Below are 57,183 nucleotides of genomic sequence, written 5' to 3' on the forward strand. Positions count from 1 at the left end.
CAAGCGACACTCTTAATGTGTTGCGTCTCTATCGGGCTCAACCTGTCGCAACCCTATTCGGCTTTGACAAACCGGGGCAGATTCCATTTTCAAATGCAACGAAGTCAATAATGGCCATGGTTTCAGGAGGATGGAATGGCCCGCTCTTTTGTGCAGTTGAGTTTGGATGAACGCCACATCATTTCGCAGATGCATGAGGAGAAAGATGAGTCAGGCTGATCTCCGATTCCTTCTCTATCGAACCGTCATAGACTGCCAAAGTTTCTTGTTAGCCGACTGACTTGAAGCGCTCACGCCTGGAGACAACATATTCTCGCCAGACGGTGAAAAGCCCTGCTCCAATGACGATGATCGATCCAAGCACTGTGTTCCAGCGGAGGATTTCGCCGAAGATCGTTGAGGCGATGACTGCACCCACGACAAGTTGCCAGTAGGAAATTGGCTGGACCAGTACAGCATCGAGATTATCGTAGGCTTTGATCAGCGAAAAATGACCAATGATGCCTGTACAGCAAAGTCCGATCATCAGTGCCCAATCCCAACCCGTGAACGGTGCCCAGTAAAACGGACCGAGTAGATTTGCACCGACGAAACCAACCAGCGTCAGATACAGGAAGCTTGTTGATGGAGGGTCTTCCCTGCTGACCAGCCTTGTGAAGAGACCATAGATCGCACCAAAAATGGCACATAATAGCGGCAAAGCGATGTAGGCGTTGAACTCACCGCCACTTGGCCAGAGCATAAGGAGAACACCTACGAGACCGATCAAAATAGCGGTCCAGCGGCGCCACCCTACCCGCTCGCCTAGGATCGGCATCGATAGCAGCGCCACGAATATGGGCCCGGCAGCGAATATGGCCTGTGATTGCGCAAGTCCTACTTTGGTGAATGCGGTGATTGAGAGAAGGATCTGAAGAAAAAGCAGAAGTCCCCGACAAATCTGAAGCACTGGATAACTGGTTCGTACAGCGCGACGAAGCCCACCTTCCGATTGCATGGCGATGAAGATCGCAAAGGCGACGAACGCCCAGTAGCGCACCATTGCGACCTGAATTGGTGAATGGGTCAGCCCAAGATGCTTCGATAAACCGTCCTGAATGGCAAAAACGGAAAACGCAAGAAAGGTAAAGCTATAGCCGAGTGGCGTAGATTTCATGATCAGAATGCAGAGGTTGGCAAGTAGTAGGCTGGCAAAAGCAGTCGGCGAACCTCACCCTCGCATCTGGCAACCTTGCACGCAACGATAATATATCAGAATACGCGAACTTTCGAGGGTGACCGTTCGGCAAGCCTGAACGAAAAGAGGCCGCCCCTTTTCGAGGGCGGCCGCTCCTTGGGAGGAGGAGCACTTATGCTTCCTTGAAAACGTCCTCGCGGTTCTTTTGCATCGAAGGGCTGACCGCTGTGACAAGCGCGATCATACCGATAGCCAACAACAGAGCCGACAACGGCGACTGGACGAAAATAAGCGGGTTCCCATCTGAAATGATCAGAGCTTGGCGCAACTTTTCTTCGAGAAGGCGACCAAGCACGAAGCCCAGAGCCAGAGGGGCAGCCTCAAAGTCCAGCCTGTGCAGCGCGTAACCGACGAAGCCGAACAGTGCCGCGAACATGACCTGCGGTCCGGGAACGATGCCTTGGATCATCATTGCGCCAACCATCAGCGCCACGACGGCTTTTGGCGGCAGGCCAAGTGTCAAGAGCGGAATGAACGACGTCTGAGCCCCGGCATTGTTGGCCGATACAGGACCGGCTACTGCGGCGGAGGCTCCATTGCCAAAATCCTGCGGGCGTTTCGAGATCCGCCTTTCAACAGCATAGCTTGCAAATGGACCCGGGATCGCGCCGTTACCGGGAAGCACTCCGAGAACTGAGTCCAAGGCCGTTCCGCGAAGAATCGGCGGGAGATTTTCGCGCAATTCCTTGAGGGTGGACCAGAGGCGACCAATCTTGCTGCGCACGACATCCCGAGCCTCCGGATCGGTTAGATTCTTGAAGATTTCGCCGAAACCAAACACGCCCATGGCCAACACGACGAATTCGATCCCATCCTGAAACACCTCAAGACCGAAGGTTATGCGTTCGCGGCCAGTTTCCATATCCGAGCCGACGCAGGACAAGAGAACGCCAACGATAATCATGGAGATTGCCTTGACGAGAGACCCTCTCGCCAGAACGACTGCCAGCACCAGCCTCAGCGCAAGTCCGGCCTGGCCGTTCTGCGCCATCTTGTGACCATCGATGGCCGTGACGACTGTCGTCGCCTCACCGGAAATATTGACCAGAATTGCAGTCGTAGAGCCACCATACTGGGCTCCATAGTAAATACCCGCCAGCATGATCAAGGAGCCGGTCGGATCCAGCGACAAGATGACAGGCAGCAGAATCGCGATGGTTGCGACAGGTCCGACCCCGGAAGACCCCTTTGTATTGGCTGCCCGCAAGGAGCACCCCCTCGCCTCTATGGAGCGAGTCGGCTGGGGTGATCTGGAACCCCTACCATCTCATCACGATTCACCGATCCAGCGTAACCGTACGCTTCTGGATACCGCGCTGGCGCGCGCTCACCGGTGGCCAAACGATCCCTCAACATGCTGATGGGCGCCTGGGCAGTCTGATCCGAGGTCAGTAAATTTCAGGTTCGCCTGCCGAACGGCCAAAACTCGTTTCCAGGAAATCGAAGTCGCAACCTTTATCGGCCTGCGTGACATGCTTGAGGAAGATATGGCCGTAGCCGCGCTCGAACCGGGGCGCAGCCGCCACCCAGGCCGCCTTCCTTCTGGCGAGTTCGCTCTCGTCCACCAGCATATCAAGGCGGCGATTGGGGAGATCGAGCCGGACAATATCTCCTGTCTTCAAAAGCGCGAGCGGGCCGCCGATATAGCTTTCAGGCGCGACATGGAGAACGCAAGCGCCATAGGATGTGCCAGACATTCTGGCATCCGAGATTCTAAGCATGTCGCGATGTCCCTGTTTGATCAGGGCCTTTGGTATCGGCAGCATGCCCCATTCCGGGAAGCCCGGACCACCGTGCGGGCCGGCATTTCGCAGCACCATCACATGGTCCGGCGTTATCTCAAGGTTCTCGTCGTCCACCGCCTTCTTCATCTCAGGATAGCTATCGAAAACCAGCGCAGGACCTTGGTGAACATGGAATTTGGGATCGCAAGCAGCAGGCTTGATGACTGCGCCATCCGGGCACAAATTGCCCCGCAACACGGCGAGCGACCCCTCCTCGTAAACAGGATTGGAGAGCGGCCGGATCACGTCTGAATTGTAGACCTTTGCACCCTCCAGGTTCTCCCCCATCGTCTTGCCGGTAACGGTGAGCGCCGATAGATCGAGGCGATTTTCCATTTGCTTCATGAGCGCCCTCAGCCCACCAGCATAGTAGAAATCCTCCATCAGGTAATCCTTCCCGGATGGGCGGACATTGGCGATAAGCGGTGTTATGCGCCCCAGAGCGTCCAGATCATCCAGCGTGAGATTGATGCCCGCGCGTCGCGCCATGGCGATGAGATGGACGACGGCATTGGTCGAACAGCCAGTCGCCATGGCCACGACGGCTGCATTGCGGCAAGCAGCCTCGGTTATGATCCGATCCGGCGTTAGATCCTCCCAGACCATTTCCACGATCCGGCGTCCACAGGCTGCCGACATGCGCTGATGCTCAGAATCGACGGCTGGAATCGAGGATGCGCCGGGAAGTGTAAGCCCCATGGCATCGGCAATGGCCGTCATCGTGGAGGCTGTGCCCATCGTCATGCAGGTTCCGGCGGAGCGGGCAATACCCCCCTGAATACCGAGCCATTCCGCATCAGAAATATTGCCTGCACGGCGCTCGTCCCAATATTTCCACGCATCTGAACCGGACCCAAGCGGCTTACCCGCATAGTTGCCACGCAGCATTGGCCCTGCTGGAAGATAGATCATCGGCACACCAGCAGAAATCGCGCCCATGACCAGACCCGGCGTGGTCTTGTCGCAACCACCCATCAGCACGACACCATCCAGTGGATGGCAGCGGATCATCTCCTCGGTCTCGATGGCGAGCAGATTGCGATAGAGCATAGAAGTCGGCTTGATAAAGCTTTCATCGACCGAAAGCGAAGGCAGTTCGACCGCAAATGCACCGGTTTGCAGGACGCCGCGCTTCACATCCTGCACACGGTCGCGAAAGTGTGCGTGGCAGGTGTTGAGTTCAGACCATGTGTTCAGAACGCCAATGATAGGGCGATTGGCGAAGTCTTCTTCCCCGTAGCCAAGCTGCATCATGCGCGAGCGGTGACCGAAGCTGCGCAAATCATCTGGTGCAAACCAGCGTGCGGACCTCAAATCTTCCGGCTTCTTCCGTTCCCGCATGGCAAATCCTCCTGATCGCTCACGGGAAAGATCCTCCACCTCACCCGTATCTACACTAATACACTAAAACATCAGTGCATCAAATTCTGTTTCGATCTATAGTCCGCTAGGCGACAGGAGGGTGCATGCCAAGGACACGAGAACCAGTTCTGGACAGATCACGCCAGGTGGCGGTGCAGGTCCTTGATATACTACGGGAACGCATCCTTTCTCTCGAGCTGGAACCGGGACAGCCTGTCTCGCGGCACACTCTCCAGAACGAATTCGCAGTCAGCCAAACGCCAGTTCGAGACGCATTGCTGCGCCTGAGGGAAGAGGGATTGATCGACATATTCCCCCAATATGCGACGCGTGTTTCGAGGGTCGATATCGGCCACGCGCGACAGGCCCAGTTTCTGAGGCTATCGATCGAAGCTGAAGCGTTGCGGCGTTTGACAGTCGAAAACCCAACGGCAATCGCCGATCAACTTGATGAACTCATTGCGCTTCAGGAGCGATTTGCCGAACGTGAAACCTATGATCGATTCGAAGAACTTGATCGGGCTTTTCATCGCGTTCTTTACCTGCAGACCGGCATTGACCGACTGTGGGATCTTGTGAGAACGCAATCCGTCCACCTTGATCGGTTACGTCGTCTGAACCTGCCGATGCCTGGGAAACTGCAGTCTCTGATCGGCGACCACAAAGCAATTGCTCAAGCGGTCAGGCGTTCTGATGTCGAAGGAGCGGTTGGGGCGTTGCGTAAGCATCTGTCAGGGACGCTGTCCATCTTAGACGAGATCCGTGCTCGATATCCAGATTATATTGTGGACTCAGCAGATTAGGACAAGCACTTTCCATCCGAAAATGCGGATCATGGGATTTGGAGAGACGTAATATGCGCGCAAACCGGATCAGGCAATTGTGGGCGGCAGGTCAACCGGTGCTCAATGGCTGGCTTTCGTTCGCTTGTCCCTTCACGGCCGAGGTCATGGCAGCGCAGGGCTATGACAGCCTGACCATCGATATGCAGCACGGCATGGTAGACTTCATGACCAGCCTTGGAATGATGCAGGCCATGAGCGCCTCCGGCGTCGTACCCATGGCCAGAGTGGCCTGGCTTGACCCTGTCGAAATCATGCGCATTCTCGATGCTGGCGCCTACGGCATCATATGTCCCATGATTGAGACGCGAGAGGATGCCGAGCGGCTGGTTTCCTACGTTCGCTATCCCCCGTCAGGCGTGCGCAGCTTTGGCCCTTCACGCGCAGTCTTTTCGGCAGGCGCGGATTATGGCGAGCGGGCAGACGAGGAAGTGCTATGTTTCGCCATGATCGAAACCCGCAAGGGCTTTGACAATATGGAAGAAATTGCCTCGACGCCGGGACTGGATGGTCTCTATATCGGTCCGGCCGACCTTGCACTAGCGCTCACTGGTCGGACCTATCGCACCGGTTTCGATCGGACCGAGCCGGAACTGATCGACGCTATATTGAAAATCCGGGAGGCCGCACATGCCGCTGGAATTCACGCAGCCCTGCACTGCGGCTCTGCATCCTATGCCGCCCAGGCGACCCGTTGGAAGTTTGATCTGCTGACCGTCAGCAATGATGTTAGGCTTCTCGCCGCTGCGGCACGTGCGAGCGTGGAAGAGTTCAGAAAGAGCGCAAAGATCTGAGCCGGTCAATCAGAAACGGACTTCCGAGGCTTTGATCGCTTGGGCTGAAACTCGACCAGAAGCGACTTCAACTCGATCTCGCGAACGCGTCGTGCCGCTTCATCCGGGCTTACCCAGGCAATGTGGCGTTCGCCCTTTTCCTTGAAATGCTCGCGCATCTCCGTCACCTCTATCTGGAAGACATCCACGACACAGGGCACGACATTTCCGTCATCGAGAAGCTTCAGATATGTGTAACGGCCCACCGGCTTCTTTCTGACATCGCCTCGAACGCCCGCCTCTTCCCATGCTTCAATGGCTGCAGCCTCATGCGGCTTCTTTTTCTTCATCGGCCAACCCTTCGGGATGACCCAGCGACCACTGTCACGTGTCGTCACAACGACGATCTCGACACTCTTCCCATCAGCGTTACGACGAAAGCAGAGAGCGGCATATTGTTGGCGGAAGGAGCCGGAGAATAACTTGTCCGGCACGCCTGCAAGCTGCTTCAGCAATGATGGTGCTTTGCTCTCCCGCAGCGTGGCGGCCTTCTTTACGGACTTCATTACTCTGGATCGGTAAGGGGATACGGGAAACCATCCATGGCTATATCCTTCTGATACATGTGTGGCGGTTGCGATCTTTGAAAGCCATTGAGCCATGATGAGCAATTGAGTTAATGCCGATGCAGGAGCATCTCCCCAAAATATCTAGAGCAAACTCAAACCTGTGTTGCTGCAAAAATGCGTTTTAAACAAACATAGTGCCGAGCAAAAACGTTGATACCGATCTCGGGCGTATCGTCAAGCAGAGAGATGAGTTCAACAAGATCACCAGAAATCAGGAATGGCCCGCACGCTTTTTCAGAGCCGGCGGTTTCAAGTTCGCTCGGCTTCGCCCGGTTCAAATCGGGCGACCAGCGTGTGACGCTCACCAGGATAGGTCAGCCTGACGGCCGTGACCGGACCATCTGCACCCCAGGTACGCCTGTGGATAACGAGGCAGGCAGTCTGCCGGGCAATGAGCAGCGTTTTCGCCAGTTCTGCATTGGCCGCAACAGCTTCGATGCGATGCTCGGCCGCATTCCACGGAACTCGACTGACCAGCCAGGGACCTGCTGCCGATCGAGAAAAATCCTCATCTGCAGCTTCCGGGACGCAAGTGAGGTTAATCAACCGGTGTTCAAGACAGAAGGGCTTGCCATCCGCCTCGTGGAGACAGACAAGGTCCAGAAGTTGTGTCTCGGGTTCGACTTCGATGCGCTGCCGATCCGCCTCGGTCGCCACTCTCCTGCTGCGAGCTAGCAGACGATAGCTGTAATGCTGCCGCAATGAGCGAACCTCTGCCTCGATGTCGTGTATCTGCAAAACGGCTGCCTGAGCCACGGGCTGCGACACGAAGCTGCCGGACTTCTTTCGACGTTCGATCATTCCGGCACGCGCAAGCTGCGTCAGCACCTTGTTTGCAGTCATGCGCGAGCAACCGTATTGCTGTGCCAGATCCACCTCGAATGGCAAACGGTGGCCAGGCGGCCACTCCCCGGACAGAATGCGATGTTCGATATCGCCAAGGATACGATTATGGAGCGTTCCGTCCTTTTCGGTTTTCATTGGCTCATCAGTTCCTGCATTGCCCGACGGAAGCGACTGCCGATCCGCTCTCGATGAATATGGCGACCCTGCTCGACCATCTTTCGACCGGCAGACCAGACACAATCCACGGCAACAGTTTCAGCAAATATCCAACTATCGAGAATTTGATCATCTGACAAATGAGGAACCGAGGATACATTCAAAGAGATAAAGTCTGCATCTGAACCGGCCTCAATCGAAGCCGCTGCATTCAACGCACTTGCTCCGCCGCGCACCGCTTCTTCAAAGAGCGCCCTGCCGGTGGAACGACCGGGATCTGTCAGCGCATTGCGGGAACGAAGCCCAAGGCGCTGCGAATATTCGAGCTGGCGAAGTTCTTGCCCAACTGAGATAAGCACATTTGAATCCGAACCGACCCCCCATCTGCCTCCAGCGGAGCGGAACCGGACGCCGTCGAAAATGCCGTCACCCAGATTTGCCTCGGTGATCGGGCAGAGACCGGCAACCGCACCCCGTTTTGCCATCTCCACTGTTTCCGCCTCCAGCATATGCGTTGCATGGATCAGGCACCAGCGATCATCAACGGGCATATTGTGCAAGAGCCATTCAACCGGCCGGGCACCCAGTGACGACTTGCAGTCTTCCACCTCCTTCACCTGCTCGGCCACATGAATGTGGATCGGTCCGTGCTCCGCCATAGGCAGAAGAGCTGTGAGCTCGTCCGGAGTTACGGCACGCAGACTGTGGGGCGCTATGCCCAGTTGGCCGCGCGGGAGCCTTCCAACCAGCGTCTTACAGGCCTCCATCTGGCGATTGAATGCCTCCAGATCATGAATGAAACGACGCTGACCTTCGTTCGGCGTTGCGCCACCGAAACCTGAATGCGCATAGAAAACCGGTAGTAAGGTCAGAGACATGCCGGTGTCCTCGCTGGCTGCGGCAATGCGTTCGGCCATTTCAGCGATGTTCGCATAGTGCTGCCCGTCTCTGTCGTGATGCAGATAGTGGAATTCACCAACACGGCTGAAGCCTGCCTCAAGCATTTCCATGTAAAGCTGAGCAGCCACCGCCTCAACCTGATCCGGACTCATCGAGAGCGCGAAACGGTACATCAAGGTGCGCCAGCTCCAGAACGAATCATCTCCCGGTCCCCTTACCTCCGCAAGCCCGGCCATGGCGCGCTGAAACGCATGACTGTGCAGGTTGGGAACCGCGGGCAGGAGCAGAGCGCACGCTTCCTCCCCACTTTGAGCGGCAACGCCAGAACTCACTGAATGAACCCGGCCATCCGCGAGCTCAATGCGCACATCGCTGGCCCAGCCCTGTGGCAAGAGTGCCCTTTTGGCGTGAATGGCAGTGCGCATCTTCAAGTCCTCCGGATCAGGTTTTTGATTTTTGTCTCTTGCGAAGAGAATTATCATGTATATACATTATAGGCAATTGGGAAGGTGGAGCCATGACGAGAAACGCAACATCAAGATCTGCGACGGGCGAGAAAATCTGGGTGAATGCCCGGATCTCCAGCATGGTCCCGCAGGCCGACGCGATCAATGATGGAGTCATCATCGTCCGGAATGGCGTGATCGAGTATGTTGGTTCCCGCGAAAACGCGCCTGCATTTGACAGTGCGGCTGCGATAGACTGCGGTGGACGCTGGATACTGCCCTCTTTCATCGATTGCCATACCCACCTCATCTATGGCGGCAACCGTGCCATGGAATTCGAAATGCGGCTGGCGGGTGCCAGCTACGAGGACATTGCCAAGGCTGGCGGCGGAATCATTTCATCCGTCAAGGCGACCCGAGCCCTCAGCGTAGAGCAGCTGGCTGATCAGGCTCTGCCGAGGCTGGATGCGCTGATTGCAGAAGGCGTATCGACCATCGAAATCAAATCCGGCTACGCGCTCACGATCGAAGGCGAGTTGAACATGTTACGCGCGGCGCGACGGCTGGCAGAGCTTCGCCCCGTCCGCGTTTTAACGACATGGCTTGCTGCACATGCAACCCCGCCGGAATATAGAGATCGCAAGGCAGATTACATCAATAAAGTCGTTCTGCCCGGTCTGCGTGCCGCCCATGCGGAAGGCTTGGTCGATGCGGTGGATGGGTTTTGTGAAGGCATCGCATTCTCGCCGGATGAAATTGCGCTTGTGTTTGATGAGGCAAAGCGTCTGGGCTTATCCGTCAAGCTGCACGCGGAGCAACTTTCGGATCTGAAGGGCGCCAGGCTGGCCGCTTCCTATGGAGCTTTGTCGGCGGATCATCTTGAATATCTTGCAGAAGATGATACCGCGCTTCTCGCACAGGCCGGCACTGTGGCCGTCCTGCTGCCCGGGGCCTTCTACACATTACGAGAAAAGCAGTTGCCGCCGGTCAACGCGCTGAGACGGGCAGGTGCCTCTATAGCGCTTGCCACAGACAGCAATCCCGGTACCTCACCCCTCACCTCATTGCTGATGACCATGAACATGGGGGCGACGCTTTTCGGCCTGACCGTCGAGGAGTGTCTGGCGGGTGTCACGCGTGAAGCAGCCAAGGCGCTTGGCCTTGCCAATGAAATCGGCACGCTCGCTGCTGGGAAGTCAGCGGATTTCACGATCTGGTCGGTCGAGCGACCAGCAGAGCTGGTCTACCGCATGGGCTTCAACCCAATTCACGCACGCATTTTTAAAGGCGAGATATTCACTTTATCGCCGACAGGAGCATTCTGATGACGATCACCCTTCAACCCGGCAGTGTAAGCCTTGCAGATCTTTCGCGCATTTACTGGAATAGCGAAAGCGCTGTGCTGGATCGCAGTTTCGATGCCCGTATTGCGAAGGCTGCCGCACGCATTGCGGCAATTGCAGCAGGTAATGAACCAGTCTACGGCATCAATACCGGTTTCGGCAAACTGGCATCCATCAAGATTGACGCAGCCGATACGGCCACGCTTCAGCGGAACCTCATCCTCTCACATTGCTGCGGCGTCGGTGCGCCGCTTCCTGAAAACATCGTCCGGCTGATCATGGCGCTGAAGCTGATCTCGCTCGGACGTGGCGCGTCTGGCGTGCGGCTGGAACTTATGCGGCTTATCGAAGGCATGCTGGAGAAAGGCGTAACGCCACTGATCCCGGAAAAGGGCTCCGTCGGCGCCTCGGGCGACCTCGCGCCGCTTGCCCATATGGCTGCGGTGATGATGGGCGAAGCGGAAGCCTCTTTTGAGGGTGAGCGCCTTTCCGGCGCGGAAGCCTTGAAACGCGCCGGTCTGACGCCAGTGGTGCTTGCCGCCAAGGAAGGCCTGGCGCTCATCAATGGTACACAGGCCTCCACGGCGCTGGCACTCGCCGGTCTTTTCCGCGCGCACCGCGCTGCACAGGCGGCGCTGATTACGGGAGCCCTCTCGACTGATGCGGCCATGGGCTCCTCCGCACCCTTCACGGAAGATATTCATACGCTGCGTGGCCACAAGGGGCAGATCGATACGGCTGCGGCCCTGCGTCGCCTGCTGGAAGGCTCCGTGATCCGGCAGAGCCATCTTGAGGGCGACGAGCGGGTTCAGGACCCCTATTGCATTCGTTGCCAGCCTCAAGTCGATGGCGCCTGCCTGGATCTGTTGCGTATGGCGGGCCGGACTCTGGAAATCGAGGCCAATGCCGTTACGGACAACCCGCTCGTGCTGTCAGACGACAGCGTCGTTTCGGGCGGCAATTTTCATGCAGAGCCGGTTGCCTTCGCAGCGGACCAGATCGCAATCGCGATTTGCGAGATCGGCGCGATTGCCCAGCGCCGCATCGCACTGCTTGTCGATCCAGCCCTGTCCTACGGTCTTCCGGCATTCTTGGCGAAAAAGCCCGGCCTGAATTCCGGTCTCATGATCGCCGAGGTCACTTCTGCCGCCCTGATGAGCGAAAACAAGCAGATGTCTCATCCGGCATCGGTCGATTCCACACCGACGTCCGCCAATCAGGAAGATCATGTTTCCATGGCCTGCCATGGTGCGCGCCGCCTGTTGCAGATGACGGACAATCTTTTCTCCATCATCGGTATCGAGGCATTGACGGCAGCGCAAGGGGTGGAGTTCCGCGCTCCGCTCATCACAAGCCCGGAACTGCTAAAGGCAATTTCTGCCCTGCGCGCTGTTGTTCCGACACTCGAGGAAGACCGCTATATGGCGCCGGATCTGGACGCAGCAGGACGGCTTGTGGCTAGCGGGGCTCTGATTGCCAGTGTCTCTGCTGGTTTGCTTCCAGAATTGGAGGCTTGAGATGGGCGTTTGTGAAATCACGCAAGGAAACTCTCCGGTCATCCTCGCCTTTCCGCACACGGGAACAGAGCTCCCCGCCGACCTTTGGGACCGCTTGAACGACAACGGCAAACTGCTGGCCGACACGGATTGGCATATTCATCACCTGTATGCGGATCTTTTGCCCAACGCGACAACGGTGCGAGCGACATTCCATCGTTACGTGATCGATGCGAACCGGGATCCATCCGGCACCAGCCTCTATCCCGGCCAGAACACGACCGATCTCGTTCCAACCACGGATTTCGATGGGCTTCCCATTTGGAAGAAGGGTGAAGAGCCGACGAACTGCGACATTCGCCTCTCGCTTGCCGATTTTCATGCACCCTATCATGCTGCCCTTGCGGCAGAAATTGAACGGGTGAAGGCAATCCACGGTGTAGCGGTTCTCTATGATTGCCACTCCATTCGCTCGAATATTCCGTTTCTGTTCGAAGGTCGTCTGCCAGACTTCAACATCGGTACGGATATGGGTCGCACCTGCGATCGACGCATTGAAGCAGCCGCCAAAGACGCCGCCGCAAATGCCGCGGGCTACACCCATGTCTTGAACGGTCGTTTCAAGGGGGGCTGGACAACACGGCATTACGGTAGGCCGGCAACGGGCATGCATGCCATCCAGATGGAACTGGCGCAGATCACCCATCTCCAAACAGAAGCGCCACCTTTCGCCTATGACCAGCAGAAGGCCGAACGGCTACGTGTGCATCTGAAGACTATTCTCACCAAAATCGAAGCCATTGCGCTTGATCTCAAGAACTGAGGGAACACGATCATGACCAACCCGCGTCACAATATTCGCGACGTGCGCGCCGCCACCGGGACAGAACTATCCGCCAAGAGCTGGATGACGGAAGCACCGCTACGCATGCTCATGAACAATCTGGACCCGGATGTCGCGGAGCGCCCGCATGACCTGGTCGTCTATGGCGGCATTGGGCGCGCGGCGCGCACCTGGAACGATTTCGACAAGATCGTCGAAACCTTGAAGACGCTGACGGAAGAAGAGACGCTCATTGTTCAATCCGGCAAGCCGGTTGGGGTATTTCGTACCCACAAGGATGCGCCTCGCGTTCTGATCGCCAACTCCAACCTTGTGCCACACTGGGCCACCTGGGACCATTTCAACGAACTGGATAAGAAGGGTCTCGCCATGTACGGCCAGATGACCGCCGGCTCGTGGATCTATATCGGCACCCAAGGCATCGTGCAGGGCACCTACGAGACCTTCGTGGAAGCCGGGCGCCAGCACTATAACGGCAACCTGAAAGGCAAGTGGATCCTGACCGGTGGTCTCGGCGGCATGGGCGGCGCGCAGCCGCTGGCCGCCGTCATGGCAGGCGCATGCTGCCTTGCTGTCGAATGCGATGAGACCCGCATAGATTTCCGCCTGCGCACACGCTATGTCGACGCCAAGGCGCACACGCTGGATGAAGCGCTGGCCCTGATCGATCAGTGGACCAAGGCAGGCGAAGCAAAATCCGTCGGTCTTCTCGGCAATGCCGCGGACATTTTCCCGGAACTGGTACGTCGCGGCGTAAAGCCGGACATCGTAACGGACCAGACCTCAGCGCATGACCCGATCCACGGCTATCTCCCCGCTGGCTGGACGGTCGCTGAATGGCGGGCAAAGCAGGAAAGCGATCCCAAAGCCGTCGAGGCGGCCGCCCGCGCTTCGATGAAGGTGCATGTGCAGGCAATGGTCGATTTCTGGAACATGGGCATCCCGACACTGGATTATGGCAACAACATCCGTCAGGTTGCGAAAGAAGAAGGTTTCGAGAATGCTTTTGCCTTCCCCGGCTTCGTTCCTGCCTATATCCGCCCGCTGTTTTGCCGCGGTATCGGTCCCTTCCGCTGGGCCGCCCTCTCAGGCGATCCGGAAGATATCTACAAAACCGATGCCAAGGTGAAGGAACTTCTTCCGGACAACAAGCACCTGCACAACTGGCTGGACATGGCGCGTGAGCGCATTGCATTCCAGGGCTTGCCTGCCCGTATTTGCTGGGTTGGCCTTGGAGATCGCCATAAGCTGGGCCTTGCTTTCAACGACATGGTGCGCAATGGCGAGTTGAAGGCGCCGGTCGTTATTGGACGCGACCATCTCGACTCAGGGTCAGTTTCTTCGCCAAACCGTGAGACGGAAGCGATGAAGGACGGGTCTGACGCCGTTTCAGACTGGCCGCTGCTGAATGCCCTTCTCAATTGCGCTTCCGGTGCGACCTGGGTATCGCTGCATCATGGTGGTGGCGTAGGCATGGGCTTCAGCCAGCATTCCGGCATGGTGATCTGCGCTGATGGCACGGATGACGCGGCCCGCAGATTGGAGCGCGTACTGTGGAACGATCCCGCAACCGGCGTCATGCGTCATGCGGATGCGGGCTACGATATCGCGCTCGACTGCGCGACTGAGAAGGGCCTGCGCTTGCCCGGAATTCTGGGCAACTGAGATGAGGATCTTCAAGGCTGCCGACTACAAGCGCATGCCCTGGAAGAACGGTGGCGGGGAGACGGCGGAAATCGCCGTCTTTCCCAAAGATGCAAGTCTCGCCGATTTCGAGTGGCGTATCAGCATGGCAACGGTTGCCAGCGACGGCCCGTTTTCTTCCTTCGCGGAAATCGACCGGACGCTGACCATTCTGTCCGGCGAGGGCATGGAGCTTGAGATTGACAGGGAAAGGCTGGCTCTCACTCATGCTTCCCTGCCCCACCACTTTCCGGCGGATGTTGCGACATCGGCGAGATTGCTGGGGGGAACGGTCATAGATCTCAACGTCATGACCCGACGCAACAAGTGTACGCATCGGGTAGAGCGCCTGAAGCTTCCCTACATCGGGCGTCGCAACGAGGCGACAGAGTTCATCTTTTGCTCTTCCGGAAATGTAGTCGTCGAGCTGGAGATCGGTCGCTTCGAACTGCAAACTTTCGATTGCGCCGCAATTCCGCTGGAGAGCACACTTCTTTCCGTCAGCGGCTCAGGGTCTGCGCTCCGGATAGAGATCCAGACGCTTTAGCTGCTCCGACGGTGAAGCAGGGTAAAGCGGGTATCGATGGAGATCTGTGGTTCCGGCTCCTTGCCCGCCATGTGTTCGATGATGAGCCGTGCAGCCTCACGCCCGATCAGATCGCCGGATGGACGGATTGTCGTCAACGGAGGATTGCATGCTGCGCTGAAGCTCAGATCGCCAAATCCAACGATAGACAGCCGCCCCGGCACGCTGATCGAGGATCGTTCGCATTCGAACAATGCGCCGAGCGCAACGTGATCGTTCGAGCAGGCAACTCCGTCGAGTTGGGGTAAAGCTTGCAGTGCTTCCGATAGCAGCATTCCGCCCACCTCGGCTGAGGCGGCGGCGGGATGCTGGATGACGTCAACGGTGACGCCCGCGATTTTTGCCGTTTCGACAAAGCCATCGCAACGCTGCTTTGCGCGCTTGTCTTCGTGAAGGCGTGCACCAAGATAGGCCAGGTTGCGCCGACCCTGCTGTATCAGATGTTTTGCGGCTGCCGCTCCAACCTGATCGTGATGGAAACCGATGGCGGCATCAATTTGCTGCCCTCCCAGTTCCCAGATCTCGATCACTGGAACACTGGCCTTCTGCAGCATGCGCCGGGTCGCATCGCTGTGGGACAGTCCGGTGAGAACGATCGCCGCGGGCGCCCAGGACAGTGCTGTCTTGACCAGCTCTTCCTCTTCTCGCTCGTCATACTCGGTATGACCCAGAATCAATTGCAGCTTCTCCTTGCGCAGGATGTTCTGCATAGCCGCGACCGTTTCGGCAAAAAAGGCGTTGCGCACCGATGGCACAATGATACTCACTGCACGCGACGATGCTGCCGCCAGTCCTCCGGCCACGAGGTTGGGGACGTAGTTAAGCTTCTCGATAGCGCGTGCTATCGTGCTGCCAGCACTGGCGGACACGGCTTCCGGGCGGCGCAGATAAAGCGAAACCGTCGACGGCGATACCTGTGCAAACTCCGCCACGTCCATCATGGTGACGCTCTGCATCTTGCGGCGACGCCGCTGCGGACGCTCTGCTTCCCCTTTGGTTTGATCCGCCATATCTCCTCCTATACAGCGCTGCGATCGACAAAATCGCATTCTAGGAACTCTGCGATCACCGCGCCAAAATCGCAGCTTATTACCTGTATTGCAACATTTTTTTGATTTGTATGGTGCGTAAGCATGCATAGTTTATCAACATCCGAAAGAAAAAATCCCGCAGGCATTGCATTTGTCAATCGTAGCGCTATGATTGCAAAAAATTTGCAGTATGCGGCGTCCATATGATGCCGCCGGGAGGAATACATGGCGTCTGTCAGCCTTCGCAAGCTCGAAAAGAGCTACGGTGCGCTCCGCATCGTCAAAGGTATCGATCTTGAGATTCAGGATGGTGAGTTCGTTGTATTCGTCGGGCCGTCCGGGTGCGGCAAATCGACGACGCTGCGCATGGTTGCGGGCCTGGAATCGATCAGCGATGGCGAGATTCGTATCGGTGAGCGGGTGGTCAACAAGCTTGCCCCCCGTGAGCGCGATATAGCGATGGTCTTTCAGGACTACGCCCTTTACCCGCACAAGACGGTGCGCGAAAACATGGGCTTCAGCCTCAAGGTGCGCGGTGTCTCGATGAAAGATGCCGAAGGCCGCATCAATGAAGCAGCGGAAATGTTGGGCATTGCGCATCTGCTGGAGCGCCGTCCGGGTCAGCTCTCGGGTGGTCAGCGCCAGCGTGTTGCCATGGGCCGCGCAATCGTGCGCCGTCCACAGGTCTTCCTGTTCGATGAGCCGCTGTCAAATCTCGACGCCAAACTGCGCGGCCAGGTTCGCACCGAAATCAAACGCCTACACCAGCAGATCGGCACGACCATTATTTACGTCACGCACGATCAGGTCGAAGCCATGACCTTGGCCGACCGCATTGTGATCCTGAAGGGTGGCGATATCGAGCAGGTCGGCACCCCAGATGAGGTCTACAACAAGCCACAGAGTGTTTTCGTCGGCGGTTTCGTGGGCTCCCCTGCCATGAATTTTGCCAAGGCGAAGGTTCAGGGCGGCGCGCTGGCTTTCGCAAGCGGTGATCGTTTACCTTTGTCGGCGCTTGCATCAACAAGGCAGGGACTTGCCGATGGGCGGGATGTGATCGTCGGCATTCGTCCGGAACATTTCGTCACTTATGCCGATCCAGCGATGACATTGGCGGCCAAGGTACAGGTCGTCGAGCCGCTCGGCTCCGATACGCTGGTGCACTTCGCCATCGGTGGAGAGATGCTGACCGCTCGGATGCCGCCAGAAATGCGACCTGAAGTGGGCTCCGAGCTACGCCTTGGCCTTGATCCGACCAAGGTTCATCTCTTCGATGCCGTGACCGAACGCGCCATCGCTTGACACTCCTGCGGGGGAGTTTCCACACCCGCACAGAAAAAGTCGTTTGGGAGAGAGAATATGAACATCAAGCCAATCGTCGGCGCGCTTTTGTCCGCCACTGTCCTTGGTTTTTCGGCGCCTGCCTTTGCTGATACCGAGCTGAAGGTCTACATTTCCAGCCAGCATCAGCCGCAGGTATGGCGCAAAGTTCTGGATCAGTTCGAAGCGGCGAACCCCGGCACCAAGGTCGCCATCGAAACCGGCGGTAACACCTCCGAGGCGCAGGCACAGTATCTGAACACCATCATGTCCGCGAAGGATTCTTCGCTCGACGTTCTGATCCTAGATGTCATTCGTCCGGCTCAGTTCGCTGCTGCAGGCTGGACCAGCCCTTTTACCGGCAAGGACATGTCTGTCTATCTTCCGGCCTACGCAGAAGCGAATACGGTCGACGGCAAGGTTGTCGCCCTGCCCGCATTTGCCGATTCCATGTTCCTTTATTACCGCAAGGATCTGCTGGAGAAGCATGGCGTACAGCCGCCCAAGACCTGGGATGAGCTGAAGGCCGCCGTCAAGAAGATCAATGGCGCGGAAAACAACCCGGATCTGCAGGGTCTTTCCTTCCAGGGCAAGGCAATCGAAGGCGCGGTCTGCACCTTCCTGTTGCCCTACTGGAGCCAGGGCAAGAACCTGGTCGACAATGGCAAGCTGACCTTCGACAAGGATGCCGCCGTGAAGTCCCTCAAGCTCTGGAAGAGCTTCGTGGATGAAGGCGTTTCCAAGAAGAACATTGCCGAAGTTGCGACAGATGACACCCGCAAGGAGTTCCAGGCAGGCAATGTCGTGTTCGCGGTCAACTGGTCCTACGCATGGGCGCAGTCGCAAAGCAAGGATTCCGCAGTGGCTGGCAAGGTCGGGGTAACCCGTTTGCCCGCGGTGACCGGCGGCGAGTCCGCGACCTGCCTCGGAGGTTGGGAATGGGGCGTTTCCGCCTATTCCAAGAACCAGGACGCTGCCAAAAAGCTGGTCGAGTACCTCTCCAGCAAGGATGCTTCCAAGTACATGGCAGCGAACGGTTCGCTGCTCCCGACCTATGCTTCGCTCTATCAGGATGCAGACGTGCTAAAGGCCGCTCCCTGGTTTGCTGACGCCAAGCAGGTCGTCGAGACCGCAAAGCCACGCCCGGTTACGCCACGCTATAACGAAGTGAGCGAAGTCATTCGCACGACCGTAAACGCGGTTCTGGCCGGCGTGACGACACCGGAAGATGGCGCTGCACAGATCGAAGCGCGCCTGCGCCGTATCCTTCGCTGATCAGCACATAACATCTGGAGGGGGCAGATTGCCCTGCCCTCTCCCTTGATCCTGCAATGAGATCCACTGGTTGATCCTGCAGGAAGATCTTTTCTCGCCGATGAAAATCGCAGGAGTTGCCACGGTGACCACTCAAACCATTGCCACGTCTGACCGGATCGAAAAGGCACAGCCCGGCTGGGTGAAGCTCCTGGACATGAGCGATCGCGCACTGGCTGTTCTGCTCTTGACGCCTGCCGCGGTTCTGCTGGCGCTGATCATCGTCTATCCGGTTCTGCGGCTTGGCTATACCAGCTTCTTCAGCCTCTCGCTGACATCCGGTCTTCCGGCGGAATTCGTTGGCTTCGAAAACTATCAACTGATGTTCACGGATCCGGTTTTCTGGGAAACGACCTGGAATACGGTTCTGATAACGTTGATTACTGTTCCAGGTGCCCTGATCGTTGGAATGGCTCTGGCATTGCTCGCCAATCTGCCCTTCGGTGTTCAGTGGCCGGTTCGCCTGTCGCTCCTCATTCCGTGGGCGCTGCCACTCTCCTTCGCCGGTCTGATTTTCGCGTGGTTCTTTCATTCTGAATATGGCGTCGTGAATGATGTTCTGGCCCGCTTCGGTATTCAGGGCGTCATTTGGTTCAATTCGCCGAACCTTGCGTTTGCCGCCATCTGTCTCACCATTATCTGGAAGACCTCATCCTTCATGGCGCTGATCATTCTGGCAGGCCTGCAAACCATCCCGCGCTCGCTCTATGAAGCGGCAGATGTGGACGGTGCCGGACGCATTCGCCAGTTCTTGGAGATCACGCTGCCGCTGCTGAAGCCAGCGATCGTTGTTGCGCTTATCTTCCGCACGATCACAGCACTGCAAACCTTTGATATTCCCTACATGATGACTGGCGGCGGTCCCGGCACCTCTACTTCGACGCTTGCAATGTACATCCACCAGAACACGGTCTCATTCCTTGATCTGGGTTATGGCTCGGCTCTGGCTGTTGTCATGTTCGCGCTCTCCATGTGCGTGACCGCCGTCTATCTCCGCATCATCCGGACCAAGGAGTAAAACCATGAGCCAAGTTGCATCTTTCGGCTCGACATCGTTCTTCTCCGGAAAGCCGTTGCGCTTCATTGCGGCCTCGATTCTTCTCGTCAACGGCATGTTTCCAGCACTCTGGATTCTGTTCACATCGCTGAAGACAGAAGCGGAACTGACCGTGAAGCCGATCACCTGGCTTCCACACCAGCCGACGCTCGCGAACTACATCCAAGCCTTCTCGGATCAGCCGCTGCACATCTTCCTCTTCAACAGCTTCATGGTGGCGCTTCTCTCGACCTGCTTGACGCTGCTGGTATCGGTTCTCGCGGCTTATGCGCTTGCCCGCTTGAACCTGAAGTATCGCGGGCTGATACTTTCGCTGATCATTGCGGTTTCGACATTCCCGCTGGTTACCTTGCTGGTGCCTTTGTTCGAAATCATGCGCGCCTTGAACCTGCTCAACAGCTGGATCGCGCTGATCCTCCCCTACACGGTTCTATCGCTGCCGGTTTGCACGCTGATGCTCGTCTCTTTCTTTGAAGGCATTCCGCGCGATCTGGAAAACGCCGCCATGATTGATGGCTGCACACGTATGGGTGCGCTGTTCAAGGTGGTCGTGCCGCTTTGCGCCCCCGGTGTCTTCACGGCTGGCATTCTTGCCTTCGTCAATGCCTGGGATGAGTTCTTGCTGGCCTTGTCCTTCAATTCCAACCCGGCGCTTCGCACGCTGCCGGTCGGTATTCAGCTTTATCAGGGTGAATTCGCCTTCCCTTGGCCGGTTATATCGGCGGCGTTGGTGGTCGGCATCGTACCCGTGGCGATCCTCATCGTCATCTTCCAGGAACGTGTCGTTTCCGGTCTGACCGCAGGCGGCATCAAGGGATAACCAGATGACCACAAGAAAAGAATTGTCCGAACTGCGCAGCCAGCGCTGGTTCGCGTCCGATGACATGCGAGGCTTTGCACACCGCCAGCGTACCCAGCAGATGGGCATGCGCCGCGAAGAGTTCATGGGCCGGCCCGTTATCGGCATCATCAACACCTGGAGCGAAATGAGCCCGTGTCATTCGCACCTGCGTGACCGCGCCGAAGCGGTGAAGCGCGGAGTCTGGCAGGCAGGCGGTTATCCGGTCGAAATGCCAGCCCTTTCGGTCGGCGAAGTCATGGTGAAGCCCACCACCATGCTCTACCGCAACTTCCTCGCCATGGAATGCGAGGAACTACTGCGCTCGCATCCCATCGATGGGGCCGTGCTTCTCGGCGGCTGTGACAAATCCACGCCCGGCCTGCTGATGGGCGCATTCTCGATGGATATTCCGGTGATCTACTGCCCGGCGGGGCCCATGTCGAACGGCCAGTGGCGCGGCATCAAGACCGGTGCGGGAACGCACACAAAGAAGTACTGGGACGAACTGCGCGCCGGAAACATCACCAAGGATGACTGGGTGGATCTCGAAAGCCGGATGACCCGCTCTGCCGGGACCTGCAATACGATCGGCACAGCTTCCACCATGACATCAATTGCCGATGCCATGGGCATGACGCTTTCGGGTGCCTCGTCCATTCCCGCAACCGATAGCGGCCATCCACGAATGGCTTCGCTCTGCGGCACGCGCATTGTGGAAATGGTCTGGGAGGATCTGAAACCGTCCGACATTCTCAACAAGGCAAGTTTCGAAAACGGCCTGGTGGCCTATATGGCGCTGGGCGGATCGACGAATGCCGCCGTTCATCTGGTCGCGATGGCGCGGCGCGCTGGCGTAGACCTGACGTTGGATGACATGTCTGCCATGGCGGCAAAGGTTCCGGTTGCGGCAAACGTCTTTCCGTCAGGTGAGTATCTGATGGAAGACTTTTATTTCGCAGGTGGTCTGAACGCGCTGCTTAGAAAATTCTCCCATCACCTCGATCTTTCGCGACCTACGGTGAACGGTAAGACGATTGGTGAAAACATCGCTAATACTGACTGCTGGAACGACGATATTATCCGCGACGAAAGCAATCCGGTCGTTCCGCTTTCGAAGGGCAAGACACTGGAAGTGCTGCGTGGCAATCTCGCGCCCAACGGAGCGGTGATGAAATCGTCTGCCGCCAACCCGAAGTTCCTCAAGCATGTTGGCCCAGCGATCGTATTTGACGATCCGGCGACGATGAACAAAACGCTGGACCGGGATGATGTCGAGGTGACGGAAGACACCGTCATTATTCTGCGCAATGCAGGGCCTGTCGGCGCGCCCGGAATGCCGGAATGGGGCAATCTTCCCATTCCGAAAAAGCTTTTGAAACAGGGTGTTCGGGACATGGTGCGCATCTGCGACGGGCGCATGAGCGGCACGCATTACGGCACATGTATCCTGCATGTTTCGCCGGAAGCAGCCGTTGGCGGACCTCTTGCACTCGTCAAGACCGGCGACCTCATCGAGTTGGATGTGGTGGCCGGCACGATCAACATGAAGGTGAGCGACGAGGAACTGGCGGCGCGGCGGGCAGATTGGAAGCCTACGGCCCGCATTTACGAGCGCTCCTTCGCCGCTCTTTACCAGCAACACGTCAGCCAGGCCGACCAGGGCTGTGATTTTGATTTCCTCAGCGGGTCGGCCAAGGTGCCGGATCCGGTGATCTTCTAAAGGACGAGCCCTATGAGCACGCTGAACCCCTTTAAATCCTGGCTGTCCGACAAGAACCGTGCAACGCCGCTCGGCACCTGGCTGATGGCAGCCGCACCCGCCAGCGCCGAGGCTCTCGGCTATACGGGGTTCGACTTTCTGGTCGTGGACATGGAGCATGTACCGATCGAGGTTTCGGATCTGGCCCACATCCTGCGTGCCATTGGCTGTACCCCTGCAGATGCTGTTGTGCGTCTCGCATGGAATGATCAGGTTCTCGTCAAGCGCTGCATGGATGCCGGTGCCCGCACCGTGATGCTGCCCTTCGTCCAGACTGCCGAGGAGGCGAAGGCGGCCGCTGCATACACCCGCTATCCTCCTCACGGCATTCGCGGGGTGGCCGCCGTTCATCGCGGTTCGAAGTTTGGTACCATCCCGAACTATCTCAAAAACGCCAATAACGATGTCTGCACGATCGTGCAGTTGGAAACGCCCGAAGCCATTGAGCGGCTTCCGGAAATTGCAGCTGTCGAAGGCATCGACGCCCTCTTTGTCGGTCCGGGCGATCTGTCCGCAGCCATGGGCCATATCGGGAATATCGCGCACCCGGAGGTTCAGGCACTGATCGAAAAGGCCGCCAAGGATGCGCACGCCGCTGGAAAGCCCGTTGGCATTGTTGGCCCGAACCCGGATATGGTGAAGCGCTTCATCGGCTACGGTTATAATTACGCGGCCATTGCCTCCGACATCGCAATGATGACAGGCCGCGCCAATGACTGGCTGGGACAGATGAAGGGCGACGATAAACCTGCTGCACCTGCCCCGACTGTAGCCTACTGAGGGAATGCACGTGACAGCCGCTTTCGACCTCGTTCTCGATGCAAAGACCGCGCTGGGCGAATGCCCTCTTTGGTCGGTCGCCGATCAGGTGCTTTATTTCGTGGATATCAAGAAAAACCGCATTCATAGGTTCGATCCTGCTGATAGTTCGCTCGACACCATCGAATTGCCGGAAGAGGTTGGCTGTATCGGATTGGCTCAGGGCGGCGGCCTTGTCGCAGGCTTGCGCTCCGGCATCTGGCTGATTTCGCAGGACGGCCAGTTTACGCGTAAACTGGCGGATAATCCGGAAGACCAAACGATCAGCCGCTTCAACGACGGCATGGTGGATCCAGCCGGTCGCTTCATTGCGGGTACCGTGGACGAAACGCGCGCACGCGGGATTGCCAGCCTCTATCGTTACGATCACCGTGGCTTGGAGAAGCTGGCGACCAACCTGTTTACCTCGAACGGCGTGGCCTTTTCGCCGGATGGAACGCGGCTTTATCACTCCGATACGCTACGCTACTCGCTTTATACCTACGATTATGACGTGGCGACCGGCGCTGCGACCAACCGAAACTTGTTTGCCAAGTTCGGCTCCGATACCGACAAGGGACGACCAGACGGTGGCGCGGTTGATGCGGAAGGCTGCTACTGGACCGCCCTATTCGAAGGTGGGCGCGTTCATCGCTATTCTCCGCAAGGAGAGCTTCTGGCGGAGTATCCGGTGCCTGCGAAATGCCCAACAATGGTGACGTTCGGTGGCGCAGACCTTCGCACACTCTATTGCACCAGCGCCAGCATTGACCGCCCCGCTGAGGAACTGGCCGAGTTTCCGCTTTCTGGCGCAGTATTCGCGATGCGCACAGTAGTACCAGGGCTCGCAAAGCCCCTCTTCAATCCCGACGTTTGAGAATGCACTGACATGTCCGTTTCCTACGATTCCGTTCTCTACCGCTCCCTTGAAAATCGCCATGTGCTGATCACAGGCGGCGCTTCCGGCATTGGCGAGGAGATGGTCAAGGCCTACCGTGCGCAGGGTGCGCGCGTTTCGTTCATCGATATCGACGAAGCGGCAGGGACAGCAACCGCACAGGCGACAGGTTCAAGCTTCTTCGCCTGCGATCTCACCGATATTGCCTCGCTCCGGGAGACGGTAGCGCGGATCGAGAAGGACCGCGGGCCGGTCAACGTGCTGTTAAACAACGCCGGCAAGGACGATCGCCACGCAATGGATGAGGTGGAGCCTGAATACTGGCGTCGCGCCTTGTCCCTCAACCTCGATCATCAGTTCTTCATGACGCAGGCGGTCACGAAAGGCATGAGCGCGAATGGCGGCGGTTCCGTTATCATGTTTGGTTCAATTTCCTGGATGCGCGGGCGTCCGGGCATGATCGGCTATACGACGTCCAAGGCGGCCATCAATGGTATGACCAAGACGCTGGCGCGCGAACTTGGCCCTTGTGGCATTCGCGTCAACTGCCTTGTGCCCGGTGCGATTGTGACGGAACGGCAGTTGAAGCTCTGGACCAGTCCGGAGCAGAACCAGCAATTCATCGATCTTCAGGCATTGAAATTCCGTCTCGACGCCAGCCATGTGGCTCGCCTTGCTTTGTTCCTCGGCTCGGATGAAAGCAATGGGTGCACCGGTGCAAATTTCGTCATCGACGCTGGCCTGACCCAGAACTAAGGACAATCGACCATGCAGATCAATATCATCCCCGGCGGCTTCAGCATCAGCCTGAATGGTCTGGAAATCCTGCGGCACACGGCGGCTTCTCCTGCCGTTTTCGTCGGTCAGGGTAAAGAGCGGATGGATATGTACCGTGGCAATTTCGATATCGAAGATTATGTGGTTGAGCGCACGCCACTTGCCCATGCGGTCGTGACTGGAGAGCGGATCGAGCTTTCCAGTGCGGATGGTCTTCCCTCCCGCTTCGCAATGACCGTTTCGGGCGATCATCTCGCAACCGAAGCTTTGGATGCCACCATCAATCGCGTATGGCTGCGCGTTCTTGCCGAAAAGGACGAACATGTCTGGGGCGGCGGCGAGCAGATGTCGTATTTCGATATGCGTGGCCGGAAGTTCCCGCTCTGGACATCAGAGCCCGGCGTAGGTCGCGACAAATCGACCGAAATCACCTTCAAGGCGGATGTAACCGGTAAATCCGGCGGTGACTATTACAACACCAATTACCCGCAACCGACCTACATCTCTTCGCGCAAATACGCACTGCATGTCGAAACGACCGCCTATTCGGTCTTTGATTTCCGCCGCGACGGCTTCCACGAAATTGAGATCTGGGCCGTGCCCGAGCGTCTCGAATTCTTCTCGGCCTCGACGTTCATCGATCTGGTCGGACAGCTCTCCAACCGTTTTGGGCGCCAGCCAACACTGCCGGATTGGGTCTATGGCGGTGCTATCCTCGGCCTGAAGGATGGCGAGAACTCCTTTGCTCGCATGGAGAAAATGCGCGAAGCGGGCGTGAAGGTCTCCGGTCTCTGGTGCGAGGATTGGGTTGGTCTGCGTCATACCTCTTTCGGTGCACGTCTCTTCTGGGATTGGCAGGCCAACGAGGCACGCTACCCCAACCTGCGCCAGAAGATTGCCGAACTCAACGGTAGCGGCGTACGCTTCCTGGGCTACGTGAACCCCTATCTCTGTGTTGATGGCCCGCTGTTTCCTATTGCGGACGCCAAGGGTTACTTCGCCAAGGATGAGCACGGCAAGACGGCGCTCGTCGACTTCGGCGAGTTCGATTGCGGCGTGGTGGACTTCACCAATCCGGATGCTGCCGACTGGTTTGCCGAAGAGGTTATCGGCAAGAACATGCTGGATTACGGCCTCTCCGGCTGGATGGCGGACTTTGGCGAATATCTGCCAATCGATGTGAAACTTTCAAACGATATCGATGCCAAGCTCATGCACAATGCCTGGCCAACGCTGTGGGCGGAAGTGAATGCGAAGGCTGTCGCAAGCCGCGGCAAGACGGGCGAAACGCTTTTCTTCATGCGTGCAGGCTTTACCGGCGTTCAGGCCCACTGCCCGCTTCTGTGGGGTGGCGACCAATCCGTCGATTTCACCCGCCATGATGGACTTGTCACCGTCATCTGCGGCGCGCTCTCGTCCGGTCTGCTCGGAAACGCCTATCATCATTCGGATATCGGGGGTTACACCAGCCTTTTCGGTAATGTCCGCACGCCGGAACTCATCATGCGCTGGGCGGAGATGGCTGCCTTCACGCCGGTCATGCGCAGCCATGAGGGCAACCGTCCGAAGGACAACCTGCAGATCGATCAGGATGCTGAAGTCCTTTCGCATTTCGCACGGATGACATCGATCTACGTGCATCTTGCGCCCTACCTCAAGGAACTTTCCGAAGAGGCGGCCAGCACGGGCCTTCCGGTCCAGCGTCCATTGTTTCTGCACCACGAGGATGATCGTACCACCTACGCCATTCAGGACGCATACCTGTATGGGCGTGATCTGCTGGTTGCCCCGGTTTGGCAGGCGGGTCAGGAAGAGCGTGAAGTCTATCTCCCACAGGGCGAAACCTGGATTCACGTTTGGACTGGCGCGGCTCATATCGGTGGCGAGATGGTCACCGTGCCTGCTCCGCTTGGCCAGCCGCCCGTCTTCTACCGCCAAGGCGCTGCGCGTGAAGCGCTGTTCCAATCGATCAAGGCAGTCTGAAGATGGACCCGCTCAGTCTGGCGGGTCTGCTCGCCATTGCCTTTGTTGCAGCCTACACACAAACGCTGACAGGCTTTGCACTTGGGCTGATAATGATGGGCGGGGTGGGTTTAACCGGCATCATACCGTTGACGGATGCGGCGGTACTAGTCAGCATTCTGGTCGTGGTGAACGCTATTCAGGTGCTTCTAAAAGGTTGGCGGGATATTGCCTTCCGCCAGTTCTTTCCTGCTCTCGCAACCAGCGTTCTGTTTCTGGGCGCGGGCTATTGGCTTCTGACACTGATGGCTGCCAGCTCTCTGGAAGGGCTCAAGATCCTTCTGGGCGCGGTCATCATCGTCTCCAGTATTCAGCTTTCGCTGAAGCCGGAACCGCTCATGAAAATGTCGTCGCCGCTCTCATTCGCAGGTTTCGGTGCCATCGCAGGGATCATGGGTGGCATGTTTTCAACGTCAGGGCCGCCGCTGATTTACCACTTCTACCGCCAACCGCTGAAGCCCGGTACGATACGGGAGACATTGGTCGCCATCTTTGCGACCAATGCTCTGCTGAGACTTGGAATCGTCACCGCGAGTGGCCAGATGCCGCGCGCATCGTTTTGGTGGAGCCTATGCGCCATCCCGGTTGTTATGCTGGCCACGTGGCTAGCGCGCAAATATCCGCCACCATTATCGCCTGTTGCGATGCGGAAGCTCGCCTTCATTCTCCTGTTCCTCTCAGGCGTTTCACTGGCACTGCCGCCAGTCATCCATATGCTGTGACTGCTGATGTTTTAGGCAACAATACGCAGTAAAAAGAGGCTTCTGCATTGCTTCCAATATGCTACCAAACCCCAAAGCCAATTGTTTTGACACGATGAACATGGAAATCGACGCATGACTGATTTCATTCTCGCAATCGATCAGGGAACCACCTCCACGCGATCGATAATCTTTGATCGATCCTACAAGGCGGTTGGCGTTGGGCAGATGGAGTTTACGCAGCATTTCCCGCAGTCGGGCTGGGTGGAGCACGAGGCCGAGGATCTCTGGACAACGACGCTGGAAACCGCGCGCACTGCAATCTCCAAGGCTAACATTTCGTCTGACCAAATTGCGGCAATTGGCATTACCAATCAGCGTGAGACGGCTCTCGTCTGGGACAAGCGGACCGGCAAGGCAATCCACAAGGCAATTGTCTGGCAAGATCGCAGAACCGCTGGACATTGCGCAAGGCTGCGCGAAGAAGGCCACTCCGATCTGGTGGCCGAGCGTACTGGTCTACTGATCGATCCCTATTTCTCCGCCACCAAAATCGCTTGGCTGCTCGACAACGTTTCCGGTGCGCGTGAAGCAGCAGAGGCCGGACATCTGGCTTTCGGAACAGTCGATAGCTGGCTCGTCTATAAACTGACGGGCGGCAAACGGCATGTCATCGATGTTACGAATGCTTCCCGGACCATGCTGTGCAACATCGGCAACGCGGCATGGGATGACGATCTGCTGAAGCTGTTCAACATTCCGAGTTCGATGTTGCCAGAAATTCTCTCGAACATTGACGAGTTCGGCACAACGGACCCTGCCCTGTTCGGATCACCCATAGCTATTCGCGGTGTGGCGGGCGATCAACAGGCCGCAGTGATCGGTCAGGCCTGCTTCAGGCCGGGCATGATGAAATCTACCTATGGCACCGGTTGCTTTGCACTTTTGAACACAGGAACTGATCGGGTCGCATCCAGGAACCGGCTGCTGACGACGATTGCCTATCGTCTCAACGGCGATATTCACTACGCGCTGGAAGGCTCCATCTTCATCGCTGGCGCTGCCGTCCAATGGCTGCGTGACGGCCTGAAGATGATCGGCAAGGCTTCCGAAACGGCGGAACTGGCTGCCAAAGCCGATCCCGGCCAGCGGGTCTATCTCGTTCCGGCCTTCACCGGTATGGGGGCGCCATGGTGGGATGCGGAGGCGCGCGGCGCCATGTTCGGGATGACGCGAAATACCGGACCTGCGGAATTTGTACGTGCCGCGCTCGAATCCGTTTGCTTCCAGACCCGCGACCTGCTTGGTGCCATGCGCAAGGATTGGCCAGGTCAGGCAGATACGCTCCTTCGCGTCGATGGCGGTATGTCTGCGAACGACTGGACGATGCAGCGTCTTGCGGACATTCTGGGCGTCGCGGTGGATCGATCCGCTTCAACCGAAGTAACGGCATTGGGCGCCGCCTGGCTTGCGGGCCATGGCGCAGGCATCTGGCCAGACAGACAAGGCTTTGCCGCCGAGTGGCATCGTGACCGTCAATTCACTCCGGCAATGGATACGTCGAACCGTGACGAATTGCTTGCAGGCTGGGATTCAGCTGTACGCTGCACTTTAGGCTTTGGGAAATAGCAGTAGCGACTCCCTCCTGTGATATATAAGCTGCAGGCACCGTACGAATTGTAATTGCATTGCAGCTTATCGAGGAGGGGCTCATGTTTCGCCCGAACGTTCTCAAACAGAGATTACTGGACGGCGAGGCAGCTTATGGCTGCTGGGTCGCTGGCGGCACACCAACCGAATGCGAGGTTCTTGGTCATGTCGGCTTTGATTTCATTCTGGCCGATTTCGAACATGGTATAGGTGATACCCGCGACATTGTGGACTCATTGCGGGCTCTGGAAACGACACCTTCGCCCGGCATGGTGCGTGTCGGTTGGAACGATCATGTTCTGCTGAAGCGTGTTCTGGACGGTGGCGTCCAGTCAGTCATGATACCCTCTGTGGACACTGTTGAGGCTGCTGAACAGGCCATCCGCGCCTGCTACTACCCACCAGCTGGTATTCGCGGTTATGCCGCCTCTATTGTTCGCGCTTCGACCTATGGCATGGAGCCGGACTATATTCACAAGGCCAATGATAACATCCTGATTGCCATTCAGCTTGAATCGGTCACCGCAATCGAAAATGCAGCGGGCATCGCCGCTCTTGAAGGCGCCGACATTGTGTTCATCGGCATCAACGATCTCGCGGGCAATATGGGCCTGCTTGGTCAAACGGAACATCCCGAAGTGCAGTCTTTGGCCTGTCAGGCCGAAAAGGCGATACTCGACGCTGGGAAGATATTGGGCACGGTGCCAAACGGCGGCGCATCGGTAAACGATCTTCTGGATCGTGGCTATCGCTTCATCGTCGGACCGCACAACATCGCACTGCTGCGGGACGCAGCCGCAGTTGCACTCAGCGAATATCAAAGCTTGAAGCAAGCGCGCGCACGCGGCGAGAAGCCCTCCGTCGAACTGAAGGGCAAATCCTATTGATAGACGGTCGCCCGCTCTTCACGGGCGGGCGACATCAGCCGATCAGGCAGCTCGTCTACGCGGTCCTGTTGGACGGTGTTCCCAGCATTGATCTGGAAGCGAAGCACAAGATTTGCCAAGTGTTCCGCACTCTGTGCGAAAGCTGCGCTGATTGAAGAGCTTTCCTCCACCACCGACGTGTTCTGCTGCGTCAGTTGCCCAGCGCAGGCCCGCCATCGACAAGGCCTGTGTCATCTTACGGCCAAGCGCGTAGAAAGCCTCAAATCGTGGCAGAAGAAGCTCTAGACTCGAACGCACATCGGGCAGCTTTGCATCTGAAGCAAGTTTGGTGACATCTGCAACTTTACGTCTAAGTTCTTCCGCGGACTTGGCCGCCAAGGCAGCGCCATCGTTAAGCCCGTCCATTCCTCTCGTTGCGGAGAGATCCGTCAGCGATTCCTGGACGTGAAGAACTTAGACAGGAAATGGGACGCGCAAATACTGCTTAATGCTGATTGACATCTATCAATAACGCTGCGTCGGACGATCAAGTACTTTGCGCCCCATGAGGCTTGCTGTCAGATCGACCAGCATGGTTGCGGTGCGACCACGTTCGTCAAGAAATGGATTGAGCTCCACCAGATCAAGGCTTGTCACCAGTTCGCTGTCGTGGAGCATTTCCATGAGAAGATGCGCCTCCCGAAAAGTGGCACCGCCCGGAACGGTAGTCCCAACGGCAGGACCGATGGCAGGGTCAAGGAAGTCAACGTCGAGGCTGACGTGCAGCATGCCGTTTGCTGAAGAAACTCGCGTCAGAAACTCGCGAAGAAGTGCAGCAACGCCATTCTCGTCTATGGCCCGCATATCGTGGACCAGTACGTCGGTTTGCTGAATGGCGCGCCGTTCGGCCGTATCGACGCTTCGAATTCCGATCATGCAGACATTTGCAGCGTCGACTTTTCGTTCAAGTTTCGGAAAATATGGTTCGAACCCTGGTTGACCTGTGAAGTAGGCAACAGGAACACCATGCAGGTTACCGCTATTCGTTGTCTCCAGCGTATGGAAATCAGTATGGGCATCCAACCATAGAACAAAGAAGGGCCTCCCCTCATCTGCGGCACGTCGCGCCATACCGGAAACGCTTCCGGCAGAGAGTGCATGGTCGCCGCCCAGGAAAATCGGCATCGCATCGCGGCTTTCCCGGTAGGCTGCTTCAGCAATAACTTCGGTCCAGGCAACAATTTCCGCCAGATCATGAATCTTTTCGTTCGGATGAACCCGATGCGTCTGTTCCGGGATTGCAAGGTTGCCACAATCGGAGACCTGATGGCCCAGGTCTGTGAGTGCCTGCCGGAGGCCCGCGGTCCTCAGCGCGCTCGGCCCCATCTCACAACCAAGTTGTGAAGCACCGCTTTGAAGTGGGATGCCGATGAGTTTGCAGAGCATGAAGCTATTCCTTTCGATTTGGACCGCAGACAATCACAGGAGACTGCGCATTGAAACTGCAAAAGCTGCGCATACTGCAGCTCGCCTTAAGCAAACTGCCAGAACCAAATCACAGAATTCCTATCGCACGTGCCCGTCCTGACACAGAAGCAGCGATGGCAAAGCTCAACATGCCCTTTATAAGATCGACAAGATCATGGCAGCGCCTTATCACACTCACATGAGCACAAAGATCGAAGACACACTGGCGGTAAGAATCAGCAAGGTACTGGCCGAACGCATCATTGCCGGCGAGATTCCAGCTGGCGCCAAGCTGCGCCAAGACCATATCGCAGCCGAGTTCGGGGCGAGCCATGTGCCTGTCCGCGAAGCGTTCCGTCGCCTTGAAGCGCAAGGTCTTGCTGCAAGCGAGCCGCGCCGCGGTGTTCGGGTGGCTTCCTTCCAGCTTTCACATGTCAAGGAAGTGGCGGAAATGCGTGCCGCACTTGAGGTGCTGGCGCTCAGACACGCAGCGCCGCATCTGACACCTGCACTCCTGCAGACAGCTGAAGAGGCCATTCGCGCGGGCGATGTGTCCAAAGACGTTCGAAGCTGGGAGGAGGCGAACCGTCTCTTTCACCGAACCATTCTTACTCCATGTGGCATGCCGAGGTTGCTCGCGACGATTGACGATCTTCATGCCGCCAGCGCCCGCTTCCTGTTCGCGGCATGGCAATCCCATTGGGAAACCCAGACCGACCACGACCACACGGCAATCCTCTCCGCCCTTCGCCAGGGAAACGTCGAGTCCGCCTGCTCTATTCTCAGTCGCCATGTTCAATGGATAGGGCAACGCCCGACTTTGGCGGGCAACGGCACGGTGCGAAATGCGTTTGCAATCATAGGTTAGGAAGGCTTGTCTACAGGACATTCACGCCAATGTCGCAACGAGACATGTCGCTCTGTTCGGCAAAGACTATCCTTTGCACGAGCGACGGCTGGCAAGGACGCGAGGACACATCTTTATGGACCTCAGACAAAACTTTACGGACAACACTCTATTGCCACCGCGCCTGATCGATAATTGGTCCATCGAAGTCCTTCCGCGCACAGCAGCCAAAGTCTCATCGTTCCGCGATCTCCTGCCGGCCGGAACTCAGATCTTCCTAGCGCATGTGGATGGCACTCCGATCCCGAGCCTGGTGGAGACTGCGCGCCGACTTCACAACGAAGGATTTTCCGTCACCCCGCATTTGCCCGCCAGATCTTTCACTGGACGGCAGGAACTGAAAGATCTTCTTCACCAATACAGGAATGAGGCCGATGTAACCCATGCGCTTCTACTCGCCGGTGGCGCAACATCTGCCCGTGGTGACCTGCTCAGTTCGTTCGACCTGATCGAGACGGGTCTTTTTGACAAACTCGGTTTCAAACAGTTGCATATTGCGGGCCATCCGGAAGGCAATCGGGATATAGACCCGGATGGGTCCACGCGTCATGTCGATGCTGCTCTTTTGCAGAAGTCTGAATTCGCAAAGCGCACGGATGCCCGTGTTGTCATTACGACCCAGTTTCTGTTCGAGAGCCAGACACTGCTGGATTGGGCAAGACGTATCGAGACACTTGGTATCGACCTGCCAATTCACGTCGGCCTAGCCGGACCGGCAAAGCTACAAACCCTCATCAAATATGCGATCACCTGCGGAGTAGGCCCCTCGATAAAGGTACTTCAGAAGCGAGCGCTCAATTTGAGCAGGCTCCTGTTGCCTTATCAGCCTACCGAAATGGCGCAAAAACTACAGGCCTACAAATCCGCAAACCCGTGCAGCCAGATCGAGCGCTTTCACATGTTCCCGCTGGGCGGGATCGAACCTGCCGTGCACTGGTGTCGTCAACAAATGAAGGCCTGACAATCAGGCCGCATTTCTTTGCGCTTTCAGCAGATTGCGTTCGAACAGCAGAACAATGACCAGCGAAGCCGCAAATGGAATGAGCAGGTAAAGAAGCCGGAAGACGATGAGAGCGGCCAGAACATCCGATGCCGGGACCTCTGGCAGGCTATTGACAAAAAGCAATTCAAGAACGCCCAATCCTCCCGGCGCACTCGATATCAGAGCCGCTGAAAAAGACAGGAGAAACAGGCCTAGAATTGTCAGATACCCGGGGTTCCCTATGTGCGGGAGCGCAAAATAGATAATCGCCGCGGCGCCAAGCAGTTCAAGTGGACCAATAATCAATTGCAGGATCACAATCCGCAGGTTTGGATATTCTATCTTCAGCGGCCCTACTTTAAAAGGCTTTAGCTGCCGCCAACTGCCATAGACATAGGCACCTACGAGAAACAGAAGAAACGCCCCAACGCCGCGCACCAGTTGCGGCGATGTGTGATTGAAAAAGCGAATTGCTATCGTCGGATCGATGATCAGTACGATCCCCGTCAGAATGACCGTTCCGAGCGCAAATGTAAACGAACAGAACGCTATGAGCTGGCCAATTTCGAGCCCGGTTAACCCTTTGGATGAATATGCGCGATATCGAATCAACGAGCCGGACAGAACCGATGCACCCAGATTGTGCGATAAGGCGTAAGTCGTGAAGGAGGTTAGGGTTATAAAAAACCTGCCAACACGCCGCCCAAGATAGCGCAGAGCAAGCGCATCGTAACCTGCCAGCGCAGCATAGGCTACGAGCGCCCCGACAACTGACAGCGTCCAATGCATAGGTGAGATCGCGGCAAGACTATCTCCGACATCCTCAAGCGAAAGGCCTCTGACTTCGCGATAAAGCAACCAGGCAGAAACAGCCACCACGCAAACGCCTAACACTGACCAACCATATTTCTTGAAAATCGCTCCGTCCCTCCCGACCGATATTTTCATTGAGGCGTGACTGTGCAACATAATCCCTGATATTTCGTGAGCAAGTCGCTATCGTGCGAAAATATAAAATGAATTGCATCAAATTGCCCAACAGGGGTTGGTGAAGATCGTAAGCGCGAAATGGACCCAACTTGCATTCCCGTCGCGCATGGTGCATTCGTGCCAGAATTGTAAACAGTTGATCGCCAATCAGCTGACCCCGCCCGACTTGGCTCCCCGTCCGTTCACACATGTCGTACGGTACCGAACGGTCGACGGGCCATCTGTCATTGTCAGAAGGTCTAGAAATGCCGCGAATACCAGCGGAAACAGTTGAACGCCTGAAGGCGCTCGCCGATGCAGGCAATCCCTCTCAACGGGTCGAAAGCATTCAGTTGGGTAACGACATCTTCTGGGTTAAGCGCCCGGAGAAACTATCGCTGGTCTGGCGATTGCGTAAAGGGAATCCCCTCAAGGCTCTTGCTCGCGAAATCGATGGGTACCGGGCACTAAATGAACGCGGCTTGGCCGCACCGGAACTGGTAGCTGCAGATACCGGATACTTCATCACCCGCAATGGAGGAACCTCCCTCGTTGCACTCCTGCATGATCCGCAAACGTCTGATGAAGAACGGTCGCGAGCACTTTGCGCGGCGGCAACAGCGCTGCATCAGCTCCATGCGGCGGGAATGGCGCACGGTCGTCCGAACCTCAAAGACATTCTCTGGGACGGACGCAATATCTGCTTCATTGATTTTGAGCTCTTCGGTGTCATTCGCAACATGCGGATGGCGCAGGTCTCAGATCTGCTGATTTTTGCATTGAGTTGCTATGCAACATCCAGAATGAACGTTGCCGATATCAATAAAGCCTTGGCAAAGTACAAAACTGGCGATCAGCGCGGAATCTGGCGTGGTGCTATGCGGTGGATACGCCATGGTCGAGCTCTGGACTGGTTGATGCGTCCGCTTCTGCGTGGCAACCGGCGGGCTAGAGACTTGCGCGCCCTCTCAGCTCTCATTCAGAACATGATCATGCTTGATCAGGCGACGGGCTAAAGCGCATCCGGAGCGTTCATTTTACAGTTTCGCGAAATAACCTTGCTGGTGCTGGCAAGGCCGCGCCAATCCTCGCGATGCGCACGTCCGAAATTGCAATATCTTCAGGCGTCTCTTTGCCAAGAAGCGCGCCACGCAGGACGATGTCGTAGGAGGAAAGGCTCACCAGTCTTATCACTCTTGTTGTGATGCGTACCTTCAATGTATGCAATCATATCAGGTTTTGTTAAACAATGGGTGAACCATGAACGACCAGGCTGCTCTCGCTGTGCGATGTGTCGAGAACTACCTTACTGCATCCATGGCAGCCGATCCAGTAAAGGCTGCATCTTACACGGCACCAGGGTTTATCTGCAGGTTCACAGGCAACCGCGAATTCCGAGAGACTTCAGGTCCAACCGAATTCAATGCGGCTCGCTACAAATGGGTAAAAAAGAGAATTCTGCGTACAGACGTCATCGCAGGCGATGGCGAGACGATTGTTTACAGCCTCGGCTACCTCTATGGCGAATGGCCTGACGGCACCCCCTTCGACCACAATCGGTATGTGGACCGCTTTGTGGTGCGCGATGGGCTGCTCGTAGAAACAGATGTATGGAACGACAGCGCGGAATGGATCCTCGATCCGTCCTGCTGTCGCGAGCCGTGAGCGCACCGAATGCCTGTTGCCTGTGCGAGTAACAAACCCCAGCCGGGAATGGTGACATCTCCCCATCCTCTCGCCACAGAGGCTGGAGCGGAGGTCATCAAGGCTGGAGGAACCGCAATCGAGGCTGCAATTGCTATCGGATCTGTTCTGACGGTGGTCACTCCCCACTTCTGCGGACTGGGCGGTGACGCTGTCTGGCTGGTGGCAGATCAGCACGGGAAAAGTCATTGTTTTCTCGGTATCGGGCAAGCCGGGGAGGCTACATCAGCGATCCGAAATCAACCGGTTCCGCTCCGTGGTCCTGCCTCGATGCTGACAACAGCTTGCGTCGTCGATAGCTGGGATCATGCCCTGACGTTTTCACGCGAACACTGGTGTGGCACGAGGTCTCTTTCTGCTCTTCTCGAGCGTGCGATGGATTTGGCAGCCAATGGTTACGAGCCGAGCAAGTTGCAGGATTTCTGGCTCGATTTCCGAGTTGGAGAAACAACGAACTGGCACGGATTCTCGCAGTATTTCGATCACCGCGCACAAGCAGGCCTATTCAAACAGCCCGAGCTTGCCGATTGCTTCGCTGCGCTTGTGGCAGAGGGTGCACGTAGCTTCTATGAAGGCAAACTATCGAAAAGGATTATCGCAGGGCTGAAGGCAGTCGGCTCATGCCTGACCGCAACGGATCTTGCCCGGACACGCACCCGTGAAGTTTCTCCTTTGACGCTGGATTATCGGGGCACGATTCTCGTTGCCCCACCTCCGCCGACACTGGGCATAACGACACTCGCGATCATGGGAATTCTCAGCAATATGCGTCTGGCATCTGCCCCAAATGGTTCTGCTGAGCGGTATCATCTTCTTATCGAGGCAGTAAAACGCGCCTTCATGGACCGAGTGCATGTTTCAGATCCCGTGAGCATGAGCTGCGATCCGAAAGATCTCTTGGCGACCGAACGACTGAAGGCGGCCGCGGACACAATCGATCCCGATCAGGCGCTGGTTTGGCCGCATCAACATCAACACGGTGACACAGTATTTTTCTCAGTCGTAGATAGACAGGGCCGGTGCGCAAGTATCCTGCAGAGCACCTACTTTGATTGGGGAAGTGGTGTCGTCGTCGGTGACACGGGTATTCTTTGGCAAAACAGGGGTGCCGCGTTCAATGCACAACCTGACCATCCCAACTGTATTGCGCCGGGCAAACTTCCCTTCTACACGCTCAATCCGGGTCTCGCGCTGCGGGAAGGCCGACCTTTTCTCACCTACGGAACGCAAGGCGCAGATGGGCAGCCACAAACACTTGCCGTTATCCTGACCGCCCTCCTCGACGACAACCTCACACCCGCGGAAGCACTGAGGCAGCCGCGGTTCCTTTTGGGCAAAACCTTCTCTGACGCCCGCGATAGCCTCAAAGTCGAAGGTATGATGAGTGATGAATGCATGGAGCAACTTGCCGGTCGTGGGCATGACCTGACGCGGCTGGCGGCATTCTCTCCTCTCTTTGGACAGGCTGGCGTCCTTCTCTTCGATGCAGATCGAATACCGAGTGGCGCACATGATCCGCGCGGCGAGGGATGTGCATGGATCGAATAATCGATCCCCGCCTCTCTAAGGTTGGATCTAGAGTATCCGTTGCGATCAAGTGGATTTTGGCTCCCATTTTCGATTTTTCCGCAGCAGTGCGTTTGCCAGCACGATGAGCTTTCGCATGATTGCGGTAATGGCGACCTTTGGTGCTTTTCCGGCGGCCTTGAGCTGGTCGTATTTGGCCTTGAGGTCCGGGTTGAAGCGGCAGGCGACGAGAGCGGGCATGTAGAGCGCCTGGCGGATGATGGCCCTTCCGCCAGCAATGAACGCGCGTCCGGTCCATCGCCTGGACTGTCGGCTCATCGGCGCAAGGCCGGAGAGTGCGGCTGCGGCTTTCTCATCCATCTCGCCAAGCTCGGGCATTTCGATGAGAAGCGTGAAGGCAGTGATGTGCGACACGCCGGGGATCGAGACAAGGATATCAAACCTGGCCTTCAGAAGCGTGTCTTCTGCAATAAGCGCCAGGATGGCCTCGTCCACGGCCTTGATCTGCCGCTCGATCTGGCGGAGCCTGTCGGCATTGTGTCGTTGCAAGAGCGGGCTGGAAAGGGTCTTGGCTCTGTTCTTTGCAGCGGTCCCATCCTTGATGAGCGCCAACCGCGCCACATGCAACTCTCTCAGGTCGTTGTGGATTTGCGCGCTTGCTTCAAGGAGGCGGGGTTCAAGCAACAGACCGTAACGGGCCAGAAGTCCGGCATCGATCCTGTCTGTCTTGGCGAGCCTGCCGGTCGCTTCTGCAAAACGTCTGGCAAGGCGGGGATTGACCTTGGAGAGGGCTAAGCCTTGCACCATCATGAATCGCTCGAAGGCCTTGTGCTAGGGGCCGGTGGGTTCATAGACAATGCGGGTCACGCTCTTTGTGCCGATCCATCGGACAACAGCCGCAAATCCCTTGCGGTCATTGGCAACCTTCAAGGTTCCTCCGTCCGGCAGGCTGTGGAGGTCGATATGGTCTTTCGAGATGTCTGCGCCGATGGTAATATCTGTCATCTTTTCTGATCTCCCATGCTTGTCATCCGAGCCCAAAGCTCGGGTATCCGTTCAGGACGATTGGAAAAGATGGGGCCGATCAAACTGTAGCTCGGCCCGGCATTCGCAAGAATGGCGGCCTGCATGTCCACGATCCGTCCCCCATCGCCGGAAGAGGATGGCCGTCCTCTCCGGCGCTTCTTTATCGCACGAAGAAGCAAGAAGTTCATAAGACAAGCATTTCAGGTCATCCCGTTTCCGCCGGAAATGCTCTATATCGGTATGTTAATCGATAAGTTCGATCGCCATTGCCGTTGCCTCACCACCACCGATGCAAAGCGACGCAATTCCCCTGCGCAAACCATTTGACCGCAGCGCATTGAGAAGTGTGACCAGAACTCGGGCACCAGAGGCACCTATCGGATGACCAAGTGCGCATGCGCCTCCATAAATATTGACCTTGTCATGCGACAGATCCAACGCTCTCATTGTCGCCATCGTTACGACCGCGAAGGCTTCATTGATCTCATACAGGTCAACTTCCCCTGGCTGCCAATCAAAGGCATCACACAGTTTGCGGATCGCGCCAATTGGCGCCGTTGGAAAGTCAGAAGGCGCGCCGGCATAGGTGGCATGACCTACAATTCAAGCAAGAGGAGCAAGCTGATGGCGATCCGCTTCACGCATGCTTGTGAGAATAACCGCAGCGGCCCCATCCGATATGGAGGACGTATTCGCGGCCGTTATCGTTCCTCCCTCGCGAAAAGCAGATCGAAGAGACGGAATCTTGTCGGGCTCAGGCCGCGATCGCCAATGAAGGCTGTTCATCAACGGAAACGGATCGGGTTGTCCGGGTAAGCTCAACCTCAACCGGGCAGACCTCAGCGATAAAAGAGCCATTGGCGATCGCGGCCTGAGCCCGACTTAGCGACGATAAAGCAAACTGGTCCTGCGCCTGCCGCGAAAAACTGTGAGCCTCTGCACAGTCTTCCGCGAAAGTGCCCATCAGGCGGCCGTGTTCATAGGCGTCTTCAAGACCGTCCAAAAACATATGGTCCAGGACACTACCATGTCCCATGCGCAAACCAGTCCGAGCCTTCTTCAGGAGGTAAGGTGCATTGCTCATACTCTCCATCCCGCCGGCGATAACGATCACGGCGCTGCCCGCGCGGATCAAATCGCTACCCAGCATGACAGCTTTCATGCCGGAACCACACATCTTGTTGATAGTTGTGGCGCCTGCCGATAAGGGGATTCCAGCCTTAATAGCTGCCTGCCGCGCGGGTGCCTGCCCCTGACCGGCCGAAAGTACGCATCCTATCAGCACCTCATCCACCAATTCCGGATTGATTTTCGAGCGATCCACTGCGGCGCGAATTGCCGCTGCTCCCAAGTCACCGGCCGAAAGAGAGGACAGACTGCCTTGGAACGCACCCATTGGCGTGCGTGCAGCTGCCGCAATTACAACCGAGCCATCGCGCGTCATGTCTGCCTCCTCACCGTGGTGCCATGCGAAGAGCACCGTCCAGACGGATAACTTCGCCATTCAACATGGGGTTCTCGATTATATGACTAACCAACATTGCATATTCCTCTGGTTTGCCGAGGCGCTTCGGGAATGGTACAGATGCACAGATGGCGTCCTGAACCTCCTGAGACATCCCTGCCATCATGGGCGTTTCGAAAATGCCAGGCGCTATCGTCACGACCCTGATGCCGTGTTGCGCCAACTCTCGCGCTGCCGGCAGTGTCAGCGCCGCAACCCCGCCTTTAGAAGCGGCGTAGGCGGCCTGACCGATCTGACCGTCATATGCAGCAATCGAAGCCGTATTGATGATCACGCCTCGCTGCCCCTCCGGACCAGGAGTATTTCCCACCATGACCTCCGCACAGAGCCTGAGCAGATTAAAACTGCCAACAAGGTTGATCATTAGGGTGCGTGTAAATCTTTCTAGATCATGAGGACCCGACCGGCCGATGATTTTCTCCCCTGGTGCCACTCCAGCGCAATTGACCAGACCGTCGATGCCCCCGAATCTCTTCACGGAGGCGGCAATCGCATCTCTGACCTGACTTTCGGATGTCACATCTGCCTCAACTGTGGCTGCACGAGTTCCGATCTCCTTTTCTGCCAAGCTCAACTTCTGGCCATCAAGATCCAACAAGACGACATTGGCGCCCTGCACGGCCAGATGTCGAGCAGTCGCAAAACCGAGGCCGGAACCTGCCCCGGTGATTACATAGGTGCGGTCAGCAGTCATTTACTCCTCCAAACGAAACCAGATGATGAAATGATGATCCGGTTGTGGAATCAATGACCAAATCACGCAGCGAAGATGTCAAATACTGGCATGGCTAAACATAAGAATTCGCTCGTATCACCATGTTTCGTGGAAGAGGCGCTCAAACCTTTGCTCAGTCGCGGGATTGATCCCGCCCCGCTCCTCAAATCGTGCGGCATTGATGCTGCTTTGCAAGAGCCGGTGACCATCAGCAGTTATGGCAAACTTTGGCGGCGGATAGCCGAAGTTCTGGATGATGAATTTTTCTGTCTTGGCGCGCAACAAATGCCACGGGGCAGCTTCGAGTTGCTGTGCCACAGCGTGATCACCAACCTGACGCTTGAAGAGGCTCTGGCAGGTAGCATGAAATTTCTATCCATCGTCCTGCAGCAACCAAGCGCCAGACTTCAGGTGACGAAAGGACAAGCCAGCCTTCAGATCTTTCAACAGGTACCGACCACAAGCGCCTTCACTTATACGTCCCCTCGCTGAATTCGACTCTTGGGCTTTCCAAAATGTGATGAATTCAGAATCTCTGGTGCAAATCGGAGGTTTCCCATGGCAGCAGCGATTTCATTGCGTGGGGATTTTGATGCTGAAGGTCTTCGGCGTTTGGCTCGACAAAGCAAACATGCGGCCCAGGCGCGTCGATTGCTGGCGCTTGCGCTGATCTATGACGGCGGCTCGCGCTCGGATGCGGCGCGGCTGGGCAACGTCACGCTGCAGATCGTGCGGGACTGGGTCCTACGTCTCAACGAACGTGGTCCTGATGGGCTAATCGACGGCAAGGCTCCTGGCCCCAAGTCACTGCTGAACGATGTTCAGCGCGCGGCCCTTGCAAAAGCCATCGAAGTGGGACCGACGCCTTATCTTGACGGTGTCGTCCGATGGCGTCTGTGCGATCTGGCCCAGTGGCTCTGGGAAGAGTTTCGTGTCTCGGTGAGCGAACAGACACTGAGCCGGGAGGTGCGCGCCATGGGTTACCGTGAGCTGGCTGCCCGTCCCAAGCATCATGCACAGGACCCTCAAGTCATTGAGGATTTTAAAAAAGTTTCCCCGCCGCAGTGGCAAAGATTGCAAACGGGGCCGCTCAAGGAAAACGCATAGAAATTTGGTATCAGGAGTGAGGCGGAAAAAGCAAATGATTCAGTGAATCATTTGCCCGCCGAACGCCCGGATCGGGCAAAAGAACAAGATCACCCGCCGCTGGGCAAAGCGAGGCTCAAGGCCATCCGCCCCGCACGACCAGCGAACCCGCTCTGCCTATATCTTCGGTGCCATCTGCCCCAAGCAGGGCAAAGCGGCGGCACTGGTCATGCCTTGGTGCGACACCTACGCGATGACGCAGCACTTGGCTGAAATCTCCCGACACGTGGCCGATGATGCGCATGCCATCCTCATCATGGATCAGGCGGGATGGCACATGTCCAATAATCTCGTCATCCCCGGCAACATCTCGATCCTGCCCCTGCCGCCAAAGTCGCCGGAGCTGAACCCGGTCGAAAACCTCTGGCACTTCATGCGCGAGAACTGGTTGTCAAACCGGATCTTCAAATCCTATGACGATATTGTCGCCCACTGCTGTGACGCTTGGCGCAAGCGCGAAAGCCAGCCCTGGCGCATCATGTCCATCGGACGTAGAGAATGGGCAAATAGGTTCTAATCAATGAGAATTCGTATAAGTCGATCAGTGCATCGATCTTGCGAGGCAGATGATCCTTCGGCACCAGGCTGTCGAGCGTCACCATCTCGAGAGCCGTCTGTTCGGGAGCAGGTTTCTTCAACATGTCACAGTGAACACACCCCCCGGATGTGGCCATGGGTTTGTCAGCAACCTGAAAAAGGGGGCTGCAGGCCCCCTTCTCCTCATTGCTGATAAGGTACTTCTGTTGACTGAGATTTATCCGCCAGACGAAGCACCGTTCGCGCCACCCATATTCTGGACCATATCGGTTAGCTTCTGAATCAGGCTAACCAACTGAGTCAGTACCGAAGCGATTTGAGACATGAGTTGGTCTTGTCCACCGGCAGCTCCCTGGCCGCCACCAGCTTCGCTACCCTTGCCTGCACCCTCGCCGCCGCTAGCTCCGCCGCCCTTGCCTGCGCCTTCACCGCCGCCAGCACCACCAGAGCCGCCGCCCTGACCGGCGCCCTCTCCACCGCCCATCTTGGACATCAGATCTTGAACTTTTTGCAGCAGCTCCTTTACCTGACCGAGGATCTCGCCAAGCTCGCCCTGTCCGCCACTGCCAGCGCCTTGACCGCCGCCAGCACCGCTGCCCTGACCGGCGCCTTGGCCGCCGCCCATCTTGGACATCAGATCTTCTAGCTTCTGCATAAGCTCCTTGACCTGATTCATGACTTCGCCCAGTTGGCTCTTCTGGTCTCCGCCCTTGCCTTCGCCCTTACCTGATCCCTCGCTTTTACCACCTTCAAGCTTCGATACGATCTCCTGAAGCTTCTGCATCAACTCCTTGATTTGACTCAAGAGCTGCCCCATTTCGCCCTTATTTCCTTCAGCGCCACCCTTGCCTTCGGCACCTTGACCTCCGCCGCTACCCTCGGCGCCGCCACCCTGAGCACCGCCACCCTGGCCGCTACCCTGAGCGCCGCCACCCTGGCCGCCGCCCTCGGCACCACCACCCTGGCCGCCACCTTGAGCGCCACCGCCCTGGCCGCCACCCTCGGCACCACCGCCCTGGCCGCCACCCTGAGCGCCACCGCCCTGGCCGCCACCGATTTTCTGCTCCAGAGCCTGCACCAACTTGCCAATCATCTCGATCAATTGCTTCAAAGCACCGAGAATTGCGCCCATACCTTGCCCGCTACCCGCGCCTGCAGTGGAGCTCATATACTTCGAATCTAGGCTCGACAGACCGCTGCTGCCGCCATACGGGCTCATACGGTTCGATGACAGTGACGATGACTCCCCGCCACCGGCACCAGACGATGCGCCGAATGACGAAGGGTCGAAACCTCTGCTGGATACGGGTGCGGTGCTCATATCAGTTCCCTTTCAAGTTAACGCAAAAGCGCAATTTCTGCATGGTTGGAAGTCGAAATTTATACTGAAAATAATCTTAACAAAATTTTTTGGCATTTCAATAATATTATCGTAACCACTTCAGATTTTATTTGAAAGAAGATTTATATTAGATTTTTTACTTATGCCATTTCCGAGTGCGCATCCTCTACGGGCGCGCCTCTGATCGGCTCCAGCATCTCGCATGATATATCTGTCGGTATTTCATCCTCTGAAATCAGAGGTAACAAGATACGATGACGAGCCAGATAGAACTGCGTGGCCGATCTATGTTCGCGTGAAACAAGACCGACAGGCTCCGTTCCGCTTTCATTCAGTTTCAAAAGTCGATCCGGGAGAGATCGACACATTGCTTCTAGTTCTGCCTCAGCTTCGAATTTTGATTGCGACGAATAGGAGGCGAAATATCGATCAAGTGCGTCCACCCATTGGGATTCGAATGGGATTAATGGAAGGACGCCGCGATAATCGAGCATGCCATACGCGACTTGGCTGCCGATGGCCTCACGGGCTGCTTCCGCCAATTGTTCGGGGTTGGAATATAAGTCGCTCCGCTCCAGAATAACTTCCAGGACAGCGCGCGGTTGGGATAGCGTTACACCCGAAGTGAGAAGCTGCCGGGCGACTTTGACAAGAACGATCTGCGGCACATTCTCCCGAACCTCTACCGCCAACCGACCCAGGCGCTGCTCCACGCTGGTCAACCATTGCATGACATCTTCAACACTGAAGGTGGGACCGACATGCCGACGTACAATTCGGCACAGAGAAAAAGCCATAAGATCGAGATCTGTATCTGGCTCGATGGTCAGCACGCCAACAGGGACATTTTCAACCTGAACGTGAACGATATGGTCGGCTATTCGCGGGTCCGGATTGAATGTCGGCACTGTTACCGCCACACCGACGATGTGTGCCATGGACGAGATCCGCGACTCAAGTATGGACGCAAAATTAGCTTTGTCCAGCCGTTGCAGGGTTGCTTCCGAGACTGTGACAACAATCGGATCACCGAAACGCGCCCGATCAAGTTCCTTGCGTTCCAAAGTCTGAGCGCGTGGCTCTGTCCTTGGCGCGCCGGCTTTTTTCGGTCGTGCGACCAAATAGGCGCCAGCTCCGAGAAGGAGGCCTAGCGGCCACAGAACGAGCGCTGGAAACCCAGGAACAAACCCCATGGAAAACGTCATTGCACCGGCCACTCCCAATGCACGCGAATCCTGAGAGAGTTGCCTGCCGATATCCGAACCCAAACTAACCGCATCCTCTGAGGACACGCGGGTCACGACCGTGCCTGCGGCGATCGCCATAAGCATTGAAGGAATTTGTGATACCAGACCTTCGCCGATGGTCAGCAAGGAATAATGATGGGCAGACTCGGAGAATGACATGCCACGCTGGAACATGCCGATCGCAAGCCCACCGATCAGGTTTACGGCCACGACCACCAGAGATGCGATCGCATCACCCTTGACGAAGCGAAGAGCACCGTCCATCGCACCAAAAAACTGGCTTTCCAATTCAAGCTGCTCACGGCGCTTCAGCGCCTTCTGCGCCGTTATATGCCCATTGCGAAGATCGCTGTCGATGGCAAGCTGTTTTCCAGGCATTGCATCGAGTGTAAATCGTGCGCTGACTTCGGCAATGCGTTCAGCGCCTTTCGTTACCACGATAAACTGAACAAGGGCTACAATCAAAAAGACGACAAGTCCAACAACCACGTTTCCAGAAACTACAAAATTTCCGAACGCGGTTATGATCTCGCCGGCATAACCTTCGGCAAGAATCAAGCGCGTTGTGGAAATGGTAATGGCCAAACGAAACACGGTTCCGATCAAAATCAAGGCCGGGAATGTCGATATATCCAGAGCGGTGCGAAGGTAGATTGTTGTGATTAGAATGATGAATGCGAAGGAAAGATTGAAGCCGATCATCAGATCGATCAGGAACGTTGGCAGTGGCAAAACCATCATGGCCACGACCACAAGGAAGAACACCGAGAATAATATCTCGGTTCTCTTCATCAAAGCCTGCGTGATTGCTGCAAGGTTCATGGCTTGCTCACTGCGCCCCGATTACGATCTGCAAGTCGCAACACGAGGGGGTCCGAGACGGGACCCATGGAAATCACGTCCTGCTTTCCATCCCGGGACAGCTTGACGCTTCCAGGCTCGATAGCATCGATCTTCCACTTTTGCGCAAATACATCTCCCTCCTGATAACGCTTGCCGTCGGTTCCAACGATAAACTTGACAGGTTCGAGCGCGGATGCGGCAATCATGCTGTCAAGGCCAGACGTCAGCTTGGTGCGGTCTACAAGCGGCAAGGCGCTTCTCTTGGAAAAGACCGAGATGATGCTGGCCAGCTTTTCCTTATCGACGATGTTCAACTCAATCTGTTCGTCTCCTATGAGGAGCTCTCCGGCTGATTGATCGAGCCGCACGTCCAGTTTGAGCCCGGACATGCGCAACGCATCGCGCAGTTCCTTCATAGTCACATTGATCGGAGCCGTTATGGATACAACCTGCTGAGTCTCCCTCAGTGGCTGTCCAGCCGGAATTCCGATGAGTGCCAAGACCACTAATGCCGATGCTGCGCACAGAAGAACTGCCGCCGTCATCTTTCGCTTCGCGGTTACCTGCTTGTCACTGAAGGACAACCCCCTTAGCGACAATTGAACATCCCTGATCGTAAACTGATCCCCCGCCCGCACTGCAACCAAATCGCCGCGCTGAAGTCTCCTAGAACCAACCCGAACCCCATCAACAAGCACCTCTGCGATAGCGGAGACGTCATCGTCGTCGATCTGCAGTTCCAGCCGAAGACAAGGTCTGGTTTCGAGGCCCAGAACGACTATGTCCGATGATACGTCTCCACCAACGGTCTGCGAGCCGCCTTGAAGTTCCACCTCTCCAACACGTCCATTTTTCGCGATCACCAATGCTGGGGCTTCACCTGAAGCGACGCCCTTCGTTGACGCCAAAGTCTTGGTTAGCGTCAACGGCAGCGAGCGCAACCGCTCCATAAGCGGACGTAATGGCTCAATGAAACGCATTTCAATATATCACCAAGAATGGAGAAACACGAATTGGGTACGTTCGAGTTTTCTTAAGATTATGCTGGGCTGATTTTCTTAATGGCGTTGTAGATACCGTTGATCTCCGTAACCTTGGTCGCAGTCTTCAAGCTTTCTTCGGATGACTGCTTTTGAGCAGCCTGATACTTGGCAATTGCACCATCGACTTCGCCGCTACCGCCACCACTGCTGCTCGATGAGGAAGTTCCACCACTAGAAGCCATATCAATTTCTCCCTTTGGACAGCTTTAATGGCCGCAATACTGAGATGGAATGATCCAAAAGTAAAGCCATGTATATTTCGTTAATTGGACAATCGTTTCATTTAGTGGCCAAAAAATACTATTAGTAAGTAAATCGGGATATAATAATGCTCTAATTTGCCAATGTATGATGCGATAAGAGGAACAGATGCTTCAATTGATCAAACAATTCCTATCTGAACCTCGACGGATACAGCTGTCTGTTATTACAAGAAGATAGACACAGCGCACGACACTGGCCGCCCCTATTTTCAAAGAGCGCTCTGCATGGCGGTGCATAGCGGGATTTTCCTCCGATCTGTTGAAAGATATTATCAATCAGGGACACGATAGGATCTGCGGGTATCGCGGGACAAGCGCGAGCCGTGAAACGCAGGTCTCGAGCGCACTTCGCAGAGAGCGAAATCACTTCCTCGAGACACAGTGCATTCAGCCATCAGCAAATACATATTCGGCTATGGAGCTTGGTTGGCTGCGCTTCAAAACCACTTAAACTCTCTTGGTGTCACATTTATTAAAATTTTATCTTTGGTATTAACCTTTTTGATTAATTTTGGATTGGATTTTACTGGACATATTCACCCGCTTAATACTTTATATAGGATGTCTGATGATTAGTTTTATATTTAATATACCTAATCATCTCTTGGCTTTATTACCTTTGCTTTACATAAGAGGCAAGCATACGCCGGTAAAGTTTTAATCGGACAGATGAGAAACGGAGGTCAATTCATGTATGGCGTTAATGGGCAATCTGGACGAAATGTGAGTGCTTCGGATTATCAAGGGAGCAGCAGTAGCGACTCCGCCTCCTCCGCTGGGGGATGTGGCGGCGCGAAGGGTACGGATACGAAGCAATACTCCCCCTTTAATGACAGTAATTCTGCAGCCGGTGGTGCAAACTCGATGACGAGCGAAATCACCAGCATGCTTCAGCAACTGGTCCAAGTTCTCTCCAAACTGATGTCGTTGATATCGTCTATGTTTGGTGGCGGCCAAGGCAGCGGTGGCGCTGGTGGTGGCCAAGGCAGCGGTGGCGCTGGTGGCGGCCAGGGTGGCGGTGGCGCTGGTGGCGGCCAGGGTGGCGGTGGCGCTGGTGGTGGCCAGGGCAGCGGTGGCGCTGGTGGTGGCCAGGGTGGCGGTGGCGCTGGTGGTGGCCAGGGCAGCGGTGGCGCTGGTGGTGGCCAGGGCAGCGGTGGCGCTGGTGGCGGCCAGGGCAGAGGTGGTGCTGGTGGTGGACAAGACTGTGGTCCCGGTGGCGGGCAAGGCTCCGGTAGTGCCGGTGGCGGGCAAGGCTCCGGTGGTGCCGGTGGCGGGCAAGGCTCCGGTGGTGCCGGTGGTGGGCAAGGCTCCGGTGGTGCCGGTGGTGGGCAAGGCTCCGGTGGTGCCGGTGGTGCCGGTGGTTCCACTCGTAGCAACGAGCCCGAAGACACGACTGATAAAGGCAAGGTCAATGTCGTCGACAAGCCGATCGTTGTTGACGGGACCGAGTTCGATGGAAAGGGCGCAACTTTTACAGCCTCTTCGAAGCTCGGGGATGGCGGTCAAGGTGAAGGCCAACAGCCAATCTTCATTCTCAAAAATGGTGCAACGCTGAAAAACGTTACCATTGGTGATAACGGGGCAGATGGTATCCATGTTTATGGCGGAGCGACGTTGAAGAACGTTCACTGGAAGGATGTAGGGGAAGACGCACTGACTGTGAAATCAGCTGGTGATCTCAATATCATCGGCGGATCCGCCTCTCAGGCCGCTGACAAGGTTTTCCAGGTCAATGCCGACTCAAACATCTACATCAAGGATTTCAAGGCCGACGGTTTCCAGACCTTCGTCCGCACAAACGGGGGCCAACCAATTACAGCGAATGTCACGATCGAAGGCGGTGAATTCTCCAACGGTAAGACATTGTTCCGAACGGACAGCAAAACATCCGAGGTGAACTTTGTCGGCGAAATGAGCGTTCAGGATGTGGCGACCAAGGCCCGTTATCTGGACGAAAAGACATCATTCTAATTGGTGAATCATGGGCGGAGGTACCAGTATTGTCTACCTCCGCCCATGGAAGGACGTTTGAAATAGCATTAATAGATTATCGACGAGTTCATAGTATGTTTACCTGGAATCTGCGAAGCAGATTCGAATATTATGATTATTCATCTGCAGGATATTAGATGTGATGCAAAGCTGGGTGAGAAGACTGTGTCTGACAGCTTGCCTAGCGTTGTTCCCTCTTTGTGCAGCAGAAGCGCGAACCGTACGGTTTGAAGTCAAAAGTCAACCACTCTCACAAGTCATCGATATCATAGCCGATTTAGCCGGCATTCCTGTTCAGAAGCTCGGAGACGTTCCGGGGCGACTGGAAAAATGGAGCGCGCATGGAGAGGGTATCGCTGTTTTCCAGAAGCTGGCTCAAGATGCGAATCTCTTCTTCGCCTATGATGGAACCAAGGTAATCGTTGCGGCATCCAGCGAGGTGAAGACCACCGTTCTGCCGCTCGGAAATTACGATTGGGTAGCAGCCCAAAACATAATCAAAACCTTATACCCGATTGTTCCGGAAAGAACGCTCCGTTTTGACAAAACTACTGGAATGCTGACAATTCGGGGACCGCAATTGTTCAACGATACAATCGCAGCGGTACTGGCCAAACCTCAGAATTCAACGATCAAAGTCATACGCGGCGGCGCACTACAGGAAATTTCCCCGAAATCAATGCGGTAATCTGGTCGAAATGCACCGTCGAGGAGCCCAGACATGTCCAAATCCAGGAAGGAATTTGAACTGATCCTCAAGATCCGCTTGATCCGCGCTGATCGGGCGGAGCGAAATATGGCGATTGCAGAAGGTCAGCGCATGCAGGCCGTCGTCGCGCATGACGATGCCATGGTTCTCAGAAATGAGGCAAGGAAGGAGGTCCGCGACATCGACGCGGGCCGTTTCGCTGCACACCAGGGCCAAATCTCCGGCAAAGAGTTGAAAGAGGGGGCAATGGCAGCGCGCGAGGCGAACGCTCGGCTGCAAGATGCGGTCTCCGATGTCATCGCGAAGAATGAACAGCGGGAGCAAGCAACCTGGAACGCTACGGTCTGGAGGGAGATTTACAACTCCAGCCAAAAGAAGGTCATCAAGACTGAGGCTATCCTGGAGCAACTGGCTGATGAACCTCCGGCAGAGAAAGATGCTAGAGTTTAGGGGGAGACGCTAAAAAGCCCTGAGGCTCCGCACGTTCGATCGCTATTTGCGATACCATCATAGCACAAGTTTCCTAACACCAGTTCGAGACGGAAGACGCGCGGAGAATCACTTCTTATCGGGTGCCATCTTAGAGGGCGGGCCGGATCGAATTTCGGCACCAATTCTATTACGAGCTGATCTAACTTCCGGACTGCCGTACATTTCCTTCTGCTCGCGCTTCGCCTCCGTTTTTGTCATCCGATGCTCACGGCGGAATAGCGCGCGCGATATCCTGATGTCGAAACCTGCGGTGACAACGAGGATGATCGCAATGATGACCATCAGCGTGTTTGTGACACTTGCAGAAAGGCCGAGAGCACATTCAGCAACGCCGCATAACGGTGCCCAAAATAGGGCATTCATGAAATAAAGAAGCGTAGCCGCTCCTGTAATCATCATAACGATGCACTTGATGAGGCTTTTGAGGAACTCTGATACGCTCGACAGCGAGAAGATCTTCTTCAAGCCCTCTGCAGGATTCAGCTTGCCGAGATCGAAAGCCATGTTTTTCATCGACATGAGCAGCCCTTCACCATCGATTATTGCAGACACGAGGGCGGCAGCCAAACCCAGAATCAGGGGGGCCATGATCAAGTTCGAAACCTGATCGGCAGCAGCGTAAAGCGTCGCAGCCAACCGCTCCTGGGGTACGATGGTCGCATGCTCTGGCAGAATTGTCAGAGGAATATCAAAGAAGCTGCTTACGCTCTGATAGATCCAGCTATGCGCCATGATCAGAAAGCCGCTGATCACGATGACGGATGCAGCAGCTGGAACATCCTTTGAATGTGCAGTCTGCCCCTCCCGCTTCAGCCTGTTCAGCTTGATCTGGCTCGGTGGTAACTGTTTTTCCTCAGTATCGTCATTTTTCGACAATTTCCACCTGCATTATCTTGATGATCTGGCCGAAACCTTTTGTCCATGTATCTTCAACATAGTGCCCGATAAACACTGTATAGACGGTAAAGACAGCAAGTACTGCTACATTCTTGAAGACTGGAAGTGCATCATTGAGTGGAAGCTGCTTGGCTGCGCGACCAATGTAAGAGAATGACAATTCGACTGCGAATGCGACGATTATATAGGGAGACGCGAGGACTGCTCCGACTTTAAACAGAGTTACGAAGATTTCCACCACGGCCGTCAGTGGCTCAATCTCTATCTTCGGAGAAGTTTCCATCACCGGCCAAAAAGCAAATGATCGGTAGAAAATCGACATCAAATCAAAAAGGCCGCCCACACTCACAAAGAGCATCAATGAGAGGGCTAGAAGAACAGATCCGAGGGTCGTTGTTTCCAGAGCATTGACCTGATCAAAGATATTCGCCTGATTGGCGCCACGATAGACATCAGTCATGTCGCCAGCAGCCTGGGCAGCCCAAAAAGGTATGCCGAGCCCCGCTCCCAGCAACACACCGAAACAGAACTCTTTCGCGGACAGTAACGCTATATCGGCATAACTGATGGCTTCGATCTGCAACTGCGCATGGGTCACGAGGATTACTGGCGCAGAAAGCCCAAGTGCTGCACCAAAACGAACGATCCCAGATATATTGAAAAGTGTAAATATTGGGAAGATCGTGAAAATTCCCAACGCGCGCGATCCGCTCAGAAGCAAGGCGGTCGCCAAAAGAACGCTTTCGTCGGGCTCCAGAGTCATATCCTTGCGTTAGCGAACCATATCCGGAAAATCATTCAGGATATGTTCGGCATGTTGAACCAAGGGAGAAACAAGCGCTCCGCCGCTTGCAACCAGACCGGCTGATAGAACGAGAATTTTCACAATCTGCGAAATGGTCTGCTCCTGGATCTGCGTCGCTGCCTGAAATACCGCAATCAGGAGCCCGATAACGGCTGCCGCAATCAGCAATGGACCAGCAAATATGAAGGTCGCCATGGATGCGGCATTGATTTCGCTGATGACGAGGTTCGGATCCATGACTAGAAATCACCCCGCAAGCGCCTATTGGGGACATGATGCGATAAGGCAAAGCCTTCGCCGCTCCAAGGTCTCACTGGAAGTCGATACGGATCAGTTTGCATAGGTCAGGACCAATCCTTCCAATAGACGCCGCCAGCCATCGATGGATACGAAGAGCAACAGCTTCACCGGAGTGGAAACCACTGTCGGTGACATCATCGACATACCAAGTGCGACGAGGATGGCCGAAATAGCAAAATCGATCATCAGAAAGGGAAGGTAAATCAGAAAGCCAATCTCGAATGCGCGCGTAAGTTCTGAGACCAGGAAGCTCGGCGCGAGGATTGTCAGATCATCCTCGTTGAAGGTAACGCCTGGCGCATCGTTCCAGATGCGGCGCGCTGCCTCGATAAAGAAAGTGCGGACTTCCGGATCCGCATACTTCTTCATAAATTGCACAAGTGGTTCGCTGACGTAATTGAAACCAGTAAAAAACGTCGTAGACGATGTAAACAGGGCATTGTGGGTTAAATATTGTTCCCAGGTTGCCTGCAGAACAGGGTTCATGATGAAGGCGGTGAGAACAATGGCGACAACGAATATCAGAAGATTTGGCGGTGTCTGTTGAATGCCGATGGCATTTCGAACGATAAGCAAAACGACTGATATTTTCGTGAAGGAACTTGCGACGACGGCAAGAACCGGCAGCATTGAAACCGCCGTGAGCGCTGCGAGGCTCTGATAGAGCAGCATATCCTGGTTCATGGCTCGGCCAGCGCGGTGATCTGAACGGCAGTAAGCCCATCAACGGTAATCAACTTGCCGCGGCCGATAAGCACGCCTTGAGCAACAATCTCGATACCACTTTCCTCCAGTCGTTCCATTTCGAAGACATGACCGGCCTCAAGGTTTTCAAGTTCGGAAATCGGCAAGGTCAAACGGCCCGCATTAAAGGCAATCTGGATTGGAATATCTCCGATCTGGCCGGGGGCGCCTTCTACCTCAGATGCCAAGTTGTCATCCGTGACACTATCCATCATTTGCCTCACTGATTGCTGCGTCCCGACAGTAACTGGCGCAGTCAACTCGAACCCATTCTGCCGTTCAATGACGGGCACCCTAATTTTCTCACCTATGACCGCAGTCCAACCATGTGTTCCGCCAACCGACAAAACGATACCGTCGCCCAGGCGCAGCGATCGGATCTGGCTAGCGGTTAGAACAGCCCCACCGCGGCGAAATGCAATTTCCAAATTCAGATGTTTCGGCTTTTCCCGCGGGAGTGAAAGGGACCATTGCCAGATGCGCTCGAGGAGCAATCCATTGAAACACCCGGCAACTCCGAGCTTTATGCTGTCCACTTCGATCTCAAAGTAGGCGTTCGCTTCAGGAGGTGGTTGCTTTTGAATTTTGCAAAGTTTGATGCTTTGCCGCGTGCGCAAGATCGTCTCGAAGTACCGGACCAGATCCTCGAAAATGAACTCCACAATCAGCGCGCGCGCACCAGAGGGCACTTCGTCCCACTCGAGAGTGGGTTCGCGCCGAGCAATGATCAAATCCAGCCCCTGCGCATCCAAATACAGTTCGATGGTATCTTCCCCACCGACGATTTCCACAAAGTAGCGTTTCAGTGCGACATCATCCTGATCCGCTCTAGCTACGGGGCGTATGGAATAGATGGCAACGCCCGTATTGAGCGTGTACGCCTTCCTTCGTCGCAATGCTCGATTTAGCGGACCTGCACCCAAATCGTAGGACAGCAGTGAAAGCGCCTTTTGATGCTGCATTAGACCAACTCCTGAAGCGCTTTTACCGTTTCATCGAAGCTTCGCTGCTGGCCTTTTCCGTCATAAAGCAAAGCGTTGATGGCATCCCGCTTCTGGACGGCTTCATCCACCTCAGGGTCATTGCCAGCTTTGTATTCGCCGACACGAATCAACAGTTCGACGTCGATGTACGTCGACATCAGGGATCGAACTTTATTCGCAGCGTTGACATGGTCTTTGCTTACGACGGCTCCCATCGTGCGGCTCTTGCTCTGGAGAACATCGATCGCGGGATATCGCCCGCTTCTCGCTATACGCTCCGACAGGATGATATGGCCGTCCAGAAGCGAACGCGTTTCCTCAGCGATTGGATCGTCAGTATCGTTTCCTTCGACAAGGACCGTGTAAAATGATGTGATCGAACCGGTCGCGGCATTGCCCGTCCGCTCAAAAATCTGAGGTAGGGCGGCGAAGACCGATGGTGGAAAGCCGCGACGAACAGGTGGCTCGCCTGCTGCGAGACCAACTTCGCGAAGAGCTCTGGCCACACGCGTCATGCTATCGATAACGAGCAGAACACGCTTGCCCCGATCACGGAAGTATTCGGCAATGGATGTTGCTGTAAGCACTGCCTTGTAACGCTCCAGAGCAGGCCGATCCGAAGTGGCCGCCACAAGCACCATGCGAGACGGCCTGTCATCCGGAAGATTGTGTTCGACGAATTCTGCCACCTCGCGACCACGTTCGCCAATGAGAGCGCAGACGGCAACATCCCATGCGCCTGTCTCAAGAATCCGCGAAATCAAGGTCGACTTGCCTGCGCCGGGGGGGCCGAATATTCCTACGCGTTGGCCTTCGCCACAAGTCAGCATGGCATCGATGGCCGTCACGCCGGTTTCGAATGGCCTTGATATGGATCGACGAGACAAGGGATCGACTGGAGCCCCATTCAATGGCTGCAATCGTGAAGACTGGTCTGGCTGCTGCTGAAAGGGCTTACGGATAACCCGCCCGTGCGCATCAATGATCGCCCCGATCATGAAGTCCCCCACAGCCACGCTCGGAGGCCTTCCTGTGGGTATCACTTCCGTCCTGAGCGACAATCCAACTGTATCTCCGTGCAGAGACAACAGCACATTGTCGCTCTCGATGCCCACTACTTCGGCAAGACCAATCAGCCCTGTGCCGGGCTCGCGCAGTTCGCACAATTCACCCATGCGAACCAGGGGCATCTCTGCCCGAACCATAAGCCCGGAGATACTGCGGATACGCCCGGCGACACGGCGCGTTTCCGTCCGTTCCAAGGCCTGTTCGAGCCTTGAAATCACATCAGCCACGTCGGATCGCCTCCAGCAAGTTCGCCAACTGATCCGCCAGTCCGATCTGCTGTCGCGTCCCTTCAACCTCAAGAAGCAGTTCGTTACGCCCTACATAGGAGTCGGCAACAACGGTCAGTCGTGATTCCAGGTTTCGCAACGCACCGACCACGAAATCGAACTCATCGGGGGATACCCGTAGCTTACAGCCGGTGGCGGCAGTCGATTGTTGAATAGCAGCATTCACGACACGCCTTACGCGCTCGTCCTCAGGCATTTCACCCAAAATCTTTTCAAGGCCCTGGATAACGATCTTTACAATTCGATCTTCGAAATCGAAAAGTTCACGCTCCGCTCGAGCCATCGTTTCCTTCAGCCGAAGCTCCATTTCACGCAGGGCCTGTGTTCGACCCTGCGCATATCCCCGCTCCTGAGCTTCTCGCATCGCAGAGGAGATTACATATTCCAGATCAGCGTTACGCCTCGAAGCCGCTGCCAGCAGATCCGAAGCGCTTTGCACAAGCTCCATGTCCTCGGATCTGATGATGGTCGACATTGGCGCAGCAGTCATCCCCCCACCTCTCGGTCGAGGTGGTCGAGCATCGCCTGATTGACAAGTGCCATAGCTTGCGAGACCGGAATTGACGCAATGCCACTATTGTCCGTTGCACCCGGCCTGACCCGCCAACGTGGGTCGATGCGATTATGGCGAGCCCAGAGTTCTATCATGACCCAACCATCCGCCTCCATGTGCATGAAACAATCCTCGAGGCTTTCGTAATTACGAATCGGAACCTCAGAAGTAATATTGGCATAATCCAGGATTTTTTTCATGCTGTATTTATTAAAATGCCGGCCCAGAAGCTCTATATCCGAGCGACTGAGATGCGTTTTGAGGCTGGGGAGGCTTAAAGATACGCCCAATATTTTAGCAGTCTCTTTCATTTCGTATTCCGAAATTAAAAGAAATGCTTCCATTAGACGATTGGCGGGAGGTATAGCGCCAAACTCTTGGATCACCTTTCTGTACAACCGATTGGTCAACCGCTGAGTTCTGACAAGCCTATGCAAGACATCCGGCGATATGGATGAAAAAAGCGGGTGATTGGACACAGCTGCGTTTGCCAGGATCTCCTGCCGACGTCTCCCTGCCGCAATCTCCCCAGGCACGGCCATTTCAATGGGCCTGCCGCTGTTGTGGCAGAACCAGAATTGCAGCAGCAACAGCGGCAAGCGCAGCGGCTAGTGCGATGAGCAAAACCCGACCGAGTGACGATTGCGCTGAATTGCTAACATTGTCAGTTACTTCTTCTGGAGCGGCGACCTGCCCTGCGGGGCGGAAACTCTCTCGGTTGACAGGAATGACGGGACTGGAAACAACCGACACATCTTCGTAAGAGAGGCCGCGGATACTGTTTACGACTAACGACCGTGTCTTGCTCTCGATCGTCGCCAGGTCCGCTTCGTCGCGATATCTGATAAGAACGGATGCACGTGATTGCTCGCGAACGAGTCCCCGGCCATTATCCTCTGGAAGCACGACATGAACACGCGCTTCCGCGACACCCTCGATTTCGGAAAGAGTTTGCGACAGCTGCTGCTCAAGAGCGTAGCCCATCCTGGCCTTTTGTTCGAAAGGCGTCACCACGAAACCTGTCCCCGGGAAGATTTGCGCAACGGAGGCGTGTTCGTTACGTGGCAGACCATGATCTGCCAGGACCGCCAGGATACGCGCAGAATCGGCTGATGAGCCTGTCAAGGAGTACCGCCCGTCTTCGCCCTT

General features: G+C 56.0%; 52 protein-coding genes and 4 pseudogenes (1 of these 56 only partly in view). 30 read left to right on the forward strand and 26 right to left on the reverse strand.

From position 1 onward, the window contains the following. Nucleotides 1-268 precede the first annotated feature (268 nt). Together E8M78_RS17750 and E8M78_RS17755 are read right to left on the reverse strand one after the other, a co-directional pair. The gene (locus tag E8M78_RS17750) at nt 269-1,156 is read right to left on the reverse strand and encodes a DMT family transporter (RefSeq protein ID WP_137136319.1); all 888 of its coding nucleotides are present in this window, start codon (nt 1,154-1,156) and stop codon (nt 269-271) included. A gap of 193 nt (nt 1,157-1,349) precedes the next feature. Beyond that, nucleotides 1,350-2,444 (reverse strand): tripartite tricarboxylate transporter permease, encoded by a 1,095-nt coding sequence (locus E8M78_RS17755; protein ID WP_246658380.1) that lies wholly within the window; start codon nt 2,442-2,444, stop codon nt 1,350-1,352. Here E8M78_RS17755 and E8M78_RS23905 point away from each other — a divergent pair. After that, nucleotides 2,416-2,568 (forward strand): annotated as a pseudogene (locus tag E8M78_RS23905) (LysR substrate-binding domain-containing protein); the annotation flags it as partial. The gene E8M78_RS17755 and the pseudogene E8M78_RS23905 overlap by 29 nt on opposite strands. A 57-nt stretch (nt 2,569-2,625) precedes the next feature. Here the strand turns inward: E8M78_RS23905 and araD (E8M78_RS17765) are convergent. Next, complete coding sequence (gene araD / locus E8M78_RS17765; protein WP_137136321.1) at nt 2,626-4,362, reverse strand: L-arabinonate dehydratase; 1,737 nt, start codon at nt 4,360-4,362, stop codon at nt 2,626-2,628. A 125-nt stretch (nt 4,363-4,487) separates the two neighbouring features. Here araD (E8M78_RS17765) and E8M78_RS17770 point away from each other — a divergent pair, with 125 nt between their 5' ends. Both E8M78_RS17770 and E8M78_RS17775 read left to right on the forward strand, forming a co-directional pair. Then, nucleotides 4,488-5,186 carry a GntR family transcriptional regulator gene (locus E8M78_RS17770; RefSeq protein WP_137136322.1) on the forward strand — a complete coding sequence of 233 codons (699 nt, stop codon included), beginning with the start codon at nt 4,488-4,490 and terminating at the stop codon, nt 5,184-5,186. Nucleotides 5,187-5,239: 53 nt separating this feature from the next. Further along, nucleotides 5,240-6,019 (forward strand): aldolase/citrate lyase family protein, encoded by a 780-nt coding sequence (locus tag E8M78_RS17775; protein WP_137136323.1) that lies wholly within the window; start codon nt 5,240-5,242, stop codon nt 6,017-6,019. 5 nt (nt 6,020-6,024) lie between these two features. Here the strand turns inward: E8M78_RS17775 and E8M78_RS17780 are convergent, their stop codons facing one another. The 3 genes from E8M78_RS17780 to E8M78_RS17795 all read right to left on the reverse strand — a co-directional run bounded on the left by E8M78_RS17780 (nt 6,025) and on the right by E8M78_RS17795 (nt 8,954). After that, a complete protein-coding gene (locus E8M78_RS17780) occupies nt 6,025-6,564 on the reverse strand; it encodes an NUDIX hydrolase (protein WP_137136324.1) in 540 nt (179 codons plus the stop codon). A gap of 312 nt (nt 6,565-6,876) precedes the next feature. Beyond that, a complete protein-coding gene (gene hutC / locus E8M78_RS17790) occupies nt 6,877-7,608 on the reverse strand; it encodes a histidine utilization repressor (RefSeq protein ID WP_137136326.1) in 732 nt (243 codons plus the stop codon). Further along, nucleotides 7,605-8,954 carry a formimidoylglutamate deiminase gene (locus E8M78_RS17795; protein ID WP_137136327.1) on the reverse strand — a complete coding sequence of 450 codons (1,350 nt, stop codon included), beginning with the start codon at nt 8,952-8,954 and terminating at the stop codon, nt 7,605-7,607. Before E8M78_RS17795 ends, hutC begins: the two co-directional genes overlap by 4 nt. Nucleotides 8,955-9,046: 92 nt before the next feature. Here E8M78_RS17795 and hutI point away from each other — a divergent pair, with 92 nt between their 5' ends. Genes hutI through E8M78_RS17820 form a run of 5 tightly spaced genes read left to right on the forward strand, consistent with a single transcriptional unit; the run spans nt 9,047 to nt 14,888 of the window. Next, nucleotides 9,047-10,300: an imidazolonepropionase gene (gene hutI, locus E8M78_RS17800; protein ID WP_137136328.1), complete on the forward strand. Its 1,254-nt coding sequence runs from the start codon at nt 9,047-9,049 to the stop codon at nt 10,298-10,300. Next, on the forward strand, nt 10,300-11,835 hold the full coding sequence (hutH, locus tag E8M78_RS17805; protein ID WP_137136329.1) for a histidine ammonia-lyase: 1,536 nt from the start codon (nt 10,300-10,302) through the stop codon (nt 11,833-11,835). The genes hutI and hutH overlap by 1 nt, the downstream gene beginning before the upstream one ends. A gap of 1 nt (nt 11,836) precedes the next feature. Beyond that, on the forward strand, nt 11,837-12,637 hold the full coding sequence (gene hutG / locus E8M78_RS17810) for an N-formylglutamate deformylase (RefSeq protein ID WP_137136330.1): 801 nt from the start codon (nt 11,837-11,839) through the stop codon (nt 12,635-12,637). Nucleotides 12,638-12,649: 12 nt separating this feature from the next. Then, the gene (hutU, locus tag E8M78_RS17815; protein WP_137136331.1) at nt 12,650-14,323 is read left to right on the forward strand and encodes a urocanate hydratase; all 1,674 of its coding nucleotides are present in this window, start codon (nt 12,650-12,652) and stop codon (nt 14,321-14,323) included. A 1-nt stretch (nt 14,324) separates the two neighbouring features. Beyond that, nucleotides 14,325-14,888 (forward strand): HutD family protein, encoded by a 564-nt coding sequence (locus tag E8M78_RS17820; RefSeq protein WP_137136332.1) that lies wholly within the window; start codon nt 14,325-14,327, stop codon nt 14,886-14,888. Here E8M78_RS17820 and E8M78_RS17825 read toward each other — a convergent pair. Further along, nucleotides 14,885-15,937, reverse strand: a complete 1,053-nt coding sequence (locus E8M78_RS17825; protein ID WP_246658381.1) for a LacI family DNA-binding transcriptional regulator — start codon at nt 15,935-15,937, stop codon at nt 14,885-14,887. The two genes, E8M78_RS17820 and E8M78_RS17825, sit on opposite strands and share 4 nt — an antisense overlap. Nucleotides 15,938-16,183: 246 nt before the next feature. Between E8M78_RS17825 and ugpC the strand changes: the two genes are divergently transcribed. The 12 genes from ugpC to E8M78_RS17885 all read left to right on the forward strand — a co-directional run bounded on the left by ugpC (nt 16,184) and on the right by E8M78_RS17885 (nt 29,982). Beyond that, nucleotides 16,184-17,260, forward strand: coding sequence for a sn-glycerol-3-phosphate ABC transporter ATP-binding protein UgpC (gene ugpC, locus E8M78_RS17830; RefSeq protein WP_137136333.1), 1,077 nt, complete (start codon nt 16,184-16,186; stop codon nt 17,258-17,260). A gap of 57 nt (nt 17,261-17,317) precedes the next feature. Further along, nucleotides 17,318-18,553, forward strand: a complete 1,236-nt coding sequence (locus E8M78_RS17835) for an ABC transporter substrate-binding protein (RefSeq protein ID WP_137136334.1) — start codon at nt 17,318-17,320, stop codon at nt 18,551-18,553. A gap of 196 nt (nt 18,554-18,749) precedes the next feature. Further along, entirely contained in the window at nt 18,750-19,610 is an 861-nt protein-coding gene (locus E8M78_RS17840) for a sugar ABC transporter permease (RefSeq protein ID WP_246658384.1), read from the forward strand. A gap of 4 nt (nt 19,611-19,614) precedes the next feature. Beyond that, nucleotides 19,615-20,469: a carbohydrate ABC transporter permease gene (locus E8M78_RS17845; RefSeq protein ID WP_137136335.1), complete on the forward strand. Its 855-nt coding sequence runs from the start codon at nt 19,615-19,617 to the stop codon at nt 20,467-20,469. Between the two features lie 4 nt (nt 20,470-20,473). Beyond that, nucleotides 20,474-22,210, forward strand: a complete 1,737-nt coding sequence (araD, locus tag E8M78_RS17850) for an L-arabinonate dehydratase (RefSeq protein WP_137136336.1) — start codon at nt 20,474-20,476, stop codon at nt 22,208-22,210. A gap of 12 nt (nt 22,211-22,222) precedes the next feature. Continuing rightward, nucleotides 22,223-23,029, forward strand: a complete 807-nt coding sequence (locus E8M78_RS17855) for an aldolase/citrate lyase family protein (RefSeq protein WP_137136337.1) — start codon at nt 22,223-22,225, stop codon at nt 23,027-23,029. Nucleotides 23,030-23,033: 4 nt separating this feature from the next. Further along, the gene (locus E8M78_RS17860) at nt 23,034-23,924 is read left to right on the forward strand and encodes an SMP-30/gluconolactonase/LRE family protein (RefSeq protein WP_246658382.1); all 891 of its coding nucleotides are present in this window, start codon (nt 23,034-23,036) and stop codon (nt 23,922-23,924) included. 12 nt (nt 23,925-23,936) lie between these two features. Next, entirely contained in the window at nt 23,937-24,701 is a 765-nt protein-coding gene (locus tag E8M78_RS17865; RefSeq protein WP_137136339.1) for an SDR family oxidoreductase, read from the forward strand. Nucleotides 24,702-24,713: 12 nt separating this feature from the next. Then, on the forward strand, nt 24,714-26,705 hold the full coding sequence (locus tag E8M78_RS17870) for an alpha-glucosidase (RefSeq protein WP_137136340.1): 1,992 nt from the start codon (nt 24,714-24,716) through the stop codon (nt 26,703-26,705). A 2-nt stretch (nt 26,706-26,707) separates the two neighbouring features. Next, nucleotides 26,708-27,466: a sulfite exporter TauE/SafE family protein gene (locus E8M78_RS17875; RefSeq protein WP_137136341.1), complete on the forward strand. Its 759-nt coding sequence runs from the start codon at nt 26,708-26,710 to the stop codon at nt 27,464-27,466. A 114-nt stretch (nt 27,467-27,580) separates the two neighbouring features. Then, a complete protein-coding gene (gene glpK / locus E8M78_RS17880; RefSeq protein ID WP_137136342.1) occupies nt 27,581-29,074 on the forward strand; it encodes a glycerol kinase GlpK in 1,494 nt (497 codons plus the stop codon). An 83-nt stretch (nt 29,075-29,157) separates the two neighbouring features. Then, nucleotides 29,158-29,982 carry an aldolase/citrate lyase family protein gene (locus E8M78_RS17885; RefSeq protein WP_137136343.1) on the forward strand — a complete coding sequence of 275 codons (825 nt, stop codon included), beginning with the start codon at nt 29,158-29,160 and terminating at the stop codon, nt 29,980-29,982. A 504-nt stretch (nt 29,983-30,486) separates the two neighbouring features. Here the strand turns inward: E8M78_RS17885 and rocF are convergent. Beyond that, the gene (gene rocF, locus E8M78_RS17895) at nt 30,487-31,407 is read right to left on the reverse strand and encodes an arginase (protein ID WP_137136345.1); all 921 of its coding nucleotides are present in this window, start codon (nt 31,405-31,407) and stop codon (nt 30,487-30,489) included. A 220-nt stretch (nt 31,408-31,627) separates the two neighbouring features. Here rocF and E8M78_RS17900 point away from each other — a divergent pair, with 220 nt between their 5' ends. Together E8M78_RS17900 and E8M78_RS17905 are read left to right on the forward strand one after the other, a co-directional pair. Beyond that, entirely contained in the window at nt 31,628-32,296 is a 669-nt protein-coding gene (locus tag E8M78_RS17900; RefSeq protein WP_137136346.1) for a GntR family transcriptional regulator, read from the forward strand. 115 nt (nt 32,297-32,411) lie between these two features. Then, entirely contained in the window at nt 32,412-33,296 is an 885-nt protein-coding gene (locus E8M78_RS17905) for a methylenetetrahydrofolate reductase (RefSeq protein WP_137136347.1), read from the forward strand. A 3-nt stretch (nt 33,297-33,299) separates the two neighbouring features. On the opposite strand, the gene E8M78_RS17910 is transcribed toward E8M78_RS17905, so the two are convergent. Continuing rightward, a complete protein-coding gene (locus E8M78_RS17910) occupies nt 33,300-34,265 on the reverse strand; it encodes a YbhN family protein (protein ID WP_137136348.1) in 966 nt (321 codons plus the stop codon). 287 nt (nt 34,266-34,552) lie between these two features. Here E8M78_RS17910 and E8M78_RS17915 point away from each other — a divergent pair, with 287 nt between their 5' ends. After that, nucleotides 34,553-35,302, forward strand: a complete 750-nt coding sequence (locus tag E8M78_RS17915; RefSeq protein WP_170973464.1) for a lipopolysaccharide kinase InaA family protein — start codon at nt 34,553-34,555, stop codon at nt 35,300-35,302. A 16-nt stretch (nt 35,303-35,318) separates the two neighbouring features. Here the strand turns inward: E8M78_RS17915 and E8M78_RS17920 are convergent, their stop codons facing one another. Continuing rightward, on the reverse strand, nt 35,319-35,504 hold the full coding sequence (locus E8M78_RS17920; protein ID WP_137136350.1) for a hypothetical protein: 186 nt from the start codon (nt 35,502-35,504) through the stop codon (nt 35,319-35,321). Nucleotides 35,505-35,546: 42 nt separating this feature from the next. Between E8M78_RS17920 and E8M78_RS17925 the strand changes: the two genes are divergently transcribed. Both E8M78_RS17925 and E8M78_RS17930 read left to right on the forward strand, forming a co-directional pair. Further along, a complete protein-coding gene (locus E8M78_RS17925) occupies nt 35,547-35,951 on the forward strand; it encodes a nuclear transport factor 2 family protein (protein ID WP_137136351.1) in 405 nt (134 codons plus the stop codon). Nucleotides 35,952-35,999: 48 nt separating this feature from the next. Beyond that, nucleotides 36,000-37,538, forward strand: coding sequence for a gamma-glutamyltransferase (locus tag E8M78_RS17930; RefSeq protein ID WP_137136434.1), 1,539 nt, complete (start codon nt 36,000-36,002; stop codon nt 37,536-37,538). 45 nt (nt 37,539-37,583) lie between these two features. On the opposite strand, the pseudogene E8M78_RS17935 reads toward E8M78_RS17930, so the two are convergent. From E8M78_RS17935 to E8M78_RS17945, 3 genes and pseudogenes are all read right to left on the reverse strand, one after another. After that, nucleotides 37,584-38,522, reverse strand: a pseudogene (locus E8M78_RS17935) (transposase). A 264-nt stretch (nt 38,523-38,786) separates the two neighbouring features. Further along, nucleotides 38,787-39,987 (reverse strand): annotated as a pseudogene (locus E8M78_RS17940) (acetyl-CoA C-acyltransferase). A gap of 10 nt (nt 39,988-39,997) precedes the next feature. Further along, a complete protein-coding gene (locus E8M78_RS17945) occupies nt 39,998-40,762 on the reverse strand; it encodes a 3-hydroxyacyl-CoA dehydrogenase (protein ID WP_137136352.1) in 765 nt (254 codons plus the stop codon). Nucleotides 40,763-40,837: 75 nt separating this feature from the next. On the opposite strand from E8M78_RS17945, the gene E8M78_RS17950 reads away from it, so the two are divergent. Beyond that, entirely contained in the window at nt 40,838-41,275 is a 438-nt protein-coding gene (locus E8M78_RS17950; protein ID WP_137136353.1) for an AraC family transcriptional regulator ligand-binding domain-containing protein, read from the forward strand. Between the two features lie 66 nt (nt 41,276-41,341). Further along, nucleotides 41,342-42,446, forward strand: a pseudogene (locus E8M78_RS17955) (IS630 family transposase). Nucleotides 42,447-42,683: 237 nt separating this feature from the next. Here the strand turns inward: E8M78_RS17955 and E8M78_RS23375 are convergent. The 4 genes from E8M78_RS23375 to E8M78_RS17975 all read right to left on the reverse strand — a co-directional run bounded on the left by E8M78_RS23375 (nt 42,684) and on the right by E8M78_RS17975 (nt 47,123). Further along, nucleotides 42,684-43,787: a hypothetical protein gene (locus tag E8M78_RS23375; RefSeq protein WP_170973465.1), complete on the reverse strand. Its 1,104-nt coding sequence runs from the start codon at nt 43,785-43,787 to the stop codon at nt 42,684-42,686. Nucleotides 43,788-43,948: 161 nt separating this feature from the next. After that, complete coding sequence (locus tag E8M78_RS17965; protein WP_137136354.1) at nt 43,949-45,877, reverse strand: flagellar biosynthesis protein FlhA; 1,929 nt, start codon at nt 45,875-45,877, stop codon at nt 43,949-43,951. Next, nucleotides 45,874-46,878, reverse strand: a complete 1,005-nt coding sequence (locus E8M78_RS17970) for a hypothetical protein (RefSeq protein WP_137136355.1) — start codon at nt 46,876-46,878, stop codon at nt 45,874-45,876. The genes E8M78_RS17965 and E8M78_RS17970 overlap by 4 nt, the downstream gene beginning before the upstream one ends. 59 nt (nt 46,879-46,937) lie before the next feature. Next, nucleotides 46,938-47,123, reverse strand: coding sequence for a hypothetical protein (locus E8M78_RS17975; protein WP_137136356.1), 186 nt, complete (start codon nt 47,121-47,123; stop codon nt 46,938-46,940). A gap of 945 nt (nt 47,124-48,068) precedes the next feature. Between E8M78_RS17975 and E8M78_RS17980 the strand changes: the two genes are divergently transcribed. The 3 genes from E8M78_RS17980 to E8M78_RS17990 all read left to right on the forward strand — a co-directional run bounded on the left by E8M78_RS17980 (nt 48,069) and on the right by E8M78_RS17990 (nt 50,355). Continuing rightward, entirely contained in the window at nt 48,069-49,175 is a 1,107-nt protein-coding gene (locus E8M78_RS17980) for a pectate lyase (RefSeq protein ID WP_246658383.1), read from the forward strand. 163 nt (nt 49,176-49,338) lie between these two features. Continuing rightward, nucleotides 49,339-49,884: a hypothetical protein gene (locus E8M78_RS17985; protein ID WP_137136357.1), complete on the forward strand. Its 546-nt coding sequence runs from the start codon at nt 49,339-49,341 to the stop codon at nt 49,882-49,884. Nucleotides 49,885-49,917: 33 nt separating this feature from the next. Beyond that, nucleotides 49,918-50,355: a hypothetical protein gene (locus E8M78_RS17990; protein ID WP_137136358.1), complete on the forward strand. Its 438-nt coding sequence runs from the start codon at nt 49,918-49,920 to the stop codon at nt 50,353-50,355. A 108-nt stretch (nt 50,356-50,463) separates the two neighbouring features. Here the strand turns inward: E8M78_RS17990 and E8M78_RS17995 are convergent, their stop codons facing one another. From E8M78_RS17995 to sctJ, 9 genes are all read right to left on the reverse strand, one after another. Beyond that, the gene (locus E8M78_RS17995; RefSeq protein WP_137136359.1) at nt 50,464-51,273 is read right to left on the reverse strand and encodes an EscU/YscU/HrcU family type III secretion system export apparatus switch protein; all 810 of its coding nucleotides are present in this window, start codon (nt 51,271-51,273) and stop codon (nt 50,464-50,466) included. After that, complete coding sequence (locus E8M78_RS18000; protein WP_137136360.1) at nt 51,260-52,057, reverse strand: flagellar biosynthetic protein FliR; 798 nt, start codon at nt 52,055-52,057, stop codon at nt 51,260-51,262. The genes E8M78_RS17995 and E8M78_RS18000 overlap by 14 nt, the downstream gene beginning before the upstream one ends. A gap of 9 nt (nt 52,058-52,066) precedes the next feature. Beyond that, nucleotides 52,067-52,336 carry a flagellar biosynthetic protein FliQ gene (locus E8M78_RS18005; RefSeq protein WP_137136361.1) on the reverse strand — a complete coding sequence of 90 codons (270 nt, stop codon included), beginning with the start codon at nt 52,334-52,336 and terminating at the stop codon, nt 52,067-52,069. A gap of 93 nt (nt 52,337-52,429) precedes the next feature. Then, a complete protein-coding gene (gene sctR / locus E8M78_RS18010) occupies nt 52,430-53,083 on the reverse strand; it encodes a type III secretion system export apparatus subunit SctR (protein ID WP_137136362.1) in 654 nt (217 codons plus the stop codon). After that, nucleotides 53,080-54,105, reverse strand: coding sequence for a FliM/FliN family flagellar motor switch protein (locus E8M78_RS18015; RefSeq protein ID WP_137136363.1), 1,026 nt, complete (start codon nt 54,103-54,105; stop codon nt 53,080-53,082). The genes sctR and E8M78_RS18015 overlap by 4 nt, the downstream gene beginning before the upstream one ends. Next, nucleotides 54,105-55,421 (reverse strand): FliI/YscN family ATPase, encoded by a 1,317-nt coding sequence (locus tag E8M78_RS18020; protein ID WP_137136364.1) that lies wholly within the window; start codon nt 55,419-55,421, stop codon nt 54,105-54,107. Before E8M78_RS18020 ends, E8M78_RS18015 begins: the two co-directional genes overlap by 1 nt. Further along, nucleotides 55,414-55,971, reverse strand: a complete 558-nt coding sequence (locus tag E8M78_RS18025) for a FliH/SctL family protein (protein ID WP_137136365.1) — start codon at nt 55,969-55,971, stop codon at nt 55,414-55,416. Before E8M78_RS18025 ends, E8M78_RS18020 begins: the two co-directional genes overlap by 8 nt. Beyond that, on the reverse strand, nt 55,968-56,633 hold the full coding sequence (locus tag E8M78_RS18030; RefSeq protein ID WP_137136366.1) for a hypothetical protein: 666 nt from the start codon (nt 56,631-56,633) through the stop codon (nt 55,968-55,970). Before E8M78_RS18030 ends, E8M78_RS18025 begins: the two co-directional genes overlap by 4 nt. After that, nucleotides 56,578-57,183, reverse strand: partial view of a type III secretion inner membrane ring lipoprotein SctJ gene (sctJ, locus tag E8M78_RS18035; protein WP_137136367.1) — the 3' portion only. 156 nt of this gene lie beyond the right edge of the window; only the last 606 of its 762 coding nucleotides appear in the window; its start codon lies off the right edge, out of view; it ends in the stop codon at nt 56,578-56,580. Before sctJ ends, E8M78_RS18030 begins: the two co-directional genes overlap by 56 nt.

The organism is Rhizobium sp. FKY42 (assembly GCF_005222835.1).
GTDB lineage: Bacteria > Pseudomonadota > Alphaproteobacteria > Rhizobiales > Rhizobiaceae > Neorhizobium.

Bases quoted from the DNA above. Each gene is read 5' to 3' on its own strand.
- E8M78_RS17750 (WP_137136319.1), bottom strand. From the start codon at position 1,156: ATGAAATCTACGCCACTCGGCTATAGCTTTACCTTTCTTGCGTTTTCC.
- araD (WP_137136321.1), bottom strand. From the start codon at position 4,362: ATGCGGGAACGGAAGAAGCCGGAAGATTTGAGGTCCGCACGCTGGTTT.
- E8M78_RS17770 (WP_137136322.1), top strand. From the start codon at position 4,488: ATGCCAAGGACACGAGAACCAGTTCTGGACAGATCACGCCAGGTGGCG.
- E8M78_RS17775 (WP_137136323.1), top strand. From the start codon at position 5,240: ATGCGCGCAAACCGGATCAGGCAATTGTGGGCGGCAGGTCAACCGGTG.
- E8M78_RS17780 (WP_137136324.1), bottom strand. From the start codon at position 6,564: ATGAAGTCCGTAAAGAAGGCCGCCACGCTGCGGGAGAGCAAAGCACCA.
- hutC (WP_137136326.1), bottom strand. From the start codon at position 7,608: ATGAAAACCGAAAAGGACGGAACGCTCCATAATCGTATCCTTGGCGAT.
- E8M78_RS17795 (WP_137136327.1), bottom strand. From the start codon at position 8,954: ATGCGCACTGCCATTCACGCCAAAAGGGCACTCTTGCCACAGGGCTGG.
- hutI (WP_137136328.1), top strand. From the start codon at position 9,047: ATGACGAGAAACGCAACATCAAGATCTGCGACGGGCGAGAAAATCTGG.
- hutH (WP_137136329.1), top strand. From the start codon at position 10,300: ATGACGATCACCCTTCAACCCGGCAGTGTAAGCCTTGCAGATCTTTCG.
- hutG (WP_137136330.1), top strand. From the start codon at position 11,837: ATGGGCGTTTGTGAAATCACGCAAGGAAACTCTCCGGTCATCCTCGCC.
- hutU (WP_137136331.1), top strand. From the start codon at position 12,650: ATGACCAACCCGCGTCACAATATTCGCGACGTGCGCGCCGCCACCGGG.
- E8M78_RS17820 (WP_137136332.1), top strand. From the start codon at position 14,325: ATGAGGATCTTCAAGGCTGCCGACTACAAGCGCATGCCCTGGAAGAAC.
- E8M78_RS17825 (WP_246658381.1), bottom strand. From the start codon at position 15,937: ATGGCGGATCAAACCAAAGGGGAAGCAGAGCGTCCGCAGCGGCGTCGC.
- ugpC (WP_137136333.1), top strand. From the start codon at position 16,184: ATGGCGTCTGTCAGCCTTCGCAAGCTCGAAAAGAGCTACGGTGCGCTC.
- E8M78_RS17835 (WP_137136334.1), top strand. From the start codon at position 17,318: ATGAACATCAAGCCAATCGTCGGCGCGCTTTTGTCCGCCACTGTCCTT.
- E8M78_RS17840 (WP_246658384.1), top strand. From the start codon at position 18,750: ATGAGCGATCGCGCACTGGCTGTTCTGCTCTTGACGCCTGCCGCGGTT.
- E8M78_RS17845 (WP_137136335.1), top strand. From the start codon at position 19,615: ATGAGCCAAGTTGCATCTTTCGGCTCGACATCGTTCTTCTCCGGAAAG.
- araD (WP_137136336.1), top strand. From the start codon at position 20,474: ATGACCACAAGAAAAGAATTGTCCGAACTGCGCAGCCAGCGCTGGTTC.
- E8M78_RS17855 (WP_137136337.1), top strand. From the start codon at position 22,223: ATGAGCACGCTGAACCCCTTTAAATCCTGGCTGTCCGACAAGAACCGT.
- E8M78_RS17860 (WP_246658382.1), top strand. From the start codon at position 23,034: ATGCACGTGACAGCCGCTTTCGACCTCGTTCTCGATGCAAAGACCGCG.
- E8M78_RS17865 (WP_137136339.1), top strand. From the start codon at position 23,937: ATGTCCGTTTCCTACGATTCCGTTCTCTACCGCTCCCTTGAAAATCGC.
- E8M78_RS17870 (WP_137136340.1), top strand. From the start codon at position 24,714: ATGCAGATCAATATCATCCCCGGCGGCTTCAGCATCAGCCTGAATGGT.
- E8M78_RS17875 (WP_137136341.1), top strand. From the start codon at position 26,708: ATGGACCCGCTCAGTCTGGCGGGTCTGCTCGCCATTGCCTTTGTTGCA.
- glpK (WP_137136342.1), top strand. From the start codon at position 27,581: ATGACTGATTTCATTCTCGCAATCGATCAGGGAACCACCTCCACGCGA.
- E8M78_RS17885 (WP_137136343.1), top strand. From the start codon at position 29,158: ATGTTTCGCCCGAACGTTCTCAAACAGAGATTACTGGACGGCGAGGCA.
- rocF (WP_137136345.1), bottom strand. From the start codon at position 31,407: ATGCTCTGCAAACTCATCGGCATCCCACTTCAAAGCGGTGCTTCACAA.
- E8M78_RS17900 (WP_137136346.1), top strand. From the start codon at position 31,628: ATGAGCACAAAGATCGAAGACACACTGGCGGTAAGAATCAGCAAGGTA.
- E8M78_RS17905 (WP_137136347.1), top strand. From the start codon at position 32,412: ATGGACCTCAGACAAAACTTTACGGACAACACTCTATTGCCACCGCGC.
- E8M78_RS17910 (WP_137136348.1), bottom strand. From the start codon at position 34,265: ATGAAAATATCGGTCGGGAGGGACGGAGCGATTTTCAAGAAATATGGT.
- E8M78_RS17915 (WP_170973464.1), top strand. From the start codon at position 34,553: ATGCCGCGAATACCAGCGGAAACAGTTGAACGCCTGAAGGCGCTCGCC.
- E8M78_RS17925 (WP_137136351.1), top strand. From the start codon at position 35,547: ATGAACGACCAGGCTGCTCTCGCTGTGCGATGTGTCGAGAACTACCTT.
- E8M78_RS17930 (WP_137136434.1), top strand. From the start codon at position 36,000: ATGGTGACATCTCCCCATCCTCTCGCCACAGAGGCTGGAGCGGAGGTC.
- E8M78_RS17945 (WP_137136352.1), bottom strand. From the start codon at position 40,762: ATGACTGCTGACCGCACCTATGTAATCACCGGGGCAGGTTCCGGCCTC.
- E8M78_RS17950 (WP_137136353.1), top strand. From the start codon at position 40,838: ATGTCAAATACTGGCATGGCTAAACATAAGAATTCGCTCGTATCACCA.
- E8M78_RS23375 (WP_170973465.1), bottom strand. From the start codon at position 43,787: ATGAGCACCGCACCCGTATCCAGCAGAGGTTTCGACCCTTCGTCATTC.
- E8M78_RS17965 (WP_137136354.1), bottom strand. From the start codon at position 45,877: ATGAACCTTGCAGCAATCACGCAGGCTTTGATGAAGAGAACCGAGATA.
- E8M78_RS17970 (WP_137136355.1), bottom strand. From the start codon at position 46,878: ATGCGTTTCATTGAGCCATTACGTCCGCTTATGGAGCGGTTGCGCTCG.
- E8M78_RS17975 (WP_137136356.1), bottom strand. From the start codon at position 47,123: ATGGCTTCTAGTGGTGGAACTTCCTCATCGAGCAGCAGTGGTGGCGGT.
- E8M78_RS17980 (WP_246658383.1), top strand. From the start codon at position 48,069: ATGACGAGCGAAATCACCAGCATGCTTCAGCAACTGGTCCAAGTTCTC.
- E8M78_RS17985 (WP_137136357.1), top strand. From the start codon at position 49,339: ATGCAAAGCTGGGTGAGAAGACTGTGTCTGACAGCTTGCCTAGCGTTG.
- E8M78_RS17990 (WP_137136358.1), top strand. From the start codon at position 49,918: ATGTCCAAATCCAGGAAGGAATTTGAACTGATCCTCAAGATCCGCTTG.
- E8M78_RS18000 (WP_137136360.1), bottom strand. From the start codon at position 52,057: ATGACTCTGGAGCCCGACGAAAGCGTTCTTTTGGCGACCGCCTTGCTT.
- E8M78_RS18005 (WP_137136361.1), bottom strand. From the start codon at position 52,336: ATGGATCCGAACCTCGTCATCAGCGAAATCAATGCCGCATCCATGGCG.
- sctR (WP_137136362.1), bottom strand. From the start codon at position 53,083: ATGAACCAGGATATGCTGCTCTATCAGAGCCTCGCAGCGCTCACGGCG.
- E8M78_RS18015 (WP_137136363.1), bottom strand. From the start codon at position 54,105: ATGCAGCATCAAAAGGCGCTTTCACTGCTGTCCTACGATTTGGGTGCA.
- E8M78_RS18025 (WP_137136365.1), bottom strand. From the start codon at position 55,971: ATGACTGCTGCGCCAATGTCGACCATCATCAGATCCGAGGACATGGAG.